Annotated in this window: 34 protein-coding genes and 1 pseudogene; 9 read left to right on the top strand and 26 right to left on the bottom strand. The window is 59.4% G+C overall.

What is annotated here, in order from left to right; genetic code table 11:
- Window positions 1-126: 126 nt before the first annotated feature.
- The 5 genes from BF99_RS22095 to BF99_RS0113475 form a co-directional block, all read right to left on the bottom strand.
- Entirely contained in the window at window positions 127-747 is a 621-nt protein-coding gene (locus BF99_RS22095) for a hypothetical protein (protein WP_156013316.1), read from the bottom strand.
- Window positions 748-903: 156 nt separating this feature from the next.
- Window positions 904-2112: an anthranilate phosphoribosyltransferase gene (locus BF99_RS0113505; protein WP_197019147.1), complete on the bottom strand. Its 1209-nt coding sequence runs from the start codon at window positions 2110-2112 to the stop codon at window positions 904-906.
- Window positions 2113-2363: 251 nt separating this feature from the next.
- Window positions 2364-7532, bottom strand: coding sequence for a DUF4011 domain-containing protein (locus tag BF99_RS0113495; RefSeq protein ID WP_081759268.1), 5169 nt, complete (start codon window positions 7530-7532; stop codon window positions 2364-2366).
- Between the two features lie 257 nt (window positions 7533-7789).
- Window positions 7790-9262, bottom strand: coding sequence for a malonyl-CoA decarboxylase (locus BF99_RS0113485; protein WP_197019146.1), 1473 nt, complete (start codon window positions 9260-9262; stop codon window positions 7790-7792).
- 137 nt (window positions 9263-9399) lie between these two features.
- A complete protein-coding gene (locus tag BF99_RS0113475) occupies window positions 9400-10173 on the bottom strand; it encodes an enoyl-CoA hydratase (RefSeq protein WP_025771309.1) in 774 nt (257 codons plus the stop codon).
- A 280-nt stretch (window positions 10174-10453) separates the two neighbouring features.
- Here BF99_RS0113475 and BF99_RS0113465 point away from each other — a divergent pair, with 280 nt between their 5' ends.
- The 3 genes from BF99_RS0113465 to BF99_RS0113450 all read left to right on the top strand — a co-directional run bounded on the left by BF99_RS0113465 (window position 10454) and on the right by BF99_RS0113450 (window position 13660).
- Complete coding sequence (locus BF99_RS0113465; protein WP_197019145.1) at window positions 10454-11455, top strand: TRAP transporter substrate-binding protein; 1002 nt, start codon at window positions 10454-10456, stop codon at window positions 11453-11455.
- 165 nt (window positions 11456-11620) lie between these two features.
- Window positions 11621-12193: a TRAP transporter small permease gene (locus tag BF99_RS0113455; RefSeq protein ID WP_051482913.1), complete on the top strand. Its 573-nt coding sequence runs from the start codon at window positions 11621-11623 to the stop codon at window positions 12191-12193.
- Window positions 12194-12346: 153 nt separating this feature from the next.
- Window positions 12347-13660 carry a TRAP transporter large permease gene (locus tag BF99_RS0113450; RefSeq protein WP_025771304.1) on the top strand — a complete coding sequence of 438 codons (1314 nt, stop codon included), beginning with the start codon at window positions 12347-12349 and terminating at the stop codon, window positions 13658-13660.
- Window positions 13661-13795: 135 nt separating this feature from the next.
- Here the strand turns inward: BF99_RS0113450 and moaB are convergent, their stop codons facing one another.
- From moaB to htpG, 7 genes and pseudogenes are all read right to left on the bottom strand, one after another.
- A complete protein-coding gene (gene moaB / locus BF99_RS20975) occupies window positions 13796-14299 on the bottom strand; it encodes a molybdenum cofactor biosynthesis protein B (RefSeq protein ID WP_038098394.1) in 504 nt (167 codons plus the stop codon).
- Between the two features lie 223 nt (window positions 14300-14522).
- Window positions 14523-15785 carry a molybdopterin molybdotransferase MoeA gene (moeA, locus tag BF99_RS0113440; RefSeq protein ID WP_025771301.1) on the bottom strand — a complete coding sequence of 421 codons (1263 nt, stop codon included), beginning with the start codon at window positions 15783-15785 and terminating at the stop codon, window positions 14523-14525.
- A gap of 21 nt (window positions 15786-15806) precedes the next feature.
- Entirely contained in the window at window positions 15807-16379 is a 573-nt protein-coding gene (mobB, locus tag BF99_RS0113435; protein WP_025771299.1) for a molybdopterin-guanine dinucleotide biosynthesis protein MobB, read from the bottom strand.
- 127 nt (window positions 16380-16506) lie between these two features.
- On the bottom strand, window positions 16507-16686 hold the full coding sequence (locus tag BF99_RS0113425; protein ID WP_025771298.1) for a hypothetical protein: 180 nt from the start codon (window positions 16684-16686) through the stop codon (window positions 16507-16509).
- Window positions 16683-17942, bottom strand: a complete 1260-nt coding sequence (gene mads3 / locus BF99_RS0113420; protein WP_025771297.1) for a methylation-associated defense system AAA family ATPase MAD3 — start codon at window positions 17940-17942, stop codon at window positions 16683-16685. Before mads3 ends, BF99_RS0113425 begins: the two co-directional genes overlap by 4 nt.
- A 190-nt stretch (window positions 17943-18132) precedes the next feature.
- A complete protein-coding gene (prmB, locus tag BF99_RS0113415) occupies window positions 18133-19122 on the bottom strand; it encodes a 50S ribosomal protein L3 N(5)-glutamine methyltransferase (RefSeq protein WP_025771295.1) in 990 nt (329 codons plus the stop codon).
- 312 nt (window positions 19123-19434) lie between these two features.
- Window positions 19435-21387, bottom strand: a pseudogene (htpG, locus tag BF99_RS0113405) (molecular chaperone HtpG); the annotation flags it as partial.
- A 337-nt stretch (window positions 21388-21724) separates the two neighbouring features.
- Here htpG and mutS point away from each other — a divergent pair.
- Together mutS and fdxA are read left to right on the top strand one after the other, a co-directional pair.
- Entirely contained in the window at window positions 21725-24406 is a 2682-nt protein-coding gene (gene mutS / locus BF99_RS0113395) for a DNA mismatch repair protein MutS (RefSeq protein WP_025771291.1), read from the top strand.
- Between the two features lie 161 nt (window positions 24407-24567).
- Window positions 24568-24891 (top strand): ferredoxin FdxA, encoded by a 324-nt coding sequence (fdxA, locus tag BF99_RS0113385; protein WP_025771289.1) that lies wholly within the window; start codon window positions 24568-24570, stop codon window positions 24889-24891.
- A gap of 105 nt (window positions 24892-24996) precedes the next feature.
- On the opposite strand, the gene BF99_RS0113380 is transcribed toward fdxA, so the two are convergent.
- The 4 genes from BF99_RS0113380 to BF99_RS0113360 form a co-directional block, all read right to left on the bottom strand.
- A complete protein-coding gene (locus BF99_RS0113380) occupies window positions 24997-25488 on the bottom strand; it encodes a VOC family protein (RefSeq protein WP_025771288.1) in 492 nt (163 codons plus the stop codon).
- On the bottom strand, window positions 25485-27776 hold the full coding sequence (locus BF99_RS23445; RefSeq protein WP_197019143.1) for an MFS transporter: 2292 nt from the start codon (window positions 27774-27776) through the stop codon (window positions 25485-25487). Before BF99_RS23445 ends, BF99_RS0113380 begins: the two co-directional genes overlap by 4 nt.
- 39 nt (window positions 27777-27815) lie before the next feature.
- Window positions 27816-28559 (bottom strand): uracil-DNA glycosylase family protein, encoded by a 744-nt coding sequence (locus BF99_RS0113370; protein ID WP_038098371.1) that lies wholly within the window; start codon window positions 28557-28559, stop codon window positions 27816-27818.
- Between the two features lie 363 nt (window positions 28560-28922).
- Window positions 28923-29921 carry a zinc ABC transporter substrate-binding protein gene (locus tag BF99_RS0113360; protein WP_051482912.1) on the bottom strand — a complete coding sequence of 333 codons (999 nt, stop codon included), beginning with the start codon at window positions 29919-29921 and terminating at the stop codon, window positions 28923-28925.
- A 567-nt stretch (window positions 29922-30488) separates the two neighbouring features.
- Here BF99_RS0113360 and BF99_RS0113345 point away from each other — a divergent pair.
- Window positions 30489-31313, top strand: coding sequence for an ATP-binding cassette domain-containing protein (locus BF99_RS0113345; RefSeq protein ID WP_025771283.1), 825 nt, complete (start codon window positions 30489-30491; stop codon window positions 31311-31313).
- Window positions 31291-32091 carry an iron chelate uptake ABC transporter family permease subunit gene (locus tag BF99_RS0113340; RefSeq protein WP_197019148.1) on the top strand — a complete coding sequence of 267 codons (801 nt, stop codon included), beginning with the start codon at window positions 31291-31293 and terminating at the stop codon, window positions 32089-32091. Before BF99_RS0113345 ends, BF99_RS0113340 begins: the two co-directional genes overlap by 23 nt.
- A 364-nt stretch (window positions 32092-32455) precedes the next feature.
- Here the strand turns inward: BF99_RS0113340 and BF99_RS0113325 are convergent, their stop codons facing one another.
- From BF99_RS0113325 to BF99_RS0113305, 3 genes are all read right to left on the bottom strand, one after another.
- Window positions 32456-34549, bottom strand: a complete 2094-nt coding sequence (locus BF99_RS0113325; RefSeq protein WP_156013315.1) for a hypothetical protein — start codon at window positions 34547-34549, stop codon at window positions 32456-32458.
- 355 nt (window positions 34550-34904) lie between these two features.
- Window positions 34905-35945: an Ldh family oxidoreductase gene (locus tag BF99_RS0113310; protein WP_025771278.1), complete on the bottom strand. Its 1041-nt coding sequence runs from the start codon at window positions 35943-35945 to the stop codon at window positions 34905-34907.
- Window positions 35942-36868: a hydroxyacid dehydrogenase gene (locus tag BF99_RS0113305; RefSeq protein ID WP_025771277.1), complete on the bottom strand. Its 927-nt coding sequence runs from the start codon at window positions 36866-36868 to the stop codon at window positions 35942-35944. Before BF99_RS0113305 ends, BF99_RS0113310 begins: the two co-directional genes overlap by 4 nt.
- A 663-nt stretch (window positions 36869-37531) precedes the next feature.
- Here BF99_RS0113305 and BF99_RS23020 point away from each other — a divergent pair.
- Window positions 37532-37747: a hypothetical protein gene (locus BF99_RS23020; protein WP_156013314.1), complete on the top strand. Its 216-nt coding sequence runs from the start codon at window positions 37532-37534 to the stop codon at window positions 37745-37747.
- Window positions 37748-37957: 210 nt separating this feature from the next.
- Window positions 37958-38923: a 2-hydroxyacid dehydrogenase gene (locus BF99_RS0113285; RefSeq protein ID WP_025771273.1), complete on the top strand. Its 966-nt coding sequence runs from the start codon at window positions 37958-37960 to the stop codon at window positions 38921-38923.
- Window positions 38924-38990: 67 nt separating this feature from the next.
- On the opposite strand, the gene BF99_RS22080 is transcribed toward BF99_RS0113285, so the two are convergent.
- The 7 genes from BF99_RS22080 to BF99_RS0113240 form a co-directional block, all read right to left on the bottom strand.
- Window positions 38991-40076 (bottom strand): DNA methyltransferase, encoded by a 1086-nt coding sequence (locus BF99_RS22080; RefSeq protein ID WP_025771272.1) that lies wholly within the window; start codon window positions 40074-40076, stop codon window positions 38991-38993.
- Window positions 40077-40089: 13 nt separating this feature from the next.
- The gene (gene araD / locus BF99_RS0113275) at window positions 40090-41823 is read right to left on the bottom strand and encodes an L-arabinonate dehydratase (protein WP_025771270.1); all 1734 of its coding nucleotides are present in this window, start codon (window positions 41821-41823) and stop codon (window positions 40090-40092) included.
- A 156-nt stretch (window positions 41824-41979) separates the two neighbouring features.
- On the bottom strand, window positions 41980-42834 hold the full coding sequence (locus BF99_RS0113265) for a fumarylacetoacetate hydrolase family protein (protein ID WP_025771269.1): 855 nt from the start codon (window positions 42832-42834) through the stop codon (window positions 41980-41982).
- A 190-nt stretch (window positions 42835-43024) separates the two neighbouring features.
- Window positions 43025-43795 carry an SDR family oxidoreductase gene (locus BF99_RS0113255; RefSeq protein WP_025771268.1) on the bottom strand — a complete coding sequence of 257 codons (771 nt, stop codon included), beginning with the start codon at window positions 43793-43795 and terminating at the stop codon, window positions 43025-43027.
- Window positions 43792-44853 (bottom strand): D-erythronate dehydrogenase, encoded by a 1062-nt coding sequence (gene denD, locus BF99_RS0113250; RefSeq protein ID WP_197019141.1) that lies wholly within the window; start codon window positions 44851-44853, stop codon window positions 43792-43794. The genes BF99_RS0113255 and denD overlap by 4 nt, the downstream gene beginning before the upstream one ends.
- Window positions 44854-44925: 72 nt before the next feature.
- Window positions 44926-45588 carry an SDR family NAD(P)-dependent oxidoreductase gene (locus tag BF99_RS20955; RefSeq protein ID WP_197019140.1) on the bottom strand — a complete coding sequence of 221 codons (663 nt, stop codon included), beginning with the start codon at window positions 45586-45588 and terminating at the stop codon, window positions 44926-44928.
- Window positions 45589-45819: 231 nt separating this feature from the next.
- Window positions 45820-46316, bottom strand: a 497-nt coding sequence (locus BF99_RS0113240; RefSeq protein WP_025771266.1) for an SDR family NAD(P)-dependent oxidoreductase, incomplete at its 5' end; no start/stop codon positions are given.

Genomic DNA, 46316 nt, shown 5'->3' with positions numbered 1-46316 from the left:
TCGGCGCTTGTGCGAAATCAACCCTTATAGTGCCCGTCCTTGCTGCACGAAAGACTCGGCCCGTACCCCGGACATCAGGTGTGTCGGGGGTGTAAACGGGCGTAGTGGGGACCATCGGTGGCTTTTTCAGGTATCGGCCTCGCATTCGATCATGAAAACCCCCCACGGCCACTGCACCGATTCTTCCAGCGTGGCCGAGCGATCATCGGGGATATCGAAGACGATCCAAAAGGGGCCGCGGCCGCCGATATCCAATCCTCGGCCGTCGGCACTCATCGCCAATATCCAGTCGCGATCCCGGCGGGAGTCGGCCTCGATTCGGGTCGCGAATCCGTCGAGGGCGAGGGTGCGAAGCGAGCGATCAATGGGGCAGCCGGCGGCGTTCATGACATCGGCAAGGCGCGGACCTGAAACCCGTACCGCCTCGCTTGTCTCCCAGCCTCTGGGCGTGATCGTGATCTCGACCTTGTCCAAGCCATCGAGCATCGCTCGATCGAAGGCGAAGCCGCGCTCGAAATCCTGTTTGTGGAATTTAAAAAAGGCATCTCTTTTGTCGTTCATCTCGCTGCGATTGCTGCGGGAGATATCGCCGACGATCGTCAACTCCACCGATCCTTTCGGAAGATCGGCGGCCTGTGCCATCGACGCTGCAAGAGCGATCGATGCCGGCAGGATCAAGGCGAGGGCGCAGACGGCGAGCATGCGTTTACAAGCGATTTTCGTCGTCGATCCGAAGTATCGGCTCATGATTTTCTTCCTCTTTTTTTTCGAGTATTCAAAGGCCGTTTCGGTCAAGACCGATAAGGCGTCGTTCGAACAAGGCTCTCGCTTTGCCCCCCGGCATCGAGGGCATCGGGGCATCGATCATCGGCGTCGATGATCAGCACCGATCGGTAGTATCGATCAAGATCGGAAACGCTCCAATGCCCGCCCCTGATCGATGGACTTTCTTGCGAGATCGGCTCCTTGAGCCAGATCCCGCACCTTGCCGGTATGGCGCAAAATGAGTGCGGATGCATAGACGAGGCTGTCGCGGGCGGCCCCCGGCGCCCCGCAAAGGGCCTCCAAACCCGCCTTCGCCGCCGCCTGCGCGATGGCCAGGCCATCGATTTGGATATCGTCGTTTCGGCGCCTGTAGCCCTTGATATCCGGCGGTAGAGGAACCGCTCGCATATCTTGTTCGATCCCCACCTCCGGCGGCGAGATATCGGATTCCTCTTCCGTCTCGCCAAGCGCTTCGGCGGCGCCGTAGCTCAATATCCTCGTGCCTTGGCGCAGCGAGGGAACGATACCCCCTTCGGTGCCGCGCACGATCAAGGCGGAATCGAAACCTGCGCTTTTGGCCAGCAGAGCGTAGATGCGGGCATAGGGCTTGTGGACATAGCCGGTGACGATATGGGTGCATCGCCGCCCGCGGACCGGACCGGTCATCACCTCCACCGTGGTCAGCGCCGGGCGCTTGATGATCAGCGTGCGCAAGGCGGTCAGAGCGTGAAGGTCGGGGTTGAAAACGCTTTGGTCGCAATAAGCCCAGCCTTGCTGCGGATTCCCGAGTCGTTCGCCGACCTCTTCGGGCGAGAGATCGGTGCGTATCTTGCACGCTGCGAGCACGCGGTGATGGGTGGCCCCGAATTTCGGTCCCATGCTTTCGACCCCTTGCGAGATCGTCGGTAGTCCGCAGGCGGCCAGCAGCGCGGGGACGAAGGCGGAAACGGGCAGGGTGCGGTTGAAGCCGTTGAAGGGATCGGAGAGATCGACCACCTCGTCGACCGGGGCGACGATGCGCTTGGAACGCTCGATCAGCGCATCGAGGATGCCGAGGTTCTCGTCATCGCTCTCCCGCTTCATCCGCAGCGCGATCAGAAAGACCGCCGCTTGTACCGGATCGATCGTCCCGTCGAGGATCATCTCCATCCCTCGGCGAGCCTCGCTCCGATCGATATCCCGGCTAAGTTCCGGTCCGGTGGCGATGCGTTGGATGATCGAGCGCATCAGCTGCCGCTTGGCCGCTCGCTCGGCATCCGAGTTTTTCTCGGGCGCTATCGATGGGGGCTGCGAGGGCGAGTCTTTCGTCGCCGAGGAGGGACGAGGCTCGTTCGAATCCGCATGCATGGTTCGGTATTTTCCTTGTCCAAATCCATTTAGAGAGGGTTTGCGATGATGTGTCGGCATCGTCGCTCATCGTTCGTATTCGGGATGCTTATGTGGACCTAAGAGCGCTCGCTCGTCGATTGCAAGGCGGGGATTGTTTGCAAACCCTCTTTTCGTCCGAGAGCGGATAGCCTCATCCGATCGAATCCCCGGGATTGCCGGAATCGCCCCCCGGATCGTTTTTTCGATATCCCGTTCGCCCTCGTCGGCTCCTAGGGATCTTGATCTTCGCCTTGCTCTTTGCGATCGCCATCGACCAGCGCGTGCAGCTGCCCGTCGATATCGTCGATCACCTCCTCGGGATCGCGGAAATAGTCGGTGGACCAGATGCGGGCGAAGCGCCAGCCCAGAGATTCGAGCACCTGCTGTCGGATGCGATCGCGATCGCGAGCCGAAGGCGAACTGTGGTAGGTGGCGCCGTCGCATTCGACCCCGGCGAGGTATTTCCCCGGCTGATCCGGATGCACCACCCCGAGATCGACGCGGAATCGACTCACCCCCACTTGGGAGATCACTTTCCACCCCCGCTCGCGTAGCGCGAAAGCCACGCTCCGTTCGAATTCGCTGTCGAAGCGGTCGATGCCGTAGCGCTCGCGGCTTTGCCCCGCCAAGGCGCAGATCCCGCGCTCGGCGTATTCGAGATAGTCGCGCATATCGGCGACCGCCTGGGCTTGGGTGCGGCTCAGATCGAGCATGGTGTAGTCCATGCTGGCAAAAACCAGCACTTCGTATTTGGCGCGGGTGATCGCGACATTGAGGCGCCGCTCTCCCCCTTGGCGGTTGAGGGGGCCGAAGTTCATGCTCATCGTGCGCGCCCCGGGCTCGGTGGGGCCATAGCCCAGACTTAGAATGATCACATCGCGCTCGTCGCCCTGGACGGTCTCCAAGTTCTTGACGAAAAGCGGCGGCCTTCCATCCTCATCTCGGAAGAACTCCTCGGTTTGCGGGTGGTTGCGCCGCATAGCGTCGAGGCAGTTCTCGATCGTGCGCTGTTGCGATTGATTGAGGGCGACGACCCCGATGGTGTAGCGCGAGAGTTCCGGATCCTGCAATCGCCGCAACACTTCCTCGGCGACCGCTTGCGCCTCCTTGGGGTTGTTCGCCTCCTTGCCCTTGCTGTAAAGACCCTCGACCTTGTGCAAGGTGACGGCGCTTTCCTTCGTTTGCGCCGATGGATAGGTGGCAAGGGAGTTTTCGTAATACTTGCTGTTCGAAAAGGCGATCAGCGATTCGTGCTTGCTGCGGTAGTGCCCGGTCAGGCGATGCTTTTTCAAACCGGCGTCGAGGGCGCGGTCCAAGATGCTCTCGTAATCCTCCTCCTCGTCCTCGCTATCGACGGCGCTGCGGTTGAAAAAGTTGGTCGGCGGCATCTGCTTCGGATCGCCGACGACGATGACGTTCTTTCCCCGCGCGATGGTGCCGATGGCATCCCAGACGGTGATCTGCGAGGCCTCGTCGAAAACGACCAGATCGAAGTGATTGAAATCCCGAGGCAGGAATTGGGCGATCGAGATCGGCGACATCATCATGCACGGGGTCAGATCCAAGGCCTGCGCTCCCAACCCCTCCATCAGTTTGCGGATCGGGATATGTCGCTGCTTCTTTTTGATCTCGCGAGATAGGATGCGCAGCCCTTCGGAGAGCCTTCCTTCGGTGCTCGGTACGAATTCCGCGGTATTGGCCGCAACTTGGGCTCCGCAAGCGTTCTCGATCGCCTCGTCGGTCGCGGTGAAATCTTTTCTCAGGCGCTCGTGATCGCGAACGCGAAAGCGCCTTAGAACGGGGTCGGCGTCGATCAGCAAAGGTGCCAGCCAGCGATGAAAGGCGTGATCGATCATATTCGCCGAACGATCCTCTGTTAGCCGCCCGTCGGTGATGGCCTCGACGATCGGCATCGGATCGTAATCTCCGCAAGGTGTGGTTCGCAGTCGGTTCCAATCCAAGCACTCATCGAGACGCGCGATGCCCTCGATTCTTTCGAGCAATTCGGCCAGATCCTCCCAACCATCGGCATCGATACCGATATCGGCTCCGAGCCCTCGCCATGCCGCCAGATTCCGCCGGTATCGCTCCATCGCTTGGCGCATATCGGCCAAGGCCTGCCGGTGTTCGGGGTTTTCGGCGATCGTCCGAATCAAGACCGGAATATCGCCGTCTATCTCTTTTTGCACCCTCTCGAAGGCGGTCGCAAAGCCCTCGCAGGTGGATAGAAGCCCCTGCAACTGCGAGGTGGAGACCTCCTCCCATCCCGGCCAGATCCCGGATCGTATGAAAGGAGGCAGCATGGCCTCGATATCCGCCGCCGCCGAACGCGAATCGTCCAAGGCGCGCAGGTTGTCGATATCGACGGTCAGTCGGATCCCGAATCCCTCGAGTTGCCGCCGGATGCGGAATTTCCGGAAAAAAGCCACGATCGGGTTGGCGGTACGCAAGGCCTCGATCCATGCTTGCGTCGGTAGAGCCAAGGCCCGATCGAGATCGAGATCGAAATTGGATGAAAGTCGCGCGTGAATCGCTCGGCGCCGCTCGATCATCTCGATGATCTTGGCCAATGCCTGCCTTCGTTCCTTGGCATCGGGGTCGAAGATAAGCGCTTGGCATTTCAAGGCGGTGAGCGCTTCGCTTTCCAGCAGAGATTCAAGGCCGCTTAGCGCAGCATCGTCTCGGATCGGTCGAATCCCTCCCAAAGCCTTGCAAAGCCCCCGTTCGTGCCCTTTCATCGCCGCCAAGTCGGCCTTCAACGCTTGTACGATGTCACGAAAATCGCCGTCCCATCGATGGGACCATTCCCCGTTCCCGACCGCGGCGAGCGCGCGGGGGTCGATATCGGAAATGGCATCGAAGGCTTCGAGCAATCGCTCGGCCTGTTCTTGGATGTCGCTCAGCCATTGTTTGGTCGCGCGCGGGATGTTCTCGGGGTGGTTCGGCAGTCCCAAGGAAAAGCCCGCGCTTTCGTCTCCCAAAGAAGCCCCGATCGCCTCCCACGGCGTGATATCGCAACGATCGCTCGTACCGTGGAGCGCTGCCAAATAGCGATTGAGTCCGTCCCTTTGCTTCGACAGTTTTCGGTTTTGTCGATCCCAAGCCTTCGGGGGCGTCGTTTCGCCAAGCCATGCGTCATCGAATTGCTTCAACACCGCCTTCTTGTTGGCTTTGTTGCTGTGCAGCTCGAGGCAGCGATGCCCCAACCCCACCTTTTCCAGCCGCCGGTAGACCACATTGAGGGCTTCCATCTTCTCGGCTACGAAGAGCACCTTGCGCCCTTGGGCGATATTGGTGGCGACGATATTGGCGATGGTTTCCGATTTGCCGGTACCCGGCGGTCCTTCGAGCACGAAATCCTGTTCCCGAGTCGAGGCCTCGATGGCCGCCAGCTGCGAGCTGTCGGCGTAGAGCGGGGTATACAAGGAGCCGGGTTCGATGCGCCGATCGACATCGCAAGCATCGATGAACGATGCGCTGTGCGGATAGCCTCCACCCCCGCCCTGCTCGATCAGGTGATTGACGAAGAGATTGTTTTTCAGGGCATCGAGTCGATCTTTGAGGTCTTGCCACATCAGGAATTTGCGAAAAGAAAAATTGCCGATGACGATATCCTCGATCAGCTCGAAGCCCTTGATATCCTTGATCGCCTCTCGCACATAAGACCAGACTTGCGGCACATCGACCCCGTGGCTATCCATCGGCAGCGACTCTCGAAAGCATCCGAGATCGATCTCGTAATCTTGCAGCAGGAATTCGATCAAGGTGGAGTTGAAGACCGGCTCCTCGTCCGGATGCGCACAAGCGGTGATTTTGGAGCGGGCGCTGCGACGCTGCAGCTGTATCGGCAGCATGATCAAGGGGGCTTTATAGGACTTCTTGCTCTTGGGGGTTTCTTGCCATCGCAGCATCCCCAGACTCATGAACAGGGTATTGCTGCCTCCCTCTTCGAGGTCGTTTTTCGCTTTTCGATAAAGCCCGAGGAGGGTCGTATCCAGTTTGTCGGTCGTGCCATCGGCCACCAGCCGTCGCTCGTCGAGTTGTTCGAGGGCGAATCGATCGAAATCGGGACTCGAAGGCGACGAGCCGCCTTCCAAGGCCTCGAATCCGTTTTCTTGCATGGAGATGAAGTTGAATTTCCTATCCTGCGCCAGCGCATCCTCGAGCCTTGCAATATCGGGACAACGAAGACGGATGTGGGAAGCGCGGCCGCCGAAGTTCAGCAGGCGGTTGCGCTTGGAGAGATCCAACAGCCGCCGCTGCCAGTGGTCGACCCGACCCTCGGGGCTGTTCTCGACCGGCCGATCCTCGAGGCGGATTCGCGGCATCGGCGGCGGCGCTTGCATCTTCGGGATGCGGGGCGCTTTCGTCGAGGTCTTGGCTTTTTCTTCGATCCGCTCCCGTCGACTCGGCAAGGGGCGGATCGAGCGCTTGCGCGCCTGCGCGATATCGAGGGCGAGGACGAAATCCTTCTCGACCTCCTCGTTCAACGAGGCGCGGGCGATATCGCAGGCCTCGGCGAAGGAGGGGATCGGTCGCCTTAGGACGCAGGTGGTTTCGAAAAGCGCGATATCCTGGGCATCGACGCGCTTTCGCATATCCATCGGATCGTCGTTGCTCGTGACCTGGAAACTCTCTTCGATCAGCCAGCAGCCGGCGCAGGCATGTCCATGGGTGAGCACGATCACCGGATTCAGGCCGATATGCTCCAAGCAGGCGGCGAAGAGGGTCGAGGCATCGAGGCAGGCGGCCATGCCGGTGGCGGCGATGCGATCCGGAAGACGGATACGCTGGCCGGTTTCGGCGAAATCCGGCGGCGGGGAGACGTAATCCAAGCCGAGCGAGGCCACCGCTTGCCACAGCGCTTGGGCCATCATCCACGGGGCTTCGCGCGATCGGGATTGATAGCCGTTCATCGCATAGTCGCCCGGGACTTTGGCCAGCGCTTGCGCGGCGCGCTTGACCAAATCCTCGACGAGATCGCTGTTCGGCATTACGAAGCAGGCCAGCATCTCGGGATTGTTGGCCGACCCCGCCCAATGGTCTTTGGGAAGCAACAGGGTTTTGGCATCGACGCTTGCGATCCTTAAGTCGCCTTGCCGTAGATCGAAGCGCAGTTCCAGCTCCGTTTCGTCGATCAGCCCATCCAAGTATTCCAAGGAGATTTCCGGCTGACGATCCCGCAGCTCTTGAACCGCACCCGGACCCAAGGCGTCGATATGCCATGAATAGGGTTCGAAGACTTGCGGATTGGCGTGCAGGTGCAGCGTCAGATCCTTTAGGGGCGCCGCACTTTTATCGGGTTGCTCGATCTCCAATCCGCTCAGCAATCGAAAGTGGCCAAGCTGCCGATGCGCCGGCGAATAGTAGGGGGAGACCGTCGGTGTGATTTTCGGCATCGTTGGCTATGGCACGAGGGCTATGGGTTGTCGTTTTTATCGTTGCATCCGATATTCGTATCAAGAGTCAAGCGAATGCCGCTTCGAATCGAGATCGATCGAAATAGGACCTAAGACAAGGGCGGGGGAGGTGGATAAGGATATCCCGACCCCGTGAAATTTACAATGTCATCGACAGTATTTCATGATATCGGAACCCGAGCGACCGTAAGAGTATCTGCGAATATCGCCGCATCGGGGGAGGGGGGGATCGGCGCTCATTTCCTTTTGGCAAGGCGTTTGACCTCCATGGAGATCGGGGCCTCGCCGGTTGCGCAATAGCGCTCGTGATTGTCTTCGACATCCTCCAAGACATAACGATAGTTGACCATGATGCCTGCGGATTGTTCGAGTCCTCGCTTCGATATATCGCCGAGCCAGTTGATGCGCTCGATCCGCGCCCCGTTATCGAGATGGAAATGAGCCACCCGGTCGAGGCTGCGCTTGCCTCGCTGGGCGGTGCTTGAACTCGTTTCGCTAAGAAAGCGCGCTGCGAGATGGAGCAGGATCGGGCGTAGCGCGTTGGTCAGATCCGCATCTTCGTTCCAATGCGGACGATCGAGCAGGGTGCGCAAAGCCGATCCCGCCGGGATACCGTCGGGGTTGTCGGCGAGTTCGAGGATCGTCGTTGCCTGCGCCGGATCGAGGAGCCCTTCTTCCTCCTCGAGGCGTGCATCGAGCCAAGATCTGAAATCCGGCATCGGGGAGAGGGTGGCGAAGGTTTTGATATCGGGCAGATCGCGAGCGATATCGGTGGCGACCTGCTTGATCAGAAAATTGCCGAAACTCACCCCGCTCAGACCGCGCTGGCAATTGGATATCGAATAGAAGATCGCGCAATCCGCCGCGAGGGGATCTTCGAGCGGAGCGGTGGGATCGAGCAGAGCCTGAACGCTCGAAGACATCCCCCGCACGAGGGCCACCTGCACGAAGATCAACGGCTCGGCGTGCATATTGGGGTGGAAAAAAGCGTAGCAGCGGCGATCCGGCTCGAGTCGATTCTTGAGATCATCCCAAGAGCGGATCTCGTGCACCGCCTCGTAGCCGATGAGCTTTTCCAATACGAAGGCCGGGCTTTCCCATGTGATGCGCCGCAGCTTCAAGAACCCGGGATCGAACCACGAGGCGAGCAGGGCGCGAAGATCCTCGTCGACCCCGATGAGATCCGGATGCTCGCGCTTGGCATCGAGCGCATCGGCGCGCAAGTCGACGAGGAATTTCACCCCGCCGTTGAGTCCGTTGAATCGCTTGAAGAGCCGCAGGCGTCGGGGGATGAGGGCGCGGCGCAGGTGATCCAGCGCGATCCGATGCGCGCGTCGCTCTTTTTCGGATCCATGTTCGGGATCGATCGTTGCCAGGGTGGGGCGAAAGGCATCGATCGCCTCCCCGATCGCTTGGGGGTCGGTATCGTATTCCTCTTCGAGCATCCGCAGAAAACGCACCCGACCGGCGCGCTTCAATGCCAGATACATCTCTCCCAATGCCGCGGCTTGCGCCCTTGCCGATACCTCGCCGCCTCGACCTTCGATGCAGGCGTCGACCCGCTTGCGCAGGTGTTCTTGATCGCTTGGGTCATCGAGATCCGGATGCACGCGATCGAGAAGGGGTATCTCTCCTTGGCCCCCGCTGCGCAGGCTCTTGAGAAATCTGCCCAAGGTGCGATCGAGCAATCCGGATGCGGTTTCTCTCAACACATTCTTCGAGCTCTTGCTTGGATTCTTCGAAGGACATCGTGCAAGGCGATGGTTTCGAAAAAAGCCGTCGATATACGAGGGTTGGCCGAGGATGGAGCGCTTCGAAGCGATCGAGCGATATCGCGAAGAGGGACTTAGCGATGCGACCACTTCGCCGGGCGTTTTTCCAAAAAGGCCCGCATACCCTCGCCCTTGTCCTCGGTGGCGAAGGCGAGATGGAAAAAGCCGCGCTCGGCATCGAGACCGGATTCGAGCGTGGTCTCGTAAGCGCGATCGATCGACTCCTTGATCATTTTCACCACCGGTCGGGACATCGAGGCGATGGCTTGGGCGGCCTCCATCGCCTCGTCGAGCAAGCGCTCGCCAGGGACCACTCGGCTCACGAGCCCGCTGCGCTCGGCTTCCTCGGCGCTCATCATGCGCGCCGTCAAACAAAGATCCATCGCCTTGGCCTTGCCCACGGCCCGCGGCAGGCGCTGGGTGCCGCCGAGCCCCGGGGGGATGCCGAGCTTGACCTCCGGTTGTCCGAAGCGAGCGTTGTCGGCGGCGATGACGATATCGCAAGCCATCGCCAGTTCGCAGCCGCCGCCGAGGGCGTAGCCGGAGACGGCGGCGATGATCGGTTTGCGGACGCCGCGGATCAGATGCCAATATGAAAAATGGGGTTTGGCGAAAGCCTCCATCGCGCTCTTTTCGCTCATCTCCGAGATATCGGCGCCGGCGGCGAAAGCCTTTTCGCTCCCGGTGACGATCATCGCCCCGATGGCATCGTCGTCATCGAAGGCCGCCAAGCAATGGCCCAGTTCCTTGATCAGCGGTTGATTGAGGGCGTTGAGGACCTTCGGTCGATCCAGCACGACCAAGCCGACGGATCCTTCGGTCCGGGCACGAATGCAGGTGTATTCCATCATCGAAACCTCGTGTTGACATTGCAGCGGGTCGGTGGATTGCCGGGGCCTTTCGAAGACCAAGCGATGCGATGGACATCCCCGAGAAAATGAAAGCCTCGGTCAAGTTTTGCGCTTTCGCTCGATCTCGCTCATTATAAGATGCACGATAAAGTCGCCATGTCGGTCATCGATCGGCTTGGTTCGCGATCATTTTGGCCGTGGCCACGATTATCATGCCTTGATCGGGTTTCGCCGCAAGTCTTTCGGATAATCTTTTTTTCAAAAGGAGAATGAATCGATGTCCATTTTGCCGATCGTTTCGTTGCGTCGATTGGGACGCGTCCTCGTCGCATTGTCGACCCTGTCCCTTCTCGCATTCGCTCCCGCCCATGCGCAGAAATGGGATATGCCCATGGCTTATGCCGATAGCAACTACCACACCCAAAATGGCAAGGACTTCGCCGAGGCCATAAGGGTCGCCACCGGCGGGGCCTTGGAAGTGGTGGTGCACGGCGGCGGGTCGCTGTTCAAGGGCAATGAAATCAAGCGGGCGGTCCAGACCGGCCAAGCCCCCATCGGCGAGCGCCTGCTCTCCTCCCATCAGAACGAGAACGCCGTATTCGGTTTCGATTCCATTCCTTTTTTGGTCTCGACCTTCGAGGAGTCGGAAAAACTCTGGCAGGCGGCGCGCCCGACGATCGAAAGGATCCTCATTGATCAGAATCTCGTACTCCTTTATTCCGTGCCTTGGCCTGGGCAGGGGCTTTATTTCAACCAGGAGGTCTCGTCGATCGCCGATATGAAGGGCATCAAATTCCGGGCCTATAACCCGGCGACTTCGAGGCTGGCCGAGCTCACCGGCATGCAGCCGGTGCAAATCGAGGCTGCGGAACTCACCCAAGCCCTCTCGACCGGGGTGGCGGAGGCTTTCGTCTCCTCCGGCTCGACCGGTTACGATCGCAAGGTTTGGGAACAGCTCGGCTATTTCTACGAAGTCAATGCTTGGATGCCGCGCAACTACGTCTTCGTCAACAAGGATGCTTGGAACGATCTGGACGAGGGCCAGCGCAATATGGTCAAGGGCATGGCGATGCTCGCCGAGAGCGCAGGGACCGCAAGGGCGCACCAGCTGGCCGATTGGTATGTCACCCAGCTCGCCGCCAATGGCATGAAGGTGCAGATGGCGCACGACGACTTGCGCGCTCAGCTCAAAGAGATCGGGCAGACGATGCTCGACGAGTGGTTGGAAAGCGCAGGCGAAGACGGCAAGGCGATCTTGGAGGCCTATCGCAATATGTGAGCCTTGGGATGGGGGGGGAATTTCGAACTGCTATCCGAACTGCTATCCGAACTGCTATCCGAACTGCTATCCGAATCGATCGTCGATTCGAATCCATGAGCCCCGGGGCATCATCGCCCCGGGGCTTGTAGATGAGGGGGATTTTCAAAGCGAGCGCGCATATCCATGCCGATCATCGAAGCCTCATCCAAAGCAAGCCGCATCCTCGATGCCCTTCGCCCGGGGCTCGATACCCTTTATCGACTATGCGGTCTGATCGCCGCCGCTTTTTTATTGCTGCTATTGCTGATCATCGTTGCCCAGATGGTCGCTCGCTGGTCCGGCCATGTCTTTGTCGGCGCCACCGGCTATGCCGGTTATTGCATGGCGGGGAGCGTCTTCTTCGCCTTGGCCCATACCCTCGATCGCAAGGCGCATATCCGGGTGAATCTGCTCTTGTTGCGCTTGGCATCGGGTCCTCGTCGGTGGTTGCAGGCATGGTGTTTCGGGATCGGCTCGGTGATCGCGATCCATTTCGCCGTCTATGCCATTCGCGCCACATGGTGGTCGTGGAAACTCAACGATATCTCCCAAGGGCAGGATGCCTGGCCCTTGTGGATCCCGCAACTATCGATGGCCTTCGGCACCGTCGTATTTTCCATCGCCCTCGTCGATCGATTCCTTTCGATCGTTTTCGCCGGGCAATCGGGGGAGGACGATGACGAACCCTCGCCCCAAGACGAGAGCCGAGATCGATAAAAGCCCTTGCAAGGCCCAAGCCTGGAGTTTCGCTTCGGGATCTATACGCAAAAGTACCAATCATCGATTCCGGGTTTTGAAAACCGCCCCCCCGATCTCGCCCGCTCGTCTCACGAGGATCGCCCGAGATCCGCTTGCCAGGAACGCATCGCCATGGAAGGCATTTCCCTGACCGTCGTCTTTCTCTTCGTGCTCTTCTTGCTTTTAGGCACCGGGGTATGGGTGGGACTCGCCCTGATGGGAGTGGCTTGGGTGGGGATGGAGCTCTTCACCACCCGCCCCCCCGGTGATTCGATGATCACCACGATATGGTCATCCTCGTCGAGCTGGTCGTTGACCGCATTGCCCTTGTTCATCTGGATGGGGGAGATCTTGTATCGCACCCGCTTGTCGGAGGATATGTTCAAGGGGTTGGCCCCGTGGATGGCTCCCTTGCCGGGAAAGTTGCTGCATACCAATATCGTGGGCTGCACGATCTTCGCCGCCGTCTCCGGCTCGTCGGCGGCGACCTTGACCACCGTCGGCAAGATGTCGATCCCGGCCTTGAGGGCTCGAGGCTATCCGGAATATATGACCATCGGCACTCTGGCCGGGGCCGCTACCTTGGGGTTGATGATCCCCCCCTCTTTGATCCTGATCGTCTACGGCGTGACCATCAACGAGTCGATCACCAAGCTCTTCATCGCCGGAATCTTCCCCGGCCTGCTGCTGGCGGGGATGTTCATGGGCTATGTCGCACTATGGTCCATCTTCAGATCCAAGGAGATGCCGCCCGCCGAGCCCGGCATCTCCATGGCCCGGCGCATCGGCGATTCGGTATTTCTCATACCGGTCATCGTGCTGGTTCTATTCGTGATCGGTTCGATGTATACCGGTTTCGCCACCGCCACCGAAGCCGCTGCCTTCGGGGTGGTGGGGGCGCTGGTATTGGCGGCATTGCAACGCTCGTTGACATGGAAGACCTTCGGCGAGAGCCTGATGGGGGCGACTCGCACTTCTTGCATGATCGCGCTGATCCTCGCCGGGGCGGCCTTTTTATCCTTGTCGATGGGGTTTACCGGATTGCCCCGAGCCCTCGCCGAGTGGATCGCCTCCCTCGATCTCACCCCGACGACCCTGCTGATCGCCTTGATGATTTTTTATATCGTCATCGGCTGCTTTCTCGATGGCATATCGGCCGTGGTGCTGACGATGGCGGTGGTGGAGCCCATGATTCGGGCCGCGGGGATCGACATGATCTGGTTCGGGATATTCATCGTGGTGGTGGTCGAGATGGCGCAGATCACGCCCCCGATCGGATTCAATCTCTTCGTGCTCCAAGGAATGACGCGGCACGATATCGGCTATATCGCCAAGACCGCGGTACCGATGTTCTTGATCATGGTGCTGATGGTTTTCGTGCTGATCGCCTTTCCGGATCTGGCCACGTGGCTTCCGGAAAATATGCGCACCCGGCCCGATGGGTGATCGAGCGGTTTTCGAGCGGGCTCGAAGCGTCGTCGATGCCAAGGGGCGGAGTCTTCGAAAAAGCGAGCGTGAAAGGCTCCAAAAGACAAAGGGCGATGCTCGAAGGAGTCGCGCCCATCCGCGCGCCCTTTTTCGCTATTTCTCCAAAAGACGGGGGATCAGCTCGACGAGATTGCACGGCTTCGTGCGGCTATCGAGTTGTTTGCGGATCAGCCGATCCCAAGCGGTGCGGCAGGCGCCGGAGGATCCGGGAAGGCAAAATAGATAGGTGCCGTTGGCGACCCCGGCCACGGCGCGGGATTGGATGGTGGAGGTTTCGATCTCCTGATAAGAGATGCTCCTGAATACCTCCCCGAAGCCGTCGATGGTTTTATCCAACAGCACCCCCACCGCCTCCGGAGTCCCGTCTCGTCCGGTGACCCCGGTTCCGCCGGTGGTGATGATCACGTGGATCTGCGGATCGGCGATCCACTCCGATACCACCGCGCGGATACGGTAGATATCGTCGGGGACGATCGTTTTTCGAAATAGCCGATGGCCGGCCTCGATCAGCCTTTTTGCCAAAAGACGACCGGAGCGATCGTTTTCTTCGTTGCGGGTATCGGAAACGGTCAGCACGCAAATCGAAAGCGGGATCATCGAGGCCTCGTCGCTTTGCCCGACGGCTGCGCTCGAAGCCGGATCGGATGTCGTTTTCGAATCCTTCGAATCGTTATCGGATGTAGGAGTATTCATCGGCTCTTTTTTCCTTTCCACGGTCGCCATGAAAAATCTTTCGTCGAAGGAATTCGATACGAGGCGGCGCCCTTTGCCCCGCAAGGTCATTTGCGGATATGCGTTGCCGATAGACGGCGTGGATGGTTCAGATCAACCCGAAAAAAGGCTGCACCCGAACCATCTCGCCCGGGGCGATACTTTCCCCCTGCTCGGGCAGGACGATGAAGCAGTTGGCATCGCTCATGGTATGGAGCAGCCCCGATCCGCTGCGACCGGTATCGCGTACGACGAGGGCATCGTTTTCGTCCCGCTCCAAGACCGCGCGGTAGTATTCGACGCGCCCCGGTTTTTTGCGCAGGCTGACGGTGCAACGAGCCTCCATCTCCGGCGGCGGGCGAAAGCATGATTCCCCGGCGGCGGCGCGAAGGGCGGGGGCGACGATCTGCAAGAAGGTCACCATCACCGCAACCGGATTGCCCGGCAGGCCGAAGCACACCGCATCCTCGATGAAGCCGAAGGCCAGCGGCCTTCCGGGGCGGATGGCGATGCGCCAAAAACCCACCTGACCCAAGGCGCTCAAAGCCTCTTTGATGTGGTCGGCTTCGCCGGTGGACGCCCCTCCGGAAGAGAGCACGACATCGGCGCTCATCGCCGCCTTTTCGAAGGCTTGGAAGATCGCATCGCGCCGATCCGGCACGATCCCGAGATCGACGATCTCGACCCCGAGGCGCTCGAGCATCCCGCGCATCGTGAAGCGATTGCTGTCGTAGACCAGCCCCGGAGCGAAATCCTCCCCCGGGGAGCGTATTTCATCCCCGGTGGAAAAATACGCCACCCGCAAAGGGCGAAAGACCTCGACCTCGGCCACGCCCAGCGAGGCGAGCAATCCCATTTGTGCGGGCATCAAGCGCCTTCCGCGTTCGATGACCACCGCTCCGGCGGCGATATCCTCGCCGCGTTCGCGCACATGCTGTCCCTTGCGATTCCCCGGCGGGATCCGAATCCCTTGGTCTTCGATCGTCGCGTGTTCTTGCATCACCACCGTATCGGTGCCCGATGGCATCATCGCCCCGGTGGTGATCCTGACCGCTTGGCCGGGCTCCACGTTGCCGATGAAGGGATGGCCCGCCAAGGCCTCGCCGATCGGATGAAACAGCCGCCAAGTGTCATCGGGCAAGGAATCCCCGTCGACGGCATAGCCATCCATCGCCGAGTTGGTATGCCCCGGTACATCGATCGGCGAGGCGATATCACGCGCGGCGATCCTTGCATGGGCTTTTATGAGCGGCAGCGTTTCGCTTTCTTCGATCGCTTGGACATGCACCCGGATCCGGCGCAAGGCCTCGTCCAAGGGCAGGAGATCCGGATCTCCTTCGTAGCAATCGGGAAGCGGCTCGGGAAGGGACATCGTTCGCTCTCGATGCGTTTTTCAGTGATCGACAACCAAGACGGGGGGATTCGGTGCCCCCGAAGGTGCAAGATGCGCTGCCATCGAGCGGATGAGATAGTCGGCGATCCCTTGCGGATCGTTCAGATCCAGCAGCGGCAAGGGGATCTCCTTTTTTGGTGGGGCATCGGTGGCCATGGCGATGATCGTATCGTCTTTGGGGTGCAGCATGGGGCGCCCGAAGTCGGGCCGATGCAGCTCGATCTTCGGAAATCGTTCGTGCTTGAAGCCCTCCACCAAGATCAGATCGAGGAATTCCTGATCCAGATCCAGCAAGATCTCGTCCAAGGAGGGCTCTCGTTCGATCGGTCTTTCCACCATCAACGCCCACCGACGACGAGAGGATATCAGCATTTGCGTCGCCCCCGCCTTGCGCAGTTCGTAGCTATCCTTGCCGGGGGTATCGACATCGAAATCGTGGTGAGCGTGCTTGATCATACCGGTGCGAATCCCGCGCCCGGCAAGGATCGGAAGGAGCCTGCGCAGCAAGGTCGTCTTGCCGGTGCCGCTCCAAGCGGCAAAACCGATGATCGGAACATGGGCGTTGGTCAGCATGAAAGACACTCGAATCGGCGCACGATAGTCCCTCGGCGGATCAAATCGGGAACCATTCTCGCAATAGCCCGAGGAGCCTTCGAAAGGACGAGTCCCGACATCTTTTCAAAGAGCATGCCGATATTGATCATGGAACCGGGATGGAAAGACGACGCCTTCTTGCGCGCAACCGGGATCCGCGCTGCAGGTGGATAACGATATCGCAGGTGATATCCTTTCGGATCTCCGGTGACTTCTTTCTTTCGAGCAGGCCGAGCATCGTTTGCTCGATGGTCTTGTCGGCAACCAGGATGACAAGATCCTTCATCCCATCACCCCCGCCGCCAGCAGGGTTCCGAGATCGACCACCTCGGTCCATTGTCTAAGATTGGGATGTTCGTTCCCGGCCACGATATCGGTGGAACCTCGTTCATTGCGGGCGAAGCACAGGATATCGTCGAGTTTATTGGCGTTGAGGATCACCGGGGAATGGGTGGCCATCAGCACTTGGGCATCGTAGACCGACGAGAGAGGATCGTTGACGGCCGGGATCGCCTTGGGGTGGATACCGTTTTCCGGCTCCTCGATCAGATAGATCCCCCGATGCTCGCCGAGCCATGCCGGGAGCGTCAGGGCCGCCAGCCGCAGCGTCCCGTCGGAGACCAGCCACGAGGGAACGCTCGCCCCGTTTTCGTATTCGAATACCAAATAGCAATGCCGATCTTCGTCTCGGATGACGGTTTTGATCGCTTTCAGATCGGGCAGAACCGTTTGCAGGTTCTCGAGCCATCCGGCAAAGCGCTTCGGATCCCGTTTTTGCAGGCGATCCACCGCCCATGGGAGATTGGAACCGTCGGCGAGGAATTGCGGGGCCTTGACCGGGGGTGAGGGTTTTTTGATCGCAAGACTGTTGAGCGAGAGCCTTTGCACTCCGCTCGCCAACAACCGCAAAAACCAAGTGCTGACGGGAAAGTTACCCTCATCCGGAACGAGGTTGCCCAAAGCCGATTTGCGGGCACCCAATTTGAACGAAGGAGCCCAACGCGTTACCCGTGGCAGGCACTCGCTGTAGAAATTATCGTTGCCGCCCGGCACCTTGTTGATGATGAGTTTATTGTCTCTTTTACGGGTATTGGAGAGCAGGGATTGACGAGGGAGCATCGATCTCGGGAAGAATTCGTTTTGCGAACGATCGGGTTTCGATCGTTTTTTCAACACCAGCCTCTCGGCTTTGAATTCGAAACGATATCCGGATTCCTCGAGCCCGATCGCGATTTCGTAGCGTATCGAATCGAGGTCGGGTCGGATGGTTTTCTCTCTCAAGTCTTGGGGGATCTCGGCTTCCAAGCCGAATTCCATTCGATCTCCTTGTCGATGAGATAGAAGTTCCCTCGGATCGTCGGGGGCCCGCTTGTGCAGGGCTTCGTCGAGGCCGTCGCCGACCACATCGCCCAGGAATTCGACGACATCCATCAAGGTGGATTTACCCGATGCATTCGGGCCCACGAGAACATGAAAAGGGCGAAGCCTTACTTGCACATCCCGCAGGCAGCGGTAGTTCAGCGCTTCGATCAAGGTGATCATCGCTCATGCTCCATCGTCGATATCGCCTTTGATTTTACGATGAGCGATGCGTAGGTTGCCGAAGGGGTCGGAAAATGCCCGCCTTGTACTCGGTCGATATCCGCAGCGGGGCAGACAACAGAGGCGGGCAACAAGGGTCGTTTCGCAAGGCGGAGTTCACCCGTCATTGCAACCGAGACGGAGAGGATTTTCAGTCGAAGGCGGCGGCGAGGCTATCTCGATCCAATAAAAACACCCCTTCGCTCTCGCCCTCCAATTCCAGCCATAGAAAAGGCAGATCCGGAAAAGCCCTTTCCAAGGCCTTGCGCGAGGCTCCGACTTCGCCGACGAGGATTCCTTGCGGATGTAAATGGCGATGGGCGTCGCTCAAAATTCGGCGGATATAGACAAGCCCATCGTCGCCCGCCTCCAAGCCGAGCCGCGGTTCGTGCAGATATTCAAAAGGGAGTGCGGCCATCGTCTTGGCGTCGACATAAGGCGGATTGCTGACGATCAGGTGATAGCGCTCGTCGCTCAAGGCCTCGAAGAGATCGGAGCGGATCATTCGCACTCGATCCTCGACCCCGTGGCGGCGGCGATTTTCCTGCGCAAGAGCCAAGGCCCGCTCGCTTATATCCACGGCATCGACGATCGCGTTCTCGAAGGCCAGGGCGCAGGCGATGGCGATGGCCCCGCCCCCGGTTCCGATATCCACTATGCGCAAGCCGTCGGCGTCGCCGTCGAGCCAAGGCTCGAAGCCGCGTTCGATCCATTGGGCGATGGGGGAGCGCGGTACCAGCGCTCTTTGATCGCAGACGAATTCGAGGCCGGCGAACCATGCCTTTCCGATCAGATAGGCGGCGGGGATCCGTTGTTCGATTCGGCGCCGAAGGAGTTCGAGAGCCTCTTTTCGCTCGCCCGAGGTCAGGCGGGCGCCGAGCCAGAGGTCTTGTGCATCGGGGCGAAGGCCGGCGGTGTGCAGCACCAAGGAGGCGGCTTCGTCGATCGCGTTATCGTGCCCGTGCCCGAAGGTCAGTTGCGCTTTTTCGAATCGAGCGGCTCCGAAACGTACGAGATCCAAGATGGTGCGCAGCTCGCAAAGCGCTTGGCAAAACGAAGGATCGAGATCGTCGATATCCGCAGACGGGGCTCGATTCGACTCGAGGTCGGAATTCGAATCGGAATTGAAATCGGCGCTCATCGTCGACACCCGCTCGTTCTATCGATCTTCGTGGTATCGGTGGATGATCGGTCGATGATCGATATCGAGGGATCGGAACGAGCCGAGCCCGATATCGCTTCCCGTCTCCCGATTCGGATCCCTCGTATCGAATCTCCCATAGCGAATCGACTAGGGATCTTCTTTGCGAGCCTTGGCGCCCTTCGATTTCTCGCCCCCGCTCTTTTTGGCTTTCGCCGCGGTCTTGGCATCGCCATCGGTCTTGGCTTCGGTACTTGCCGCGCCTCCCCGACCCTTCGCTTTTCCGCCCGCATTCGTTTTTCGCCTGCGAGGGGCCGCCTTGCGGACCGTGACCTGCGCGAGGAGCAGTTCGTTCATTCGGCGCACGAAGGCTGCGGGATCCTCCAGACTTCCTCCTTCGCTCAGCAGGGCTTGTTCGAAGATCAGATGCCCCCAGTCGTCGCTCATATCCTCCTTGGCTTGTGTCGCAAGGTGTTTTATCAAGGGATGGGCGGGATTGATCTCCAAGGTCGGACGCACGCTGTGGATGCTTTGTCCGGCGGCATCGAGAAGGCGCTCCATTTGGTGGCTGATCTCGTTTTCCTCGCGCACGAGACAGGCCGGCGAGCTGTCGAGGCGGCGGGTGATGCGCACATCGCGAACGCGATCCGAAAGGATGTTGCGGAAATGAAGAATAAGTCCTTCGTATTCATCCGCATCGGCGTCGGCGTCGCTTTCGGTATCGTCCTTGTCTTCTTGCGCTTGCGTCGAATCGTCTTCCTTCGAAGAAGCGATATCGTCGAGATCGAACTCGCCCTTCATCACCGAGATCAGGGGTTTTTCCTTGTACTGCGCAAGGTGCATGACCACCCATTCGTCGATCGGATCCGTCAGCAGCAAGACCTCGATCCCGTGCTTGTCGAAGGCCTCCAAATGCGGGCTGCTGCGCGCGGCGCGATGGCCGCCGGCCGTGATGTAATAGATTCCTTTTTGCCGATCCTTCATGCGCTCGATATAGTCGTCGAGCGCAACGGACGGGGTCGTGGTCGATTGGTCGGTGGAAGCGAAACGCAACAGACCGGCGATGCTCTCGCGATTCTTTTCGTCCTCGATGATTCCCTCTTTGATGATTTTTCCGAATTCCCTTTGGAAGGTCTCGTATTTCTCGCTATCGTTTTTCGCCATCGACGCCAGCAGATCCAGCACCCTCTTGACCGCCCCGGCGCGGATCGATCGAATCTGTCGATCCTCTTGCAAGATCTCGCGCGAGACATTCAACGGCAGATCCGCGGAATCGATCACCCCGCGGACGAAGCGCAAATAGGCGGGCATCAACTGCTCGGCGTCTTCCATGACGAAGACCCGCCGTATATAGAGTCTGACCCCGCGCTTGATCGAACGATCCATCAGATCGAAGGGGGCGCGCGAAGGAATATAGAGCAGGAGGTTGTATTCGAGATTGCCCTCGACCCGGTGGTGCAACCAGCTTAGGGGATCTTCGAAATCGTGCGCGATATGGCGATAGAAATTCTTGTAGTCGTCATCGTCGATATCGTTTTTATTGCGCGCCCACAGTGCGGTCGCTTGGTTGATATTCTCTTCTTGGGTATCGTCATCGTCGTCGGATCCGGGCATCGAGATCGGGATCGAGATGTGATCGGAATATTTTCGAACGATCCCCTTGATGCGTTCGGGCGCTAAAAATTCGTCCTCGTCCTCGCGCAGGTGCAAGGTGACTTCGGTTCCTCGATCACCGACTTCGAGGTCCTCGACGGTGAATTCACCCTCGCCATTCGATTGCCATCGCACGCCTTGCGAGGCGGGCTTTCCGGCGCGCCGAGAGTTGACGGTGATACGATCGGCGACGATGAAGCCGGAATAGAATCCCACTCCGAATTGTCCGATCAGTTGGGCGTCTTTCGCGCTGTCACCGGTCAGCGAGGCGAGGAAATCACGGGTACCAGAGCGGGCGATGGTGCCGAGGTTCTCGACGATCTCCTCTTTGCTCATGCCGATTCCGTTATCCTTGACGGTGATCGTGCGCGCCTTCGGATCGACGAGAATGCGCACTCGGATCTCGCCATCCCCCTCGTAGAGATCGCTGTCGGAAAGAGCTTCGAAGCGGAGCTTGTCGGCGGCGTCCGCGGCATTGGAGATCAGTTCTCTGAGGAAAATCTCCTTGTTTCCGTAAAGCGAGCGAATCATCAACTCCAGCAGGCGACTGATTTCGGCCTGAAATCCGAAAGTCTCTCGATTCGTGTTTTCCAAGGTAGCGTCGTCGGTCATCCCGTTCATCCTCCCTTCCCAAGGCGATCATCGTCTTTATCCAAAGCGATGGATCAAGCGATGGATTCCAATCTTGCAAGCAAGTATCCCCGCTTGATGGGGGCGAGAACGGGTTCTTTCAAGTTTTGCGACATCGTAGAGAAACGAAATTGCCCGTCGGGTTTTTTTGCACTCGACGATGTCGAATCGAAAATCGCGCGAATGAATATCGAATCCGCCTTCTCGCTGCCTTGCTAGGAATATTTCACGTTATACGATACATACTAAGAAGACAGTGTTCGATGGCTTTGTCGAGGCCACGATTTTCTTCTTCTTCATATCGCGCGTGGCGCTTTGAATGTCTACGAAAAACTCGAAATCATCGTCTCGTTCGGGGCAAGACACCCCGGTCATGACGCAATACCTACGCATCAAATCGGAGCATCCCGAGACCTTGCTCTTCTATCGGATGGGGGATTTTTACGAGCTCTTTTTCGATGATGCCCAGCGGGCCGCCGCCTTGCTCGATATCGCCTTGACCACGCGCGGGAAATCCGGCGGCAAGCCGATCCCGATGGCCGGCGTGCCCGCGCATGCGGTGGATGCCTATATCGCCAAGATCGTGCGTCAAGGGGAGTCGGTCGCCGTCTGCGAGCAGATCGGAGATCCGGCGACCTCTCGAGGACCGGTCGAGCGCAAGGTGGTGCGCATCGTTACCCCCGGCACCTTGACCGAAGAGCATTTGCTCGAAGAGCATCGCGACAACATGCTGGTGGCGGTGCATGGTGGCAAGGGGCATTGGGGCATCGCCGGATTGGAGATATCGAGCGGTCGCTTCGTTTGTACCGAGATCGACGGCGATCTATCCGCCCGAGCCGAGATCGAGCGCATCGCCCCTGCGGAAATTCTGATCCCGGACGATTTATCGCCCCCGAATTTCGTGAGCGAGCATCCGGCGTTGCGCCGCATCCCCGCATGGCATTTCGATCCGATCTCGGCCCGGAATTTGTTGATCGAACAGTTCGAGACCCTGGATCTTCGCGCCTTCGAGATCGAAGATCGTCCGCTTGCGGTCGGGGCCGCCGGGGCCTTGGTTTTCTATGCCCGCGATACCCAGCAGGGTTCTTTGCCCCATGTGCGCTCGCTGCATTTCGAGGGCCACGACGATGCGCTGACCCTCGATGCCGCAACGCGGCGCAACCTCGAGATCGTGCGCCCGCTTTCGGATAACGAGTCGGCGACCCTTGCGGCGGTGATGGACCGGAGTTCCACCGGGATGGGAAGTCGTCTGCTACGCCGGTGGTTGACCCGTCCGATCCGGGATCACGAGGAAATCGCTTTGCGGTTGAATGCGGTCGGCCAGCTGATCGAGGGTCGCGCATTCGAATACCTGCGCAAGATGATCCGCGAAGTCGGGGATATCGAGCGCATCCTCTCGCGGATCGGCTTGAGGAGCGCGCGGCCGCGGGATCTGGTGCAGCTGCGCTCGGCGCTGCATATCCTCCCGCAACTGCGCTCGGTGGCTCTCGAGATCGATAGCCCGCGGGTGCAGGCGCTGGCGGGCACGAGCGGGGATTTTCCCGAGATCGCCCAATTGCTCGATCGAGCGCTGATCGAATCCCCCCCGGTATTGATCCGCGATGGAGGGGTCATCGCCTCCGGTTATGACGAAGAGCTCGACGAATTGCGCGGGGTGTCGGTGAATGCCGAAGCCTTCATGGAGGATCTCGAGAGCAAGGAGCGAAAGCGTTCGGGCTTGCCGAATCTACGGGTCGGCTATAACCGGGTGCACGGCTACTTCATCGAGATCAGTCGAGTGCAAAGCGCTCGCGCCCCCGCCGATTACATCCGCCGCCAGACCCTCAAGAATGTGGAGCGCTATATCACCCCCGAGCTCAAGCAATTCGAGGATCGGATGCTCGGATCGCGAGAGCGGGCGCTGGCCAGAGAGAAGATGCTTTACGAGTCGTTGATCGATCGCATCGCCGAGGATCTCGGGGACTTGCAAAGTTGTGCCCGGTCCATCGCCCAACTCGATGTTCTTTGCACCTTTGCCGAACGAGCCGTGACATTGGACTATCGAGCCCCGGTGCTCGATGATGCCCCGGGCATCGAAATCAGAGAGGGACGGCATCCGGTCGTCGAAAGGAATACGGATACCCCCTTCGTCCCCAACGATATCACGCTCGATAACGAGCGTCGGATGCTGGTGGTGACGGGGCCGAATATGGGGGGTAAATCGACCCTCATGCGCCAAACGGCATTGATCGCGCTGCTTGCCCATGCCGGGAGTTTCGTGCCCGCGGCGGCGACGAGGATCGGCCCCATCGATCGAATCTTCACCCGGATCGGCTCCGGGGACGATCTTGCGGGCGGACGCTCGACCTTCATGGTGGAGATGAGCGAGATGGCGCAGATCCTCAATAACGCCACCTCCATCAGTTTGGTGTTGATCGACGAGATCGGACGTGGAACGAGCACCTACGACGGGTTGGCCTTGGCATGGGCCTGCGCTTGCGATCTCTCTTCGAGGATTCGCTCGTTCACGCTTTTCGCCACGCACTATTTCGAATTGACGGCGCTTCCGTCATGCACCGACGGAGTCGTCAACGTGCATCTCGATGCCATCGAGCACGGCGAGCGGTTGGTTTTCATGCACCGGGTCAAGGAGGGTCCGGCGGATAGGAGTTATGGGATCGCGGTGGCGGCATTGGCGGGGATCCCCGCCGAGGTCATCGGGCGGGCGCGCAAGATCCTCTCCACCATCGAGGATCATCCGCATGCGGCATTGACCGAGCCGAGCACACCGCAGCTCGGTCTGTTCGGTTCCGGGCCCGGCGGGATCCCGATGCTTCCCGAGGAGCGAGAGCTCGCAATCGAATCGTCGTCGGCCGAGGTCGATTCCGATCCGCGCTCGGATCGGGCACAGGCCCTTTTGCAGGCCCTCGATCAGGTCGACCCCGACGCTCTTTCGCCCAAAGAGGCTCTCGATACCCTTTATCGTTTGAAGTCTTTGGGCACCGATGGATCGATCCGATAAATTTGCCTGCGATCGTCGATTCTCGCCCGGCCTCGTCGAGGTCGGGGTGTCATGGTTTTTTGCCGCAGCCTTGCCGATAAAATCACCGAGCACCCGATCTTGCGCATATCATTTGCGCCCGGAGGATTTTCTTTTTTGAAGAAACCGAGGAATGACAGACCATGACTTTCGTCGTCACCGAGCAGTGCATCAAATGTAAATATACGGATTGCGTCGAAGTATGTCCGGTGGATTGTTTTCATGAAGGCCCGAATATGCTGGTCATCGATCCCGAGGAGTGCATCGATTGCTCGCTTTGCGATCCCGAATGCCCGGTGGAGGCGATCGTCGCCGAGGACGATCTAAGAGAGGATCAGCGACAGTGGCTGTCCTTGAACGCCGAGCTATCGAGGCAGTGGCCGGTGCTCAGCGAAAAAAAGGACGCTCCCGAGGATGCGAAGGAGTGGGAGATGGTCGAGGGGAAGATCGAGCATTTGGAGCGCTGACCGTAAAAGGCGAGAAGGATCTCTTGGCGGCCACCGGATCGTCGATGAGACACCGAGATATCGCTTTTTTCATATTCGAAGCGAAGGGTTCGACTTCAAGAAGCGTCATTGGCCACCGGACCATCGGGGATTGAACACAATCTCCCAAAGATGGTGGTCGAGATCGGCAATCCAGGCGCAATATCCGCCCCATCGTTCGTCATGAGGTTCTCGAACGATCCTCGCCCCGGCCCGTTGGGCCAAGGCGCAACGATCCTCGACCTCCGATCGAGAGGCCACATTGCACGAAAGGGTGATGCCGCCGAAGGGATCGTCGCTCGGTTTTTCTCCCGGCGAGGAGGGTGGGCGAGGAAGTCCGGCATAGCGCGCCAGTTCGTTGCGTTGACAAAGGGCCAGCAGGGCCCCGGGCAGTTCGAAATAGATCACCTCTTGCGGCGGGCGGGCGTGGATGAGACCGAATCCCTCGCGATAGAAGCGATCCGCCGATAGGAGATCGCCGACCCCCAAACTCACCACGCTGATCCCGAACCCCGAAGCTTTGGCCGGGCGATCCGCAGGCGCCCGGGACATTTGTCTGGTGGGCGGCCGGATGTTCATGGCTCCAAGCCTTTTTCGAGATCTCCGGTGGCGGGGGCGAACAGATAGCTGCCGGTATCGGGGCGGGAGAAATCGATCAATCGGTCGGATAGACCGTCGCCGGAAACGCCGAACATCCGTTCCAGTTGAATCCGGTGGCGCTCCAAGGCGCAGGCGAAGGATAGAAAATAAAGGCCGCAGCGATCGAGGGTCGCATAAGGCGAGCTGCGCCTAAAGACCTTCAATGCGATCCCGTCCTTTTCGGCATCGGTGCGGGCGACATGCGAATCGGGCGGCATTGCATCGCCTTCGAATTCGATGCTGTCGGCCTTGGTGCGTCCGATGATTTTTTCCTGGGTCTCGATATCGAGGGCTTCGAATTTCTCGAGGTCATGGACCCAGCGTTGCGCCAGCACGAAGGAGCCTCCGGCCCCCGGGCCTTCGGGGACGATGGCGGCATCGATACGGCCTTGGTTGTCGGGAGGGTTGCCGGTGCCGTCTTCGAATCCGATCAGATCGCGGGAGGCGAAGTAGGTGAAGGCCGGCTGCTCCAGCTGCAATTCGAAATCTTGGCGCAAGATTCGATGCAAAGCCAAGGTGCGCGCGACATTCTCGTCCTCGCCGTCGGCCTGCAGCCACAGCCATAGATCGCATTGCGTGGCCGGGGCGACATGGCCTTTGGCCCCTTGAATGGCATGGAAGTCGTCCATCGCAAGGGGAAGGGCATCGGGATTCAGTACCGACCAGAGCCTTCGTCCGAAGGCGATGACGATGCGCTTGGGGGGCGCAGCCGCATCGTCGGCGGCGGCCAAGGCCGAGGCGATGGTTCGGGCCAAGCGTTTTCGCCCGGCGGCATCCGGAGCCCCAATGCAGCGATATTCCAAATAGCGATGAACGCGCGCTCCTTCGGCGAAGATGGCGCTTTGCAATGTCTTGTCCATCGAATGCCCTTTCCTCGGTGGATTTACGGTATCGGCAAAGATCTCCTTTGCCGCGGATTTCGCCGGATCTGCTTGTGTTGGCGATGGTGATCTCGTCGATGAGGGATATGCGGGTGCAATGGCCCGGATCAAGGGTTTGATTCTTCGGATCGTATTTTTTCCTTCGGCCAAAAGCATCGCGGCCAAGCCCCCGATGCCGAAAAGAGCGAAACTGATGGGCAGCAAGAGGATATCCCCATCGAAGGCTCTGGCGGCCAGGCCTCCCAAGACGATCGAGATCAGGGTCGAGAGCGAGGCGACGATGGCCGATCCGATGCCTGCGATATGGCCAAGGGGCTGCATCGCAAGGGCCCCGAGGTTGCCGAAGAGCAATCCGACCAAGGCGAAGATGATCGTCATCCAGATCATGAACGACCACAGCGGGATCTCCCCTTCGAACCACGATCTCCCGATCCATCCCGGCAGCGAGATGAAAACGATGGCGGCGGCGGAGAACAGGCATATCCGCTGCATCCCATAACGCCCCACCAATTTGCCGTTGACGAGGCAGGCCCCGCCGAGGGCCAGCGCAAGCACCCCGAAATAGAGCGGGAAGAGGAGGCCGGTATCGTAGACCTGCTGAAAGATTTGCTGTGCGGTGCTTAAGTAAACGATGAAGGGCGAGAAAACGAAGCCGGTGGCGATGGTGTAGCCAAGAGCGATTCGCAAACGGAAGAATTCCGAAGTCGCTTGCCCGATGGACGATATCGACAACGCCCGGCGGCGATCGGCGAGGAGGGTTTCCGGTTGCCGGAGCCCGAACCAGAGACAGATTCCGGCGGCGAAGACGAAAAAAGCGGCGAAGATTCCCCGCCAGCTCGATAGCAAAAGGATCGTTTGTCCCAAGGCGGGGGCGATGGCGGGGACGATGATGAAGATCGACAGGGCGAACGACATCAATCGGGCCATGACCGGCCCTCGATGGAGATCTCGTACCAGTGCCACCATCACGATCCGTGGCCCGGCGGCTCCGAAACCCTGAAGGATCCGCCCGACGATCATCGTATCGAAATCGGTGGCGATGAAGGAAACGATGCTTCCGATCATGAAGACGAAGAGCCCCGCCAAGATCGCGGGCCTTCGCCCGATGCGATCGGATAGGGGGCCGCAGACCATTTGTCCGAGGGCGAGGCCGGCGAAGAGGGCGATGATGACGAGCTGGATATCGGCGGGGTCGGCCACCCCCAGATCGTTTCCGATGGCGGGCAGGGCGGGCAGCATCGCATCGATCGCCAGCGCCACCAGCGACATCATCGAAGCGATCAAGCAGATGAATTCCCTGGGGCCGAGATCGCTTTTGCCTTCGCTCTTGGGTGGGTTGTCAGTCAAGGCGACCACTCGAGGCATTCCGAAAGAGCCTTGGCATGATCAAAAGGCGATCCCGGCTTCGATCAGCGCATGCTCGAAGGCTTGGGCCCAACCGCGGTTGGCGATCGGGCTTGCGGGGCTTGGATGGGGTGCGTAGTCGATATGCGGCACCTGGTCGCCGAGTGCGGCGCGGGCGCGGATGGTCGCGAATTGGCCGATGCCGATGATGTGTCGAAGCCCGAGATGGCGGGCCACGCGAGCCAGAGCGCGATCGCAGATTGCGAAGAGCGCCTCTCGTTCTCGTGCCGGGAGTTTATCCGGGGTGCGGTTTTTGCCGCTTTCCTCCATGAAGCACAAGGGGCAGTAGTTCCACACGAAGAAGCGTTGAAAAAAATCATCCGGATTGCCGAAACGATCCCGCGCCCAGCCCCAAAGCCTGCGGCCACTCATCTCTCCCCGCCGGCAGTCGAAGCCGTGCACCGGCCGCCGAGGATGCTCGGATTCGGGGCGAAGGACCTTCGCCTCGATTCCCAACCAATCCCGCGTGAGCCCCACATCGCCGAAGGGAACCCCGGTTTGGGCCATCCCGAAAGGGCCGGGATTGATCCCCAGCATCAAGATCGGCGGCTTTGCCTCGGCAGAAAGCGCTCCTCGGCAGCGTTGGAAAAGCCCGAGGTAGCGTCGATGGGGCGCCCAAGCATAGTCCAAAGGGTTATAGACCCGATGGACCGGCGGGGCGAAGCGTAAATCCCCGACATCGCAAGAGAGTTCCTTGGCGATGGCTACCAAAGGCGCTGCGCCCACCGGTCATTCCCCGCCGAACGAAGTCAAGCGGCGGTGACCTGCGGATGCAAGGTTTCCAAGCGATACGCCTTTGTTTTGCCGGTCTTTATCCTCGACCGCTCGGGTGCGAGATCCGCATCGCCCGAAGGAGTGCAGGCTCGATCCACCCAAGAGCCAAGGCTCCGCCCGGGTATCGAGATCGGTGGCGTTTCCTCGGCGAGGGATTCTTTGCGGCATCGAAGGAAAAGCCCGAGATAGCGTTCGTGGAGTGTCCGATCGCATCCCAAAGGGATTTTTGGATCCGATGGACTTTTCGGTGCGAAGTATAAGGCTCGCAGATCGCAAGGGTGTCTCCGGCGGCGATGGCTGTCCCGGGCGATGGATTCATCCCTTCGCCGAGAGGCAGTCGGCGATGGTGGTCCCTAGTCGATCGAGGATATCGAACCAAGCATCCGGCCCCGCTTCGATATCCGCCCCGATGGGGTCGATTTCGGCCGTGCGCGTTTTCGTGCCCTCGATGACCGTGAATGCGAGATCCGGCCTGAACTGGGGTTCGGTGAAGACGCAAGCGATATCGTGTTCGACCAGCGCATTGCGCAAAGCGGTCAAACGCCTCGCACTCGGGCGGCGTTCGGGTCCCAAGGTGATCGCTCCCAATCCTTCGAGATCGAAGGCCCTTTCGAAATACTGATAGGCATCGTGGAAAACGAGGAAAGGCCGATCTCGCACCGCTGCCAAACGCGAACGCAGCCTCATTTCCAAGGCATCGATGCGCTCGATGACGGCGATCTTGTTCCGTTGATAGGTGGCGGCCCGCTCGGGATCCTGTCGAGCGAGGAGATCGGCGACGTGCTCGACGATCCGGCGCGAATTCGCAGGATCGAGCCAGAGATGCCCATCGATTTCACCGGCATGATCGTGTTCGTCGTGCCCGTGTTCGTCGTGCCCGTGTTCGTCGTGCCCGTGCTCGTCATGTCCGTGCTCGTCGTGTCCGTGTTCGTCGTCATCGGCCCAAACCGCACCCTCCCGAAAGCGCAGCAGCGATATCCCCGATACCTCGGTCAAGGCCACGGTTTGGGATTCGTTGCCGAGATTGGCGATGGGGCGCGTAAGGAATCTCTCCATACTCTCACCGATCCAGATGATGATATCCGCCCGATTCAATGCACTGGCCTGTGACGGGCGCATCTGATAGCCATGAGGAGAGGCGCCGCCTTGGATGATCAGCTCGGGCTCGCCCACACCCTCCATCACCGCCTCGACAAGCGAGTGCACGGGTTTGATGCTGACGACGACATCGGGGGCGGAGGCGGCCGACGACGGGCCTGCCATCACCCCGATGCATAAAGCGGTCAAGAGTGAAAAAATCGAGCGATATTTCATTGGATATCTCATTGGATATCGAGTCCTTTTTCTCGATAGTGCCGTCAAAGGGGTGAATCTCCCCCGAGCGAGTCGACACTTGGGCTTGGCTCGCGATCGGCCATCGATCATGTGGGCGGGCTTCCCGGTCTTTTTCGATCCATCGAAGGCGTGTCGAAAAAAGAGAAGGGCAGGTGTTTTCGAGAGTATCCAAGTTCGAAGATGAGGGTCCGAGCCGGAGTCCCGAAGCGGGATCGAACCGGGGGATCATACTTCGAATCGAATAAAAAGTTATAAAAAATCTATTGACAAACTAACGATATGCTGTTTATATTTCCTATTTAGGGTCGTGTAAGATAGGCGGCTGCGAATCCTTGGGTGGTCCAATCGATCCTTTCGCCGCCTTCGAGGCTCGGTTTTTTCGATGCCGGCTAAAATCGATGCCCGATCATCGCTCGATGGGTGCTTGATATTGCATGGTTCGGGCAGGCACCTGCAGGTCTTGCCGGCGCAAAGCGCCGGGTGGCTCGACAAGATCATCGGCATGATATCCGCTCGAGATCCGAGCCTCCAACGAAGGCGATCGAAATGTTCTTTTCGAAGCATGGCGGATCCGCCTTTTCGGCCCCCGAGCAAGACGAGATATTGGTTCAGGCATGCCGAGTGAGCGTTCGCCTCGGGAGGCATGACGTACTCCAAGATGTCGATATTGCGGTGAGAAAGGGGGAGATCGTCACCCTGATCGGTCTCAACGGGGCCGGAAAATCCACATTGATTCGGGTGCTGCTGGGGATCGTTCGACCGCATCTCGGGCAGGTTCGGAGGGTCCCGGGACTGCGCATCGGCTATGCCCCGCAGCATATCCAGCGCGATCCGATCTTCCCGATGACCGTCCGGCGTTTTCTCACGCTCGGAACGAAACCCTCAGATCGAAAATTGGATTCGACCTTGCACGATGTCGGTCTGCTCGACAGAGGCATCTTAGAGCATGCGCTGGCCGAGATTTCCGGCGGAGAGATGCGTCGGGTGTTGTTGGCGCGAGCCCTGCTGCGCAAACCGGATCTGCTGGTTCTCGACGAGCCCTTGGCGGGGGTCGATATCAGCAGCCAGAGTCGGCTCTATCGTTTGATCGCGAATGTGCGGGATGTCCATGGTTGCGGGGTATTGCTCGTATCGCATGATCTGCATATCGTGATGGCGGCGACGGATACCGTGGTTTGCCTCAATCGTCATATCTGCTGTACCGGCCATCCCCAGGTCGTTACCCGCGATCCGGCCTTCGTCGCCTTGTTCGGGGCGCAGATAGCCTTCGAGCGGGCGGTATACCAACATCATCACGACCATCGTCACGATGCGCTCGGGGAGCCGATGCCCCCCGAGACATCGACCGATCATCGCCATGGCACTGGATGATTTTCTGCTAAGGGCCTTTGTCGGCGGCTTGGGCGTGGCCATCGCGGCCGGTCCTGTCGGATGCTTCGTCGTGTGGCGGCGCATGGCCTATTTCGGAGCGGCATTGGCTCATGCGGTATTGCTCGGCGTCGCTTTCGGCTTTCTTTTGCGGATCGATCCCGCCTTGGGAGCGCTGGTGATCTGCCTCCTCTTGGCCGCCGCGCTCACGCTATTGGAACGCCAGCGTCTATTGCCGCTCGATGCCTTGCTCGGGGTGTTGGCGCATGCGGTTTTCGCTGCGGGATATATCGTCATCTCGTTCATGGAAGGAGTCAGAGTCGATCTGATCGGTTATCTCTTCGGCGATATCCTTGCGATCGGGGCGATGGATTTGGTATTCGTTTTCGCCACCGCGGTCCTCACCATACTGGTGATGGCATGGCAATGGCGCAACCTCTTGGCGATCACGATCAACGAGGATTTGGCGGCGGTGGAGGGGGTTCCGGTCGCTCGGACCCGTGCCGTGTTGGTGCTGCTGCTTGCGGCGGTGATCGCGGTGGGGATGAAAATCGCCGGCATGCTGCTGGTGTTGTCGTTGGTGATCATTCCGGCGGCCACCGCCCGCCGTATCGCTGCCACCCCCGAGCGGATGGTGGTTGCCGCAGCGGGTATCGGGGGACTATCGGTGATTGTCGGCCTTTATGCTTCGCTGTGGTGGGATGTACCCGCCGGCCCGGCGATCGCCCTTTTTTCCAGCATCTTGTTCATCGTCGGCCTGCTCTTCCCCGCTCGAGGATGACCCATCGGCGAGCGCGCGGTTCCGGCGTTTTCTCCGCCGAGGCAAAGTCCATGCAGGATCGTTATCGTCCTTTAAAAAGCCTTGATCTGGATCATCGCCGTCGAGGTCGTTATTTCGCCGATCGTCAAGGGGCCGGTCTCGGTGCCGGATATTTTATCGACGCCAAGCAGATGAAGAGGCGGGTTATCGGATAAGGGGCTATCGAATAAGCATCGATCGAATAGGGGTCGATCGAATAAGGACAAGGTGGCTTTGCCGGCATCCGCCGCTATTCGATAATGAAAAATCCCCCGAGACCCGAGCCGAAGAGCCGAGTCTCGAGGGATCAGTCGTGCACCCCGAGCGTTTGGGCGATGCGGTTTTTCTAGCCTCCGCTTGCGCTGTTGTTGACCAGCGCTCCACCTCCGCCGGTGCGGGTCAATATCTGCACGCTAAAGGGCTGATCCGATCGCATCTCGCAAGACATCAGCGATCCCTGTTGCCATTGGTAAGCGATGATCTCGGCCAGCGCTTGTGTCTGGAGGTGATGGACCGTATTTCTTTCGATGATGCCGAGATTTCCATCGCGTCTCACTCCTTCGTCATCGAAACAGGAGACGGATGTTTCGCTACAGCTGCGACCGCCGGTGGCGGCGCAGAGGATGCGGATATTGGAACCGTCCGCGCTCAACGGGGAGGGGATCGAGGCGATCTCGGCCTGAAAATAGGACCCACCGGCGGCATTGCGGATCTCTCGGCTCATGATCGCCGCGCTGTTGTTGACCAATACCCCGTCGCCGGAGCGGGTCCATACCAAAGCCGCGACCTTCGAATGGCTACGAATGGAGCAAGACAGGCGGCCTTTGTTTTCCCAAGATCCGCCGGTGATATCGACGATATCCCGGGCATTGAGGGTCGTGGATCCCCATGCCGGGATCGGCGCTCCCATCCGCCCTTCGAACTTCGTACCGTCCGTTTGGGCTTGGCAGTCGAGGTAGACGGGACATTGGTCGTCTTGCAGACAGCGCAGGCGCACGATGGCTTGGTCTTGCGCAGTGACGGGAGGGATGGCCAAGGCGTAGGTTTGCACCACCCATGTTTTCGGATCGTTCGGATCCGTGGGCTTGTCGCCACCGCCGCCACCCGAGCCATCGCCGGTACTGATGATGATGGGGATCGTTCGGTCGATATTGCTGTATTCGGAAGGGGCGCCGATGGCTTTGACGATGATATTGCCGGTTTCAGCCTCTTTATCGGCTTCATCGGGCACGCTCAAAGTGAATGTCTGGGGGGATTGCCAATTCGAGCTGCTGAAATTGATCGTCGATGGGATGAACCGTATCGAATCGGAAAGCGTGTGAGAGAGCGACACCGAGAAGGGGGAGGAGGGATTCGATGAGATGGTGGCTTCGAATACGATGTCCTGACCTCGATCGGAGATGATGGTCCTGTTGCCGACCGGTGCGCCCCCCGACGTGATTTTCAAGCCGGAGTCATCGTCGTCACCGATGGTCAAAGAGAGGCGTCTTTGCGTTCCATCGTAGTTGCTGCCGCCGGTGGGGGTCAAGATGATCGTACCGGTGACTTCGGGGTCGACGATATTGTCCATCATCGGAGTGATGGTGATTTCTTGACCCGTACCGTAGTTGCCGCCGCTGTCAGTCCGGCCGCCGCTGGTGAAGGTCAAAGTGGAGGGGCTGACGACGACATCGGAATTGGGAATGTCGGTGGTGATGGATAAGGTCACATCCACGGTCGGGTTGGAATCCAAATGGACCATGAACGTCGAAGTGTTGCTCTCGGTGATATCGATGGAGGATATGTTGATGGCTTGCCCGTTGACCGTCCTCGATACGACGATACTGCCCGCTTCGATCTTTTCCTGCCGGTTCACAATAGTCCCGATGGGTTCGCAACTGGCATCTAGCCCACCGAAACGGTCCAATTCACATTTTTTATATCCCGATCTCCATTGGAGATCGTCATCGTCGTATTCGGCGCACCAGACAAGCCCGATGCTGGTCATATCAGAGGTAATGGTATTGGAATTCTTGTCGATATTCATCTTGGTGTTTCTAAGGGCATCAAGGGGATCGCAATCATTCGGTGTCCCGACGAGCCTATACAATACGATTTCCTCGGTCGAGCCTGGTTTTATTATCTCACGGCATTCCAGTCCCTTAGAGTAGTTATCGTCAGACCCGACGATACCCTCGGGTCCGGCAAAGTACACTAGGTCATCGTCAGTTAGGTGTTCATCGAAGAAGCCGATGCACTCGTGGGCGGGCTCCACCGGTTGCGCTGCCGCCGGTCCGGTTGCGATGAAAAGCCCGATCAAGACGAGCCTTGCGATCGAAAGAGGGGATTTCTCAAGAAAACGGGCTGCAAGAGGATGCAAGGCGAGACAACTCGAAGCGGTCGGACCGCTTGCGTGCTTGTCGGTTTCGGCGTATCTCGCCATGAACGGGTTGGTCTTCATCCTCATGACTCCCTTCGATTCGTGATGATGGGGCGATTCGCTTCGATGCCGATATCGCCATTATCTCGGATAGAACCTTATGACAGCGTTGAATCGCCTTTGGCTTCGGCAAAAAGATACCCCGTCAAAGAACGTTTTTCTCGCTCTCATACAAGGGGATCGAGGCTTTTTCGGATCCTCGATCTTGCGTAGTATAAGGGCGATTGTCCCTTTATCATCGTAATGGTACTTGAATTGCGCTCGGATGCAACATCGACGGCGCACCGGACGCATCTTTTCTTGCCTTGGATAAAACCGCCGTTCGTTTGGGGACTCGAAGGAATTCGAGCGATTTTCCTTGGATTGAAGGTGGATGTCACTTGGACCGCCGCTCTTGTCGGGCCGCCGCTCTCGCCGAGAGATCGGCATGGAGAGCGGTGGGTATGGAAATACCGTTCTTTCGGCTTTTTTCGCGGGCGAGATGTCGCGTCGCCCCCGGCAGGCGGACGCCGGGCTGGGCGAGCATGGCTCGGGACAGGCATTCGACGCGATCGATGAAATCCCCGCCGGGGGCGATCTTCGGATCCACGAGAACGAAGGATTGAGCGATGCGCGCCGGCGGTCCATCGGGGGTGAAAAAGGAGCCGGCTTCGAAGCCGAGATTCGAACTCGCCAAGGCCGCGGTGATCAATTCGACGATCATCGCCAGCGCCGCGCCCTTCGCCCCTCCGATCGGAGCCATCGTACCCTCTTCGAGGGCGATGACGGGGTCGGTGGTGGGTTGGCCCTTGGCATCGAGCGCCCAATCGGCAGGGATCGACTCCTTGCGCTTGGCCGCCAGCATCACCTTGCCGCGGGCCACCCGAGCCAGCGAAAGATCGATGACCAGAGCGGGGGGATGGCGGCGAGGGCAGGCGAAGGCCACGGGATTGGTCCCGAAAGTGCCGACGCTACCTCCCCATGGGGCGATCCCCGCCGGGGAATTGCTGAAAGCCAAGGCCATCAGTCCTTGATCGGCGAGCCTCTCGACATGGTGACCGATCGCCCCTGCATGATGGGAGTTCGCGATCAACGCGAAAACGCAGCCGTTTTCCTCGATCTTTTCCGAAGCCCGGGCCAGTGCGACGTCGATGGCGGGGTAGGCGAATCCGTTGCCGGCATCGACGGCAACGACCGCATTTCTCGGCGAAGCGCAGCTCGGCACGGCATATCCGTCCACCTTTCCCGACAATGCCTGGTCGGCATAGAAAGGTATCCTCGAGACTCCGTGCGATGCGATCCCGTCGGCGTCGGCCGCCACCAGTGCATCGGCCACGCAGCGGGCGTTATCCTCGGCGATCTGAGAAGCGCTCAAAGCCTTTGCGGCCAGCGCTCTTAGATCGTCGATGCTCAGTGTGCAAAGGGTGTTTTCGTTCATGCCAAAGCGCTTCGTATGCGTGATGCGATCAAAGACCCGACGCGGATGCCTGCCTCTCGGGTGAGGCCGGCGATATGCGGTGTCAGGTAAAGGCCGGGGGCGTCGATCAAGGCAGAATCGGCGGTCAGGGGCTCGTCTTCGAAGACATCGAGGGCGGCGCCGCCGATGCGTCCCGAATTCAATCCTTGAATCAAAGCGTTTTCATCGACGACCCCGCCGCGAGCGGTATTGATGAGATAGGCTCCGGCCTTCATCGCCGCGATCTGATGCTCTCCGATGAGATGTCGGGTGGCATCGGTCAAAGGGATATGCAGGCTTACCACGTCGCTGACTTCGAGCAATGCCATGAGCGGATCCATGCGCCGGACCTTCGTCCTTTGCCAAGCCTCGTCATCGGCGGAAAGGAAAGGATCGAAGGCGACGACTTCCATGCCCAGCCCCTTGGCCCGCTCGGTGACGGCGCGGCCGATGGCCCCCAAACCGACGATACCCAGCGTCTTGCCGCTGGCCTCGCTTCCCACCATTTCGTTTCTCGGCCAATGGCCCGCTCGCATCCGATCGCCGCAGTGGAATGCGCCGCGCAGCATGATCAAGATGGCGGCGATGACATATTCCGCCACGGCGACCACATTCGCGCCGGTGGCGGGATAGACGGAGATCCCGCGCTCGGCGCAGGCATCGGTATCGATATTATCAAGCCCGACTCCGAGTCTTCCGATGGCCACGAGGCGCGGAGCGGCATCGAGCAGGCGGGTATCCACGAGGGTGCGGTTGCGTACGATCAAGGCTCTCGATGAGCCGGAGAGGGCCGCGATCTCCGCCGGGGATTCGTGCAGGTCCGGCGCATAATGCACATCGAAGCCATCGCGCAAAGAGGCGACGGCATCTTCGTCCATGAATTCGGTGATCAGGATATCGCTCATCGCTCTTTATCGTCTTTTGGAAAATGTCCTTTTACGGTAAGGCCCCGAGCCTTGGGCGGCAAAGCATGCGGCCAAACGTTGACGGAGCCTTGTTCTTGGCCCGGCATCGCTATGATATCAGGTATGCGAGGTGATGGCGGATGTCGAGCGAGCGATATTGTGATCGATAGCGTGATCGATATCGCATCGAGCGATGCCGAAGGATCGGTATCCGATCCAAATCAGATCCACATCCGACCGACATCGAAGCCGAGCCCTCGAAAGCCGTGAAAGGGATTTTGAAGGGCAATCATAGGCGTTTGCGATACATTGTCGGTTGCGCTCGTTGCTATTTGTCGAAAAGCGAAGCCAAGGTCTTAAGGTGCCGGAAGTAAAATGCGGCGATATCGGGGCAAGGGCATCAGGGCCGAGGGTTTCAAGGCTCTTGACCGAGGCGTTCGAAAACCGAAGATCGATGGATATCGGGATCGTCGGCTCGAAGCCGATGCGCTCGATACGCCGATCGAGCCCGATGCGAAAGAACGACCGAGCGGCTTTCTCGGGATAAAGGCACGATGGCGGGGGTCATGGAGATGATCGCTAACGAAACCATCGAGCGGGTCGCCTTCGATCTGACGTGTCGGGCGGCGAAGGCGAAAGTGATCATCCATCGGCAAAGGGAGGATGAGCCAAGAGGATTATCTGCGCTGCTTCGTCCCTGCAAGAGCGGTCTATCTGGCCACCGTCGGCGATGGAACCGGTGCTTTGTTGGGTCGAGGCATTCGCCGGGTGAAAGAAGTGCACTGGTTGGAAGAGATCGGAGTCGGCCTAGGCCTTGTGGGTTTTCGAGGTGGAGAATTTCGATCCCTTCCTCGTCGATGGCGATCTTTCGGGGAATAGCCTGTTCGAGGAACAAGGGCGCAAGATCAACGAAAATCTCGAACGGATCGATTCGGGCCTTCGACTCGGACCTTCGACTCGGGCCCTTCGCCGCTATGGTGAAAGCGACGATCGAAAGGAATATCCGATCCGATCCGCATCATCCATCCTCGATCCTATCCGACATCTTTTTTGCTCACTGTCCTTCTTGGCTTTTGGAGATCCTCATCGATGAGCGATACCCCTCCCGCCGTTCTTTGCACCCGTCGGTTGCCGCTCGAAGTCGAAGAGCGTCTTTCTCGCAACTACCGAGCCCGGCTCAACTTGGAAGATCGTCTTTATGACGAAGACGGGATGGTCGCCTCGAGCGAAGGATGCGATGCGATCTTGGCCGCCGGGGGCGATTGCCTGCATGCTCGCACCATCGATCGCCTGCCGGATAGCGTGCGGATCATCGCCACTTATTCCGTAGGCTACGAGCATATCGCGGTGGATAGGGCCAAGGCCCGGGGTATCGTGGTCACCCACACCCCCAATGTGCTCGATGACGCCACCGCCGATGTCGCGATGCTTTGCCTGCTCGGGGCGGCGCGCCGGGGAGCGGAGGGCGACAAAATGGTGCGCGAGGATGCTTGGAAGGGCTGGCATACCGGATTGTTGGTCGGGGTGCATGTGACCGGCAAGCGTTTGGGGATTTACGGCATGGGGCGTATCGGGCGGGCGGTGGCGCAGCGGGCCCGAGGGTTCGATATGGAGATTCATTATTACAACCGCCGCCGGCTGCCGTCGGATCTGGAATCGGGGGCCATCTATCATGAATCGCCGGAATCGATGCTCAGGGTGAGCGATTTCCTGTCGATCAACGCCCCTTCGAGCCCCGAGACCCGCGGCTTTTTGAACGCACAAAGCATCTCCTTGCTACCCGAAGGAGCGGTGGTGGTCAATACCGCCCGCGGCGATCTGATCGATGACGATGCATTGATCGATGCCCTGCGCTCGGGCAAGGTCGCCGCCGCCGGGCTCGATGTCTTCGCCAACGAGCCTGCCATCGACGCTCGTTATCGGGAGCTGAAAAACACTTTCCTGCTTCCGCATATCGGTAGCGCCAGCGTCGAGACCCGCAACGCGATGGGTTGGTGCTGTCTTGATAATCTGGACGCCTTTTTCGCCGGCAATCCATGCCCGAATGCGCTATGAGAGCGAAGCCTTCCGGGTTTTTGTCGCCCGCCGCTATGAATACCTCCCGCCCCTCGCTGCGGATGCTTTATCGATTCCGGTAGAGATATCCCATCTGCCGGTTCTTGCGACGCAAACCGGAAAGCGTCAAGACATGACCTTTGAGTCGATTGCAGGGGCCGCATAACAAGATGCGATTGCCGATGTGATTGATACCGCCGTCGGCGCGGGGGGTGTTGTGATCCAGTTCCAAATAACGGGGATCATCGAAGGGGCGGTCGCAGCCTTGGCATCGCAACCCCTGTTGGTCGATTAAATAATCGTACATCTCGGCGCGGCTCATCTTCCTTCCCTCCGGTTCCAAGATGCGCTTTTTGACACGCAAAAAGGGAGCGGCCTCTTCGCCATCGTCCGTGCGCTGTAAGGGCTGTTTCGTATAGTGCAGATCGTTCCAAGTCCCGTCTTTCTCGTCGGGATTGCCGATGCCCTCGTTCTTGAACCGCTCCAGCACGATTTGATGCGCCTGCTGCCAAATATCGATCCCCACCCATTGCCTTCCCAAACGCTCGGCGGCCACGAGCGTGGTGGCGCAACCACAAAATGGATCCAGCACCACATCCCCCTCTTTGGAGGATGCTTTGATGATGCGTTCATATAAAGCCAAGGGCTTTTGCGTAGGCCAGCCGATCCGTTCCGATTTGATGCGACCGACCGGAGAAAAATCGCTCCACCACGACTCCGGCACTTTTCCGTCTTGGCTCAAGGTCGCTGCTTGCTTGAAGATCCCGGAGGTTTTTCCGGTCGATAATTTGTTGTAGGGTATTTTGATATCCTCGAGGTTGAATACCCAATCGTCGGATTTTGAGTAAAAGAAAAGAATATCGTGCTTTCTCGGGAAATATCGTTTGTTATTCCCGGGTCCCGTATAACACCAGACGATCTCGTTTTTGAAATTCCGATGACCGAAGATGGAGTCGAGGATCATCTTCAGATAGTGCGAGGCGGTGGGATCGCAATGCAGATAAAGCGATCCGGTGGGTTTCAAAATGCGATGCATCGCCAACAGCCGCACCGCGATAAAACATAAAAACGCTCCCATCGAATCCGAGTGCGCCCTTCGAGCGCTGCCGATGATCTCCATCACCCTCGGGTGATCGTCCGCGATATCATCCAACGAGTGCGAATCCTCAGTGGCTTTCCCGGGGTACGGCGGCACCGCTGGAGCCGACCAGAAAATCCAGATCCGCGCCGGTATCGGCTTGCATGACATGGTCGATATAGAGCTTCAAATAGCCTCGATCCGAATGCGCAGCGGGGGGCGTCCATGCCGCCCGGCGGCGAGCGAGTTCCTCTTCGTCGATGTGCAGCACCAAGCGACGGGCGGGAACGTCGAGTTCGATCTCGTCCCCGTTGCGCACCAAGGCCAAAGGCCCTCCGGCGGCCGATTCCGGCGCGGTGTGCAGCACCACGGTGCCGAAGGCGGTGCCGGACATGCGGGCATCCGAGATGCGCACCATGTCGCTCACCCCCTGTTTGAGCAACCGGGCAGGGAGTCCCATATTGCCGGTTTCGGGGAAGCCGGGGTAGCCCTTCGGCCCGCAGCCTTTGAGCACCAAGACGCTATCGGCATCGACGTCGAGATTCGGATCGTCGATCCTCGCCTTGTAATCGTCGATATCTTCGAAGACCACCGCCTTGCCGCGATGGCGCATGAGTTCGGGGCTGGCGGCGGAGGGTTTGATGATGGCCCCGTCGGGAGCCAGATTGCCGTTGAGAACGACGATGCCGCCTCGGTCCTTGAAGGGTTTGTCCAAGGGAAAGATCACGTCGCGATTCCAGCATTTGGCGTCCTTGACGTTCTCCCACAGGGTATGACCGTTGACGGTGAGGGCATCTCGATTCAGCAGCCCGCCCTCGCCCAGCTCCCGCAGCACCACCGGTAGTCCGCCGGCGTAGTAAAAATCCTCCATCAGATATTTGCCCGAGGGCATCAGGTTGACGATGCAGGGCACCTCCTGTCCGAGGGCATCCCAATCGGCCAGATCGAGATCGACCCCCAATCGCCCCGCCAGTGCCAGCAGATGGACCACGGCGTTGGTCGATCCGCCGATGGCGCCGTTGGTGCGGATGGCATTTTCGAAGGCCTCTCGGGTGAGGATCTGCGACATGCGAAGGTCCTGCTCGACCATTTCCACGATGCGTCTTCCCGCCAGATGCGCCAGCACATTGCGTCTTGAATCGGCGGCGGGGATGGCGGCGTTGGTCGGCAAGGCGATCCCCGACGATTCCGCCATGCTGGCCATGGTCGAGGCGGTGCCCATCGTCATGCAATGGCCGACCGAGCGCGACATGCAGGCCTCGGCGTCCATGAACTCGCCCATCGACATCTCACCGGCGCGCACCATATCCTCGAACTTCCACACATGGGTGCCGGAGCCGATTTGCTGATCGCGAAAGCGGCCGTTGAGCATCGGTCCGCCGGACACCGCGATGGTCGGCAGATCGCAGCTCGCCGCCCCCATCAGCAAGGCGGGGGTGGTCTTGTCGCAGCCGACCAGCAAGACCACGCCGTCGATGGGGTTGGCGCGGATGGATTCCTCGACATCCATGCTGACGAGATTGCGAAAGAGCATCGTCGACGGGCGCATCAGGGTTTCGCCCAAGGACATCACCGGAAACTCCAGTGGAAAGCCCCCCATCTCGTAGACCCCGCGCTTGACGCGCTCGGCGAGCACCCGAAAATGGGCGTTGCAAGGGGTCAGTTCGGACCAGGTATTGCAAATCCCGATCACCGGTCGCCCATCGAAAAGATGATGCGGCAGCCCTTGGTTCTTCATCCAGCTCCGATGGTGGAAGCCATCCTTGCCATCCTTGCCGAACCATTCGGCACTGCGGCGCCGGACGTTTTTCTTTGCGCTCATCTTCGCTTCTCGCTTCGGTGGGATTGGTCTCGATCCGATAGAGGATCATATCGAGCGGGGCGGGGCGAAGCCCTGTGCCTCAAGGTGTGCAGGGCATGCGATCCCCGTGCTTTTTTTCGATCTTTATTTCGACGATGCGCCTTCATCTTGGCCGGTCTATCGGTCCCCCGGCCAAGCCAAGACCCGCTGACGCTGCACCCCCAAGCCCTCGACCCCCAGCCGCATCACATCCCCCGCCTTGAGGTAGACGGGAGGCTTTTGCCCGAGACCGACCCCGGGCGGAGTGCCGGTGGGGATGATATCCCCCGGCATGAGCGTGGTATGACGGCTGATATAGCTGACGATCGTCGCTATATCGAAGATCATCGTGCGGGTATTGCCCTTCTGATAGGGGTGATTGTTCACCTCCAGCCACAGATCCAGATCGCTCGGATTGGTGATCTCGTCTTTGGTCGCCACCCAAGGCCCGATGGGAGCGAAGGTATCGGCGCTCTTGCCCTTGACCCACTGACCGGTGCCCTCGAGCTGGAACGCCCGCTCCGAGACATCGTTGACCAAGCAGTAGCCGGCGACATGGTCCAAGGCGGATTCCTTGTCGACATAACTCGCCCGAGTCCCGATGACGATGCCGAGTTCGACCTCCCAATCGGTCTTGACCGAATCCTTGGGCATGATCACATCGTCTTCCGGCCCGCAGATGGCGGTGGTCGATTTCATGAAGAGCACCGGCTCTTCGGGGATGGGTTGGCCGGATTCAAGCGCATGATCGGTGTAGTTGAGCCCGACGCAAAGCAGTTTGCCGACATTGGCAACCGGACAGCCCAAGCGAGTGCCCGAGGGGATGAGAGGCAACGATTTGTAATCGATCTCGCTGAGTTTCCCCAAACCGGAGGGCGAAAGCGCTTGGCCGTCGATATCATCGACATGCCCTTCGAGGCTGCGAATCTTGCCGCTGAAGTCGATGAGTCCGGGTTTTTCGCTGCCCGGGGAGCCATATCGAACCAGTTTCACTGAATATCTCCTTTATGAATCGGATCAAGCGGAAAAAAGAGGCGAAACACCATCGATGGACGATGCGATGCGTTGCGAACGAGATGCGAACGAGATGCGATATCGTCCCCACGGCGGTTGGCGTTTTATCGAAAAGCCGTAAAAGAGCGGGTGATCCCCTTTCAAGCAGGCAAAGCAATCGATCCCCTCTTCAAAGGCTCATGCCTCCATCGGCGACGAAGGTTTGGCCGGTGGTGAAGGCGGATTCGTCGCTGCCCAAGTGGACGGCGATGGCCGCGATTTCCTGCGCCGTTCCCAAGCGCCCCATCGGCTGACGATCGATGAAGGCTTGTCTTACCGCATCCCCCCCTCCCAAGGCATCGATGCGTTCGTCGAGCGAAGGGGATTGCACGGTGCCGGGGCAAATCGCATTGATGCGAATTCCTTGCCGGACGAAGTCCACGGCGATCGATTTGACGAGCCCGATCACCGCCGCTTTGGAGGCGCCGTAAACGCAGCGATTCGGAGCCGAATGCAAACTGGAGACGATGGAGGAAATGCCGATGATCGATCCGCCCCCCTGTTCGATCATCCCCGGCAGCACCGCCCGTATCACCCGATACATCGCCTTGATATTGAGGTCGAAGGAAAAATCCCACGCCGCCTCGTCGCAGTCCAAGACGGTGCCGTGGTGTACATAGCCGGTGCAACTGGCAAGGACATCGAAAGGACCGCCACTTTCGACGACGCTCCGGATCGCCTCGCCGTCGCAGGCATCGAGGGCAAGGGTCTCGATACCATCGACCCCCGCCAGCCCTTTGAGCCCTTGGGCGTTGATGTCGGTTGCCAGTACCTTGGCTCCCTCGAAGGCGAAGGCCCGGGCGATGGCTTCGCCGATCCCTTGCGCCGCCGCCGTCACCAAGACCCTTTTGCCGGCGAGACGGCCATCGGCTTTCGAGGCAGTGGAATGCGCTTCGTTCATCGATTCGCTCCGATTGATGTGGGGGGTTGCCCGCCGAGATCGTCGGCGATGAAGGCCTCGATGACGCTTCGAAAATCAGGGTCGGGGGAAAAGCCCAGTTTGAGGGCGCGCTCGGGCGAGAATTCCGTGGCCCAGCCGGAGACGATCCGCTCGATGAAGGGATCGATATGGAAATTCAGCCGATCGGTGATCCGGCTTCCGGCCACCGCCCGCAGGTCGTCGATCATCTCATCGACGCTTGCCGTCATCCCCGGCAAATTCAGACTCCGATTCATGCCGAAAGCCCCGGCCGGAAGGCTCGCCGCGTGCAGGAGGTTTTTGACCGCTTGGCGAGGGGAAAGGAGCCACACGCGGGTCTCGCGGGAGACGGGGCAGGTATAGGGGCGACCCTCCAAGGGTTCGCGGATGATCGCGCTGGCAAAAGATGAAGCCGCGGCATTGGCCTTGCCGGGACGCACCACCACCGTCGGCAGGCGCAAGGACCGACCGTCGAGGAAGCCGCGGCGGCTGTAATCGTGGAGCATCAGTTCGATGGCCGCTTTTTGCGATCCATAAGAGGTTTGGGGGGTGAGGATCGCCGAATCCGGGATTGTCTTCGGCATCTCTCCGCCATAAGCGGCAACGCTGCCGGCGAAGACCAAGCGCGGTGTTTGGCCGCTTTCCCGAAAGGCCTCGAGGAGTTGCAGCGATCCGTGAAAGTTGATGCGCATCCCCAAGTCGAAGTCTCGCTCCGCCTCCCCGCTAACCACTGCGGCCAGATGAAAGACGAGATCGGGACGACTCTCGGCGAGATTGGCGGCGACTTTCAAGTCCCCGATATCGCCTTGTCCGGGGCCGATGCGCTCTTCGATGCGCGGATCATCGGGCAGGGGGGAAAGCCCGGGGCCGATATCGCTGATGACGATGCGTTCGATCTCGCGCTCTTGGTTATCGGCATCGACCATCTTGCCCCGCTCCAAGAGAGTCGAGAGCAGCCGTCTTCCGATAAAGCCGTTACCACCGGTGATCAGAATTTTCAATCTCGCCTCCTTAGCGTTTATATCGATGCTTGCGTTCACATCGATCTGGAAGTTCTCATCCGGAGATCGACTGCACGATCGCCTGTCAAAACTTCGGGCGATGCGCCGATATCAGTAGGTCGCTCGGCCTCCGCTCAGATCGAAGACCGCGCCGGTGGTGAAGGAGTTTTCCTCCGAGACCATCCAGGCCACCATCCCGGCGGCCTCGGGCAAAGAGAGAAAGCGGCCGCGCGGAATCTTCGAAAACATGGAATCGATAAACGACGGCGAAACCTGATCCAAGATGCGGGTTCTCGCCGCCGCCGGCGTGATGCAGTTGACGGCGATGTCTTTGTCCGCGGTCTCTTTGGCCAGCGATTTCGTCAGCGCGATCACCCCCGCCTTGGCCGCGCTGTAAGCGCAGGCATCGGCATTGCCCTCCTTGCCCGCGATCGATGCCATATTGACCATGCGCCCGTAGTTGCGCTCTCGCATGTGGGGCAAGGCGGCGCGGGCGCAGTAATAGACGCCGTTGAGATCCACATCGATCACCGCCCGCCAATCATCCAAGGGGTATTCCCACGAAGGCATCGTCGGGCCTGCGATACCGGCGTTGTTGACCATGATATCGATGCATCCGAGGTCTTGCACCGCCATGGCAAAGGCGCTCATCACCGCTTCGGCGTCGGTGACATCCACCGCCGAATGCCGCAGATCGCCCTCCCTGCCTTGGCGGGAGGTCAAGATCTCCTGCGAGGCGCTCTCGGCCAAGTCTCGATCCCTATCCCAGATCATCACCCTCGCCTAGCAATCGAGCAGGCGCTCGGCGATGCACCGCCCGATACCTTGAGCTCCGCCGGTGACGATGGCGTTGCGCGTTCGAAGATCGATGGCATTCATTTCGTTCTCATCGTCCCCGATCGAAGGGATCGAAATCTCCATCCCCGCCTTTTTGCGCCGTGATCGCTATGCGCTTACCGCGAACGGGCTGTCGAAATCACGAACGAGGGGTGGATGAGCCGAATATCAATAAGTCGCTCGACCTCCGCTTAGATCGAAGACCGCGCCGGTGGTGAAGGAGTTTTCCTCCGAGACCATCCAAGCCACCATCCCGGCGGCTTCGGGCAAGGAGAGAAAGCGGCCGCGCGGGATCTTCGAGAGCATGTAATCGATATGCGATTGCGAGATTTGATCGAAGATGCGGGTTCTCGCCGCCGCCGGCGTGATGCAGTTGACGGCGATATCTTTGTCCGCGGTCTCTTTGGCCAGCGATTTCGTCAGTGCGATCACCCCCGCCTTGGCCGCGCTGTAAGCGCAGGCATTGGGGTTGCCCTCCTTGCCCGCGATCGATGCCACATTGACCATGCGCCCGTAGTTGCGCTCTCGCATGTGGGGCAAGGCGGCGCGGGCGCAGTAATAGACGCCGTTGAGATCCACATCGATCACCGCCCGCCAATCATCCAAGGGGTATTCCCACGAAGGCATCGTCGGGCCTGCGATACCGGCGTTGTTGACCATGATAT

Origin of the sequence: Thioalkalivibrio sp. HK1 (genome assembly GCA_000583135.1) — a bacterium.
GTDB lineage: Bacteria > Pseudomonadota > Gammaproteobacteria > HK1 > HK1 > HK1.
Note: the sequence above shows the minus strand (reverse complement) of the source record. Positions and strands in the feature narration are given on the sequence as shown.

Bases quoted from the DNA above. Each gene is read 5' to 3' on its own strand.
- BF99_RS22095 (WP_156013316.1), bottom strand. From the start codon at position 747: ATGAGCCGATACTTCGGATCGACGACGAAAATCGCTTGTAAACGCATG.
- BF99_RS0113505 (WP_197019147.1), bottom strand. From the start codon at position 2,112: ATGCATGCGGATTCGAACGAGCCTCGTCCCTCCTCGGCGACGAAAGAC.
- BF99_RS0113495 (WP_081759268.1), bottom strand. From the start codon at position 7,532: ATGCCGAAAATCACACCGACGGTCTCCCCCTACTATTCGCCGGCGCAT.
- BF99_RS0113475 (WP_025771309.1), bottom strand. From the start codon at position 10,173: ATGGAATACACCTGCATTCGTGCCCGGACCGAAGGATCCGTCGGCTTG.
- BF99_RS0113465 (WP_197019145.1), top strand. From the start codon at position 10,454: ATGTCCATTTTGCCGATCGTTTCGTTGCGTCGATTGGGACGCGTCCTC.
- BF99_RS0113455 (WP_051482913.1), top strand. From the start codon at position 11,621: ATGCCGATCATCGAAGCCTCATCCAAAGCAAGCCGCATCCTCGATGCC.
- BF99_RS0113450 (WP_025771304.1), top strand. From the start codon at position 12,347: ATGGAAGGCATTTCCCTGACCGTCGTCTTTCTCTTCGTGCTCTTCTTG.
- moaB (WP_038098394.1), bottom strand. From the start codon at position 14,299: ATGATCCCGCTTTCGATTTGCGTGCTGACCGTTTCCGATACCCGCAAC.
- moeA (WP_025771301.1), bottom strand. From the start codon at position 15,785: ATGTCCCTTCCCGAGCCGCTTCCCGATTGCTACGAAGGAGATCCGGAT.
- mobB (WP_025771299.1), bottom strand. From the start codon at position 16,379: ATGCTGACCAACGCCCATGTTCCGATCATCGGTTTTGCCGCTTGGAGC.
- BF99_RS0113425 (WP_025771298.1), bottom strand. From the start codon at position 16,686: ATGAAGGATCTTGTCATCCTGGTTGCCGACAAGACCATCGAGCAAACG.
- mads3 (WP_025771297.1), bottom strand. From the start codon at position 17,942: ATGATCACCTTGATCGAAGCGCTGAACTACCGCTGCCTGCGGGATGTG.
- prmB (WP_025771295.1), bottom strand. From the start codon at position 19,122: ATGAGCGCCGATTTCAATTCCGATTCGAATTCCGACCTCGAGTCGAAT.
- mutS (WP_025771291.1), top strand. From the start codon at position 21,725: ATGTCTACGAAAAACTCGAAATCATCGTCTCGTTCGGGGCAAGACACC.
- fdxA (WP_025771289.1), top strand. From the start codon at position 24,568: ATGACTTTCGTCGTCACCGAGCAGTGCATCAAATGTAAATATACGGAT.
- BF99_RS0113380 (WP_025771288.1), bottom strand. From the start codon at position 25,488: ATGAACATCCGGCCGCCCACCAGACAAATGTCCCGGGCGCCTGCGGAT.
- BF99_RS0113360 (WP_051482912.1), bottom strand. From the start codon at position 29,921: ATGAAATATCGCTCGATTTTTTCACTCTTGACCGCTTTATGCATCGGG.
- BF99_RS0113345 (WP_025771283.1), top strand. From the start codon at position 30,489: ATGTTCTTTTCGAAGCATGGCGGATCCGCCTTTTCGGCCCCCGAGCAA.
- BF99_RS0113325 (WP_156013315.1), bottom strand. From the start codon at position 34,549: ATGAAGACCAACCCGTTCATGGCGAGATACGCCGAAACCGACAAGCAC.
- BF99_RS0113310 (WP_025771278.1), bottom strand. From the start codon at position 35,945: ATGAACGAAAACACCCTTTGCACACTGAGCATCGACGATCTAAGAGCG.
- BF99_RS0113305 (WP_025771277.1), bottom strand. From the start codon at position 36,868: ATGAGCGATATCCTGATCACCGAATTCATGGACGAAGATGCCGTCGCC.
- BF99_RS23020 (WP_156013314.1), top strand. From the start codon at position 37,532: ATGAGCCAAGAGGATTATCTGCGCTGCTTCGTCCCTGCAAGAGCGGTC.
- BF99_RS0113285 (WP_025771273.1), top strand. From the start codon at position 37,958: ATGAGCGATACCCCTCCCGCCGTTCTTTGCACCCGTCGGTTGCCGCTC.
- araD (WP_025771270.1), bottom strand. From the start codon at position 41,823: ATGAGCGCAAAGAAAAACGTCCGGCGCCGCAGTGCCGAATGGTTCGGC.
- BF99_RS0113255 (WP_025771268.1), bottom strand. From the start codon at position 43,795: ATGAACGAAGCGCATTCCACTGCCTCGAAAGCCGATGGCCGTCTCGCC.
- BF99_RS20955 (WP_197019140.1), bottom strand. From the start codon at position 45,588: ATGATCTGGGATAGGGATCGAGACTTGGCCGAGAGCGCCTCGCAGGAG.